Raw genomic sequence first — 57671 nt, 5'->3', positions numbered from 1 at the left:
CTGAAGTCGCTGACGTCGCGGGACGAGCCGTCGAACGCCGGCACCGTGGCTCCGCTGGAGGTGCGGGCCGAGCCGGGCAGCCTGTTCCACGCCGTCTACCCGCAGCCCACGTTCACGCTCTGGACCGGCATCGTCGCGGTGGAGCTGATCCTCAAGGCGCTGGCCCAGGGCATGCCGGACCTGCTGCCCGCCTCCTCCGGCGGCGACGTGCCCGGCTTCATGATGGTCGGCCTGCACCCGGACACCGGGAAGATGTTCGCGGTCAGCAACAACGACCTGGTGGGCTGGGGCGGCACCGCGACGCACGACGGCATGGACGCCGCCACGCACGTCTCCGGCAGCACCGGCCGGGGTACCCCGATCGAGGTCATGGAGGCCAAGACCGGGATGTTCTTCGAGCGCTGGGAGATCCGCGCCGACTCCGGTGGCGCGGGCCGGTTCCGGGGCGGCTGCGGCCTGCGCCGCGACATCCGGTTCGTGACGCCCGGTGAGTTCCTGACCGTGATCAAGAAGACCAAGAGCGCGCCGTGGGCGCTGGCCGGCGGCGAGCAGCCGGAGCCGAACCAGGTGGTCGTCTTCCCGGGCACCGACCGCGAGCACCGGGTGAGCACCAAGCGCACCGTGGTGGCCGCGGGCGACCGGGTCACGCTGCTGACCGCCGGTGGCGGCGGGCACGGCGACCCGCGCAGCCGCGACCCGGAGGCGGTACGGCGGGACGTGGCCGAGGGCTACGTCTCCCGGGAGGCCGCCCGGGACGTCTACGGAGTGGACGTCGATGGGTGAGCCGCCGGTCGACGGGGCAACCGTCGAGGTCGTCCGCAGCCATCTCGTCTCGGCCGCCGAGGAGATGCGGGCCGCGCTCGTGCGCACCGCGTTCAACCCGGTGATCTACGAGGTGTACGACTTCGGCATCTCCATCTACGACCGGCAGCTGCGGCTGGTCGCGGAGTCCACGGGGCTGTCCCGCTTCCTCGGCGCCAACGACTACTCGCTGCGCAAGGGCGTGGAGTACGTCGGCCGGGAGAACCTGCGCCGCGGCGACGTGGTGCTGCTCAACTACCCGTACTGGAACGCGGCGCACACGTACGACGCGACGATGTTCGCGCCGGTCGTCCTGCCGGACAGCGAGGAGCTGATCGGTTTCCTGTGCATCCGGGCGCACTGGATGGACCTGGGCGCCAAGGACCCCGGGTACGTGCTCGACTCCACGGACATGCACCAGGAGGGGATCATCTTCCCCGGCACGAAGGTGTACGACAGGGGCGAGCCGGTGCGCGAGATCCACGAGCTGATCCGCTTCAACTCGCGGATGCCGGAACTGGTCATCGGTGACCTCAACGCGCAGATCGCCGCGCTGCGTACCGGCGAGCGGCGGATGACCGAGCTGTACCGCGACTACGGCCCCGCAGTGGTCGACGCGGTGATCGACCGGGTGATCGACGTCGCCGCGCAGCGCGCCCGGGAGGCGGTGGCCGCGCTGCCGCAGGGCAGCTGGACCGCCGAGGACTGGCTCGACGACGACGGCGTCAGCGACGATCCCATCCTCATGCGGGTCACCGTCACCGTCGCCGACGGCGAGTTCACAGTGGACTTCGCCGGCTCGTCGCCGGCGGTGCCCGGGCCGGTGAACCTGCCGCTGGGCGCCACCATCGCCACCTGCCGGGTCGCGTTCAAGGGCGTCACCACGCCGCACGAGCAGACGAACGCCGGGCACTTCGCGCCCCTTCGGGTACGCGCCGAGCCCGGCACGCTGTTCCACGCGCAGTACCCGGCCGCCACGTTCACCCAGTGGACCGGCACCGTCGCACTGGAGCTGATCCTCAAGGCGCTGGCCCAGGGCATGCCGGACCGGCTGGCCGCCTCCTCCGGCGGCGACGTGCCCGGGTTCATGATGGTCGGCCGGCATCCGGACACCGGCGACATGTTCGCGGTCAGCAACAACGACCCGGTCGGCTGGGGCGGCACGCCCCGGCACGACGGGATCGGGCCGGCGAACCACCTGTGCCAGACCCAGGCGCGTAACACGCCCGTCGAGGTGCTGGAGTCGAAGACGGGAATGTTCTTCGAGCGGGTGGAGATCCGTACCGACTCCGGTGGCGCGGGCCGGTTCCGGGGCGGCTGCGGCCTGCGGCGGGACATCCGGTTCGTGACGCCCGGCGAGTTCCTGACCGTGATCAAGAAGACGAAGAGCGCGCCGTGGGCGCTGGCCGGCGGCGCACAGCCGGAGCCGAACCAGGTGATCGTCTTCCCGGGCACGGACCGGGAGCACCGGGTGAGCACACGGCGTACCGCGGTGGCGGTGGGGGATCGGGTGACGTTGCTGACCGCCGGTGGCGGCGGGCACGGCGACCCGGGGAGTCGGGATCCGGAGGCGGTGCGACGGGACGTGGCCGAGGGCTACGTCTCCGCGCGGGCCGCCCGAGACGTTTATGGAGTGATCGCGTGAGTGCCGCCTATTCGCCCGAGCAGCCGAGCACGCTGCTCGGCAACTGCACAGTGCTCGACGCCCGCGTGGTGGACGGCATGGCGCCGGTGACCGGTGCCGGGGTGTGGGTCCGGGGTGACCGGATCGCCGCCGTCGGGCCGTACGCCGAGGTGGCCGAGCAGGCGCGGGCCGCCGGCCGGCTGACCGAGGTGGACCTCGACGGTGCCTACGTGACGCCCGGCCTGGTCAACATGCACACCCACTTCTCGTTGTCGCTGCCCGGCTCCGCCGGCGAGGGCGTCAAGGGGATGGGCGCGTACGACCTCGCCCACTACATGGCCGACGGGGCGCGGCGCACGCTGCACTCCGGCGTGACCACCGTGCGCTGCGTCGCGGAGAAGGACCACGCGGACTTCGCGCTGCGGCGGGCGATCAACGCCGGGCGGGTCCCCGGTCCGCGCATCTACACCGCGGGCCGGGCGCTGGTGTGCACCGGCGGGCACGGGCACGAGAGCAACGACACGCTCGAGTGCGACGGCCCGGTGGGCTTCCGCCACGGCGTGCGCAGCCAGATCAAGGCCGGCGCGGACCTGATCAAGGTGATGATCTCGGGCGGCATCGCCGGTGAGCACGAGAGCATCCACACGCCCCAGTTGTTCGCCGACGAGATGACGGCGGTGATCGAGACGGCGCACGCGTGGGGCCGCAAGGTGACCGCGCACGCCGGGCCCGCCGACGTGATCGGCGCGGCGGTCGAGCTGGGACTGGACTGCGTGGAGCACGGCTACCAGCTCACCCCGCAGGTCGCGGCGCGGATGGCCGAGCGCGGCACGGCGCTCGTGCCGACGCTGCTGGTGACCCGCTGCAAGGAGTTCTTCGACGAGCTGGGCGTGCCGGAGTGGATGCAGTGCCGCTCGCTCGGCGCCGGCCCCCGGCACCTGGAGAGCTTCGACATGGCGATCGCCGCCGGGGTGGAGGTCCTGCTCGGCAGCGACATGCCCCCGTTCTGGGAGTTCGAGGGCACCACCGCCTCGATCCGGGAGCTGGAGTACATGTCCGAGCGGATCGGCGCCGCCCGGGCCATCCACGCCGGCACGCTCGGCCCGATCCGGTGGCTCGGCGCGGAGTCCGACCTCGGCACCGTCGAGGTCGGCAAGCTGGCCGACCTGATCGCGACGGACGCCGACCCGCTGGCCGACACCTCGGCCTTCCGGGACGTGCGGTGGGTGATGAAGGGCGGGCAGATCGCCCGCGACGACCGCAACCAGGAGGAGACGCGATGACCTTCGCGCAGGCAGGCGCGGCGGAGATCGCCGCCGGCATCGACGACATGTACGACGCGTTCCTCGCCGGGGACCAGCAGCGGTTCGACACGCACCTGGACCCCGAGGTGACCACCTGGGAGACGCACCTGCCGGGACCGCTGCGGACCCGGGCCGAGCTGGACGAGTACCGCGCCCAGCGGGACGCCGCCGGTCAGCGGCCCCGGCTGGCGGTGCTCGCCGCGCGGGGCAAGCGCATCGACGTGTGGGACGACTTCGGCGTGGCCCGGTACGAGCTGGTCGCGCAGCTCGGCCCGGACGACGAGCCGGAGATCACCCGGGTCACCGACGTGGTGCGCCGGGTCGACGGCCGCTGGGTGATCGTGCACCACCACGCCGAGCTGGTCCGGGAACCGGTGGGCGCGGCATGATCCGGCGGCTGGTCGCCGGGCGGACCGGTGAACCGGCGGACGTGCTGTCGGTCGCCGAGCTGCCCGACGACCCGCCGCCCGGCCCCGGCCAGGTGCGGCTCGCCGTCCGTACGGTCGGGCTGAACTTCCTGGACGTCATGCTCTGCCGGGGCGAGTACCCGGTGCGGCCGGATCCGCCGATGACGCCGGGGGTGGAGGCGGCCGGGCGGGTCGTCGCCGCCGGCGACGGGGCCGGGCACCTGCTGGGTCAGGAGGTGCTGGCCTGCCCGGCGCTGCCGCGCGGCGCGCTCGGCACCACAGTCACAGTGGACGCCGCGGTGGTGGTGCCGCGGCCGTCCACCGTCGACCCGGTCACCGCGGCGGCGTTGCCGGTCACCTATCAGACCGCGTGGTTCGCGCTGGAGCGGGCGGGCGTCACCGCCGGGCAGACGGTGCTGGTGCACGCCGGCGCGGGAGGTGTCGGCATCTCCGTCATCCAGCTCGCGGTCGCCCGCGGCGCCCGGGTCCTCGCCACCGCCGGCGGCCCGGTCAAGACGGCGATCTGCCGCGACCAGGGCGCCGAGGTGGCGATCGACTACACGGCGGAGGACTTCGTGGCCGCCGTGCGGGAGGCCACCGGCGGGCGGGGCGTGGACGTCGTGGTGGACCCGGTGGGCGGCGACGTGTTCGCCCGCTCCTGGGAGTGCCTCGCCTTCGAGGGCCGCCTGGTCGCGGTAGGCGCTGCCGGTGGCGCGCCGCCGCCCGTCGATCCGCTGCGGCTGATGGCGGCGAACGCGACGCTGGTGGGCCTGTCCTGGGGCTCGCAGTACCCGTGGCAGCGCCCGTCCGCGGTCGAGGCCGCCTACCAGGAACTGTTCGACATGTGCGCCTCCGGCGCGGTCCGGCCGCCGGTCAGCCGCGTCGTGTCGCTGGACGAGACGCCCGCGACGCTCACCGAGCTGGCCGAACGCCGGACCACCGGCAAGATCATCGTACGGATCGACGAAGGGGAGGGGCCGTGAGCGACACCGCCGACGGCGACATGGAGATCTACGACCTGAAGGTGACAGTCGACCGGATCGAGGGCCGGTCGGTGTGCGGCATGGCCGTGGGCGACTCCTTCGAGCTGACCAACAGCGCCCACCTGCGGCTGCCCGAGGGCAAGCACTTCTGCGTGTACGCGCTCGCGTCGGTGCTGCCCTTCCTCGCCGCCAAGCAGCGTGACCTGGCGCCGGGGGACTGGCTGGCCCAGGACTCCCACTTCATCTGCCCCGACCCGGAGGAGCGGCTCGTCATGAAGGTGGAACGGACCTGCCGGCGCACGATGAACTCGGCGGACCTGACATGACCGTCGAGATCGGACTCGGCCTGCAGAGCGACAAGCCGGCCGGCGCGTACGCCCGGCTGGCCCGCGCCGCCGAGGCGCACGGCTTCGACGTGCTCACCGTCTTCGGCGACCTGATGTACCAGCCGCCGATCTTCCCGCTGCTGGAGATGGCGCAGGCGACCGAGCGGGTACGCCTCGGCGCGGCCTGCCTGAACCCGTACTCGATGGCGCCGTACGAGATCGCCGGTCAGCTCGCCGCCCTGGACCTGGCCTCGCACGGGCGGGCCTACCTCGGCCTGGCCCGGGGGACCTGGCTGGGTTCGGTCGGCCTGCCGCAGCCGCGGCCGCTGACCACCATCGAGGAGGCCGTCCAGGTCGTCTACCGCCTGCTGCGCGGCGACCGCAGCGGCTTCACCGGAAAGGTCTTCTCGCTGGAGGCCGGCACCGCGCTGCGTTACGACGTGCAGCGGCCCGACCCGCCGCTGCTGCTGGGCGCGTGGGGTCCGCAGGGCGCGGCGCTGGCCGGCCGGATCGCCGACGAGATCAAGGTGGGCGGCAGCGCCAACCCGGACATGGTCCCGGTGATCCGCGAGCGGCTGCGGACCGGCGCGGAGAAGGCCGGGCGCGACGTCGCGGACGTCGGCATCGTGCTCGGCGCGGTGACAGTCGTCGACACCGACGGCGCGGCCGCCCGCGCCAAGGCCCGCACCGAGGTGGCCATGTACCTGGCCGTGGTGGCGGAGCTGGATCCGACCGTCGTGCTCCCCGACGACCTGGTGAAGCGCGTCGGCGACCTGGTCGACGCGGGCGAGGACGAGGCGGCGGGCCGGTTGATCCCGGACGACGTGCTGGACCGGTTCGCCTTCTCCGGCACCCCGGAGCAGGTCGCCGCCCAGGCCCAGGCGCTCATCGACGCCGGCGTGCGCCGGGTCGAGTTCGGCACGCCGCACGGCCTCACCGACGAGCGCGGCGTGGACCTGCTCGGCTCCGCCGTCCTGCCCCTGCTGCGCAGGTGAGCGCGTTGCGGCTCACCGTCGTGGTCGGCCCCGGCCTGGTGGCCGACACCGAACTGCTGGCGTCGCTCGTCGCCACCAGCAGCGCCGAGCTGGACAGCACCGGCACGGTCGTCACCGCCGCCTCGGCCGACGAGCTGCGCTCGCTGCTCGCCGCGGCGCAGGGCCCGACTGTGGTGCTGCCCGGCCCCACCACACCGGCCCGCGCCCTGATCGGCGCGCAGCCGCCGCACGCGGTCTGGTACGACCTCACCGTGGAGACGCCGGTCCCCGGCGCGGTCCACCTGGCCGGCCGGGGACTGTGGGGCGTGACCTGGGCGATCCGGCACGCCGTGCACCGCTTCCGCGCGCCGGCCGATCGGATCGCCTACGGTCCCGGCCCGGAGCAGTGGGGTGACCTGCGGCTGCCGTCGGGCCCGCACACCGGGCCGGCGCCGGTCGCGGTGCTGCTGCACGGCGGATTCTGGCGGTCGGTCTGGGGCGCGGACCTGATGGACGCGCTCGCCGTCGATCTGGCCGCCCGAGGCTACGCGTCCTGGAACCTGGAGTACCGGCGTCCGGACCGGCACGGCTGGGACGCCACCACGGAGGACGTCGAAGCCGGCCTCACCGCGCTGCGGGACCTCGCCGCCGACCGGCCGATCGACCTGGAGCGGATCGTGGTGCTGGGCCATTCGGCCGGCGGGCAGCTCGCGCTGCGCGCCGCGGCGGACCTCGCCGCGCGAACGGGCGGGCCACGTGTCGCGCTCGCGGTCTCGCTGGCCGGGGTGCTCGACCTCACCGAGGGCGAGCGGCGCTACCTCGGTGACGGCGCGATCGCCGCGGCGCTGGGCGGCTCACCGGCCACGGCCCCGCGCCGGTACGCCGAGAGCGATCCGATGCTGCGGCTGCCGACAGGGGTGCCCACGCTGCTCGTGCAGGGGACCGCGGACAGTCTCGACCTCGTCGACGCCAACCGGCGTTACGCCGCGGCGGCGGCAGCCGCGGGCGACGAGATCCGCCACCTGGAACAGCCGGGGGACCACTTCGCCGTCATCGATCCGGCGTCGGACATCTGGCGGGACACCATGACGGCGGTGGACGCCCGCCTCGGTCGCTGACGTCGCGCCCGCAACCGAATCGCCCTCCGAGTTCACGTAGGTGAACACGGAGGGCGGTTGGTGGCGCCGGTCAGAACAGCCGGGGCGTGACCACCGAGACCACTGTGGTGACCGAGTCGGTGTCGTTGTACATCTGGTGCGGCACCGACGAGCGCAGGTGCACGCTGTCGCCCGGGCACAGCCGGTGCTCCACGCCCTCGACCTCGTAGAGCAGCTCGCCCGAGATGACGTAGGCGAACTCCTCGCCCCGGTGGCCGTACGCGTTCTCCCGCCGCCCGCCCGGCGCGATGTGCACGAGCATCGGCTCCAGCACCAGGTCCGGCCCCCGGTCGGAGAGCATGCGGTAGGTCTGCTGCCCCGACACGTACTGCGTTGCCGACGTCTCCGCCCTGGTCAGCGTGAAGTGCCGGGGAAGCTGGGAGACGTTGCTGTCGGACGTGCCGTTGCCGGCGTCGAAGAAGTCGGCCACCGACTTGTCGAGGGCCTTGGCGACGCTGCCCAGCGCGGTCAGGCCGATCGAGGAGATGCCGCGCTCGACCTGGGACAGGAAGCCGATCGACAGGCCGGAGCGGGAGGCGAGGCCGCGCAGGGTGAGCCCGCGCTCCTTGCGGTAGCGCCGGATCCGGGCGCCGACCACCCCCGCCGGGGTGCTCTCGTCCGCGGGGCCGCCGGGGGCGGCCTGCTCCGACGGCGGCTGACTGTCCATGGACCGCACGGGGACCTCCTGTTGCGGTGGCGGGGGGGGGATCCGCCCGGGATGTTCGATCCTATCGAACATGCCCGCACTTGTGCGAGGGGTGGCCGGGGGATTTCCTGGTCCGCTCCGGCGGTGTCATCCCTGGTGGACAGCGGTGCGGCCGGCGTCGCCGGCCGCTCACTTGAACGCGAGCGCGTTCGGCGGCGACCCGACGCCGCCGGGCAGGTTCAGCGGCTTGCAGGTCAGGAAGAACTCGTAGACGCCGTCGGCGGCGCAGTCGGCGGCGAGGTCGTCGAGTTTCCACAGCTCGCCCAGGGCCATCCCGAGCAGCGCGATGAGCGGCCGGTGCAGCATGCCGCTGTGGTCGACCCCGCGCGGCGGCGGCCGGTCGTCGGGCGTGCGGAAGTCCGAATCCAGCACCGGATCCGCCTCCACAGCCAGGTTGTCGGCGGCGACGAGCGCGATCTCGTGGTCCCACAACCAGCGCAGCACCGACTCGCGCTGGGCGAGCCCGGGGGAGCGGTTGCGCGTGTTGAACTCGATCCGTTCCTCGACGGACTTGGCCAGGTAGTTCTCCGCCCACCCGGTACGCAGCAGCAGCATGTCGCCGCCGCGCCAGGACACGCCCTGCGCCTGCGCGACGGCGTCCAGCACGGTCTCGTCCAGCGCGATCGTCTGCTCGCAGTCGTACGGGCGGCCCTCGCTGGCGAAGTGCCGGGGGACGTCGAGCAGCACGCCCCGCCCGGCGATCCCGGCCTCCGCCCAGTGGTGGATGCCCAGCGCGGTGGAGCCCTGGTTGTTGTCGTCCGCGGACAGGCCGCCGTAGAAGCCGTGGGCGGGGTGCCCGATGTGGCGCAGCGAGTCGAGCTGCGAGCTGGACTGCAGGTAGAACGAGTCGATCCAGTCGTCGCGATGCAGCGGGTTGTTGGCGAAGACGTGGTGCTCGGTGGGACGCCGGGTGCCGGTCGGGTAGGGCTCGAAGGCGTTGACCGGGTAGTCGAGGTTGAACCGCTCGCCCCGGCGGACCAGGCGGGCGGCGGCGGTCACGCGCTCGGGCGTCAGCCGGTTGATGCTGCCGAGCTGGTCGCCCGGCCCGAAGACGTCCCAGGCGGCGCCGGGCACCGCGGCCGTGGAGAGCTCGTCGTAGGTCGGCACGGTGATTCCTTTCGGGCGGCTCAACGGAAGGTCAGCGGCTCGCCCTGGTAGGGCGCCAGCGCCTCGCGTTCGGCGCCGGTCAGCGGCCGGGGCCGGCGGTCGGCCAGGTCGCAGACCACGAGCGTGGTCTGCGCGAGCAGGTACGTCGACGTGCGGGCCTCGTCGACGAAGCGGAAGCTCAGGTCGAGGCTGCGGGAACCGGTGCGGGACAGCCAGGCGTCGGCGAGGATCGACTGCCCGTGGTAGGCGAGCTCGCCGGTGAACTCCAGCCGGGCCGCCGCCGTCATGGTGAACGTCCCGGCGCCGAGCACGGCCAGCGCCGGCGGCCGGTCCGGATCGAACGTGCCGGGCAGGTCCGGCAGCCCGAACGTGCGGATCCGGGCCTCCTCGACGTACCGCAGCCAGGTGACGTTGTTGACGTGGCCGTAGTGGTCGGTGTCGGCCCAGCGCAGGTGCAGCGTCGTCGTGAGGGGTGCCACGGCGTGCCTCAGCGCCGGTACCGCACGGTGCGGCCCGCCTGGACGGCGGCCCGGGCCGCCGCGCCGAGCAGGCTGGCGTCGTTGCTCAGCAGCGTGAAGGCGAAGCCGGCGTCGGCCGCCCGCCGGACCGCGTCGGCGTCCGCCCCGCCGGAGTTGCCGATGGGTACGCCGGCGGCGAGGCAGTCCTTGACGGCGGAGCCGACGAGCGCGACGACCCGTGGATCGTCCTCGGTCGTGCCCTCGGACGTGGACAGGTCCGCGGCCCCGACGAGCAGCGCGTCGACACCGGGCACCGCCGCGACGGCCCCGGCGGACGAGGCGGCCCGGGCGCTCTCGATCTGGACGACCAGCACCACCTCCTCCTGGCCGTAGCGCAGGTACTCGGCGCGGGGCATGGCGCCCCACGCGCCGGCCCGGCTCGTGCTGCCGACGCCGCGGGCGCCCAGCGGCGGGAACCGTACCGCTGCGACGGCGGCTCGCGCCTGCTCGACGGTGTCCACGTGCGGGACCATCACGCCCTCGGCCCCCGCGTCGAGGATCCGCTGCGTGAGGCCCGGGTCGAGCGCCGGGATCCGGACGATCGGGGCCAGCCCGAGGTGGTTGGCGGTGCCGATCAGCTGATAGGCCGTCTGCAGGTCGATCGGGGCGTGTTCCAGGTCGACGACGACGAAGTCGAACCCGGCGAGCGCGAGCAGTTCCACGCTCTCCATCACCGGCAGCTTCACCCAGGTGCCCAGCGCCGGGGCGTCCGGGCGGGCGAGCGCCGCCCGGAACCGGCTGCGCCTCGGCGCAGCCACGTCGGTGCTCATGACGGCATCGGGTAGTCGTCGGCGTTGCGTACCCAGCCGGGCTTGGCGGAGAAGTCCGCCCGCGGCGGCGCGAACATGTCGATCAGCTGCTGGTGGTCGCCGACGCCCTGGGTGGTGTGCACGGTCGGCGGCGGGATGACGCAGAGCGAGGGCACGCCGAGGCGGCCGTGGTCGTCCGGGCGCCAGCGGGTGGAGTCGGGGCCCCAGGGGTAGCGGATGTGGTGGACGAACTCGCCCTTGACGCCGAACGAGAGCTGCTCGAAGTCGTCGTGCGAATGGGGGGACAGGCGCAGCGGGTCCCGTGGCGTGGGTTCCTCGGCCAGAAAATTGATCATCATGTTGGTGGTGCGGAAGATACGCCCGAACCGGCCCGGCTCGATCGGGTGCTCGGCGAGCGGGTACACCCGCAGGCGGAACCCGTCCACCGGGTCGGGCCAGGCCACGAGCGGCGCGCACCGGGGGTCGGGCTCGCGGTACGCCGCCGCGTTTGCGGCCGCCCCGGCCAGATCCGGGGCGACTGTGGAGAACACCCGGATCACCGGGCCGTCGGCGAGCGCCTCGACCACGCTGTCGCCGGGCGGCACCACCACGAACGCCTCCTGCGCCACCTCGGCGGAGCCGTCGCCGGCGCGCACCCGTACCGGGGCGCTGCCGGAGTACATCAGCACCGCGTACTCGTCCGGCTGCGCGGAGCGGGCGAACCGGTCGCCGGCCACCGCCTCGGTCCAGGAGAGCACGAGGTGCTGGCCGCGTACCAGCCAGGTCCGGCTGCCCGCCTCGGTGACCGCTGTGGGTGCCGTGTCGTACAGCGCGAGGTACTGGGCCGGGCGGACGGGCGTGGACGGGTCGACAGTCCGCGACGGAGCCGCCGCCGCCAGTTGCGACCGGATGTCGTCCTTGGCATACATGGTCATGTCATCAGTCCCTGCGAGGTGTCGGTGGCGTCAACGGCTGATGTTCCGGCCGCCCTTGAGGCCGAGGATCGCCCGGGCCTCGTCGGGCGTCGCGATCGTGCGGCCCAGGTCCTGGACGATCGACCGGACCTTGCGGACCTGCTGCGCGTTGCTGGTGGCGAGTTCGCTCTTGCCGATGTAGAGGTTGTCCTCCAGCCCCACCCGGACGTGCCCGCCCAGCCACGCGCTGTGGGTGCAGAACTGCATCTGATGCCGGCCCGCGGCGAACGCGGAGAAGTGGTAGTCGGCGCCGAACAGCTTGTCGGCGATGGCGATCATGTGGGTCAGGTTGGCGTGGTCCGCGCCGATGCCGCCGAGGATGCCGAAGACGCCCTGGATGAACAGGGGTGGCCGGGCGAGACCGCGATCCACGAAGTGGGCCAGGGTGTAGAGGTGCCCGATGTCGTAGCACTCGTACTCGAAGCGGGTGCCGCCCTTCTCGCCGATCTCGCGCAGCGCGTACTCGATCTGGGCGAACGTGTTGATGAAGGGCTGCCGGTAGGTGTTCTCGACGTAGGGCTTCTCCCAGTCGTGCTTCCACCGGCTGACCCGGTCCGCGATGCCGGAGTAGACGAAGTTCATCGACCCCATGTTCAGCGAGGCGAGTTCGGGGGTGAACCGGGCCGCGGCGGCGAGCCGTTCCTCGATCGTCATCGACGAGGCGCCCCCGGTGGTGATGTTGATGACCGCGTCGCACCGTTCGACGATCGGGGGGATGATCTGCTCGAACGTCTCCGGTTCGAACGCGGGCCGTCCGTCCGGGTGCCGCGCGTGCAGGTGGATGACCGCGGCGCCGGCCTCCGCCGCCTCCAGCGACGACCGCACCACCTGCTCGGGGGAGAGCGGAAGGTGGTCGCTCTGCGAGGGCACGTGCACGGACCCGGTGACCGCCGCGCTGATGATGACCCTGTCCGCCCTGATCACGACGGGCTGTCCTCCAGACCGAGCAGGTAGGCCGGGTTGCCGGCGATCATCCGCCGGACGTCCTTCTCGGACACCCCGTGGTCGAGCAGGCGCTGCACGAGGTAGATGTAGCCGTCGACCGGCAGCGGGTTGCCCTGCTGGCCCAGGTCCGAGCCGATGGTGGTCCGTTCCGGCCCGACGCGCTCGATCCAGCGCACCAGCTGCTCGATCGGCCAGCCCGGCTTCGGGACGCCGGGGTGGTACATCGCGATCTCGTGCTCGACGTACGCCCCCATCCGCAGCAGCTCCTCGATGTCGCCGTCCGAGGCGCCCACGATGAAGTCGGGGTGCTGGACGAGAAGCCGGCGCACGCCCTTGTCGACGGCGACCGTGAACAGCGCCTTCATCGAGTCGGCGTCGAGGTGGCCGCCGGTCAGCAGCGCGTCGGCGTCCGCGACGACCTCGACGACCTGCTCGGTCTGCGCGGAGACGGACCCGCTGTCGTCGAAGACCGAGACCTCGCTCTCCAGCAGGTCCAGGCCCGAGGTCGGGAACCCGTGCTCGTGGCTGTGGTGCTCGATGTGCTGGCGCGCGGACACGGTGGGCGCCCAGACGCACCGGCCGCCCATCCGCAGGCTCATCGCGACGGCCGACGGGTTGATGCCGCCGACCTCGGAGTTCAGCGCGACGCCCCCGTAGACCGGCGTCGGCGCCTCCTTCAGCCAGGGCCCCATGGCCAGCAGGTCCATGACGGTGTTGTGGTGGTGCGACTTCACCAGCAGCGCCCGCACGCCGATGCGCGCGGCGTCGTACGACGCCTCGACGTGGTTGATCCGCCGCGGGAACGGGCTCGGGCCGGAGTGGCAGTGCAGGTCAACCGTGCCATCCAGGACCTTCAACAGCCCTGGCGGGACCGGCTGGTGACCTTTCGAGACGCCCATCGACTCCTCCTGTTCGTCCCATGAACTTGGCGTTCAGCATACGGACGAGCATCGGTCGTGTCCATGGGTGGCCGAGCGGCGTAACAGCTGCGCCAGGCCCGCGAAAGGACCATTGTGTTGCGTGCGGGTTACCGGTTATCGTCCGCATACCGAAAGCGGGAGCTCGCAAAACGAACGCCCGATCTCGGGCCAACCATCGGTCGTGCCGGATCCGCCCAGCGCCAGCGCCTCGTCGGCGTGCTCGTCGAGGCGTCGAACGGAAGAGCCGTCGTTCGCATCGTGCATGCCTTTGCCCGCATGCGAACTTTCGCTTGCCCTGGACCGGGCCCTGGAAATGGATGCGTCCGGTAAGGAGGTGACGATGAGCGCCGATCCTGACCCCCAGCGAACCGGCCCCGGGCCGGCGACGGTGGAGACGGATCGCACCATGATCCAGTCCATCGACCGGGCGGCGAACGTCCTCGCGCTACTCGATCAGCACACCCGGAGTCTCGCCCCCGGCCTGGTGGCCGAGCGCCTCGGCCTCAACCGCACGACCGCGCACCGCTATCTCCAGTCCCTGCAACGGGCCGGCTTCCTGAGCGCGTCGTTCGGCCCCGGCCCGCTGCTCGACCAGCTCTTCGCCCTCGTCTCGGTCCGCCAGCAGCTCCTCACGCTGGCGCCGGCGATCATGCGGCAGCTCTCGGACACGACCGGCCTCACCACAGTGCTCAGCTTCCTCGGCCGTTCCGGCGCGGTGGTGACGCTCGTCGAGGAGCCGCACCAGGGCACCATCGTGCTGACGGCCCGGATCGGGACGGTGCTGGAACTCAAGGCCGCGCAGACCCGCGTTCTGCTCGCCTTCCAGGCCGACCCGGCCACCGTGACCCGGGCCCACGCGAGCCTCACCCCGGCCGAGGCGGCGGTGGAGCGGCAGGCGCTGGCCCGGGTACGGCGCCACCGGATCGCCTGGGCGGACCTGGATCGGGCCGGTCTGGCCTCGGTGGCGGTGCCGATCTTCGCCACCTACGACGTGCAGGCCGCGATGGGCCTGCTCGGCACGACCGAGATGCTCAACCCCGCGGAGCGGTCCTCGGCGCGCGTCGCCGCGCTGGAACAGGCGGCCGAGACCCTGGGCTCCATGATCGCGACCAGCCATGCATGAAAGGCGAGCCCGGGACGCCGGGCGGAAGGCGGAAACAGACATGCCAGGTCTCCTACGGCGGCTCCGGCCGCGTCCGCAGTGGCTGCTCCTCGTGCCGGCGCTCACCCTGCTCGCCTGGATCCTGCTCGTGCCGCTCGGGAACAGCTTCCTGCGCAGCGTCGGCAACGGCGACTGGACCCTGCGGCACTACGAGTCGCTGTTCACCGACGGGGTGACGATGCGGGTGCTCGTCCGCACCGCGCTGACCGCGGCCGCGGTCACCGTCATCGCCTTCCTGCTCGGCTACCCGTACGCCTACCTGATGACCCGCGTCGGGCCGCGCATGCGCGGCGTCCTGCTGATCATCGTGCTGATCCCGTTCTGGACGTCGGTCATGGCCCGCAACTACGCCTGGATCGTCATCCTGCAACGCAACGGACCGGTGCACTCCTTCTTCGAGCTGTTCGGCCTGGACGTCGTGCTGTACGGGACGGTGGCCGGCGTGACGGTCGCGATGAGCCAGGTGCTGCTCCCGTTCATGGTGCTGCCGTTGTTCAGCGCGCTGTCCGGCATCGACCGCCGGCTCCTGCTGGCCGCGCGCGGCCTCGGCTCCCACCCGCTGGTCGCGTTCTGGAAGATCTACTGGCCGCTGTCGCGCGCCGGCGTGGTCGCGGGCCTGATCCTCGTGTTCACCCTGAGCCTCGGCTTCTACGTCACGCCGGCCCTGCTCGGGTCGCCACAGCAGTCCCTCGTCGCGCAGCTGCTCGGCCAGCGCACCACCCTGCTGCTCGACTTCTCGGGCGCGGGCGCGCTGGGGATGCTCGTGCTCGTCGTCACCCTCGTGCTAGTCGCCTGGGCGAACCGCCTCGGCGGAACCATCTCGGCGATCGGCGTGGTCGCCGCCGCCAGGACGAAGGACCAGCCATGACCGCGACGAAGACCGACAACCCTCCGGGTACGCAGAGGCGACCCGCCCCGGCCCGTCGGCGCTGCCGCGCCACCTCCGTGGACCCGATCCCCTGGTGGCTCAAGCTCGTCGGCGCCCTGGTGGCGCTGTACTTCATCCTGCCGACCCTGTTCGTCATCCCGATGAGCTTCAGCACGGCGTCGACGTTCCAGTTCCCGCCCACCGGCTTCTCGCTCAAGCTGTACGAGAACTTCTTCACCGACCCGACCTGGCTCGCGTCGTTGCGTACCTCGGTGCTTGTCGGCGTGCTCGCCGCGTCGCTCGCCACAGTGGTCGGCACCGCCGCCGCCATCGGCCTGCACAGCCTGACCGGGCGGCTCGCGCGGCTCGCCCGGACGTTGCTGATGGTCTCTATCGTCACGCCGTCGATCGTGATCGCGGTCGCGGTCTACATCTCGTTCCTGAAGTGGCACCTCGTCGGCACGCTGAGCGGGTACGTCCTCGCCCATGCCGCGATCGGCGTGCCGTTCGTGCTGGTGTCGGTGACGAGCGCGCTCAGCGGCTTCGACCCGAAGCTGCTGCGGGCGTCGGCGTCGCTGGGCGCGACGCCGATCCGGACCTTCCTGTTCGTGACCATGCCGCTGATCAGCCGGGGGATCGTCACCGGCGCCATCTTCGCGTTCGTCACCTCGTTCGACGAGGTGGTGATCGCGCTGTTCCTCCGCGCGCCGACGTTCCAGACGCTGCCGGTGCAGATGTACAACAGCGTCACCGTCGAGATCGACCCCACCATCGCCGCGTCGTCGAGCCTGGTCGTCGTCGCGGTCACCGTCATCTGCCTCGTGCTGTTCGTGGGCAACCGAAAGAGCCGATAGGAGCATCATGTCCGCATCCACGTTCCGCACGGCCGAGCCCGTGCCGGCGTCCACCCGGGCCGGGACCCAGATCCGGCTCAGCAACGTGACGAAGGACTACGGACTGACCCATCCGGCCGTCGACGACGTCTCACTGACCATCGAGCCGGGCGAGTTCATGACCCTGCTCGGGCCCAGCGGCTCGGGCAAGACCACCACGCTCAACCTCATCGCCGGGTTCGAGACGCTCACCACCGGCGCCATCTCGTTCGACGGCGTGGACGTGAGCCGGCTGCCACCGCACAAGCGCAACCTCGGCATGCTCTTCCAGAACTACGCGCTCTTCCCGCACATGACAGTCGCCCAGAACGTCGCCTATCCGCTGCGGGAACGCCGCATGTCCAAGCCGGACATCGCGCGCAAGGTCGCGGAGGTGCTCGAACTCGTCCAGCTGACCGGCCGGGACGGGCACTACCCGGCGCAGCTGTCCGGTGGGCAGCAGCAGCGGGTCGCGCTGGCCCGGGCCATCGTCTTCGGCCCGACCGCGCTGCTGCTGGACGAGCCGCTCGGCGCGCTGGACCGCAACCTGCGCGCCACGCTGCAACTGGAGATCCGCCGTATCCACCGGGAGGTCGGCTCGACGTTCGTCTTCGTCACCCACGACCAGGAGGAGGCGATGAACCTGTCCGACCGGATCGCGCTCTTCAACGACGGGCGGATCGAGCAGCTGGGCCGCCCCGAGGCGCTCTACCGGTCGCCGGAGACGCTGTTCACCGCGCGGTTCCTCGGCGACTCGACGGTCTTCACGCTGTCGCAGGTGACCGGTACGACGGCGGTCTGGGAGGGCGAGGTGTGGTCGGTCGACGGCCGTACCGTGTCGGGCCTGGTGCGTGAGGGCCGCCCGGCCGCCCTGGTGGTACGGCCGGAGGACGTCCGGATCGCGGCCGACCGGGACGCGGTTCCGCCGGACGCGAACTGCGCGGCGGCGATCGTCCGCGACATCGAGTACATGGGGGCGTACCGGACCGCCATGCTGTCGCTCGGGGGCGCGGGCGACGTGATGGGCCGCGCCCGGCTGGACGCGCTGGAGAGCGACCTGCGGATCGGCCAGCCCGTGGTCGCCTGGTGGCGAGTCGACCGGCAGCGCGTCGTCGCGGGGTAGCTCGTTCACCATACGCACATTCGACCGCGCTCTTTGGTAACGAACAGGTTCCACGCTCTTGTTGGGCACGTTACGCCCTCGCTACTGTTCACTATACGAAGCACCAATCCATATTCCGAACAGTACGCCCGCGTTCGCGGGCCATAGCCGAAGGAAGTGACATGGTGTTGAGAACATCCCGCGTCCTCGCGGTCCTCGTGGCGACCGCAGTCGTGTCGATGACCGCCGCCTGCGGCGGAGACGAGCCGGCCGCCGCGGTGGACCCCGAGGGGGACGTCAAGCTCACGTTCGTCGCCTACGGCGGTGTCGGCCAGGACGCGATGATCAAGCACTACCAGGAGCCGTACACCAAGGCGCACCCGAACGTGACCTTCACCAACACCTCGCCGCCCGACGTGGCGCAGGTGAAGGCCCAGGTCGAGAGCGGGGCGGTGCTCTGGGACGTGGTCGCGACCGCGCCGGCCGCCGCGACCCAGAACTGCGGGACGCTGTTCGAGCCGCTCGACTTCTCCGGCGTCGACAAGAGCAACCTGGCCGAGGGCACGATCGGCAAGTGCTACATCGGCAACTTCATCAACGCCTCGCCCTTCGCCTACCGCACCGAGGCGTTCCCGGACCCGAGCAAGGCGCCCAAGACCATCAAGGACTTCTTCGACGTCCAGAACTTCCCCGGCCAGCGCGGGATCCTGACCAACCTGCAGAACGGCATCCTCGAATACCCGCTGCTCGCCGACGGTGTGGCGCCGGACGCGCTCTACCCGCTCGACGTCGACCGCTCGCTGAAGAAGCTCAACACGATCCGCAAGGTGACCACGTTCGCCCCGAACGTCGGCGCGCTCCAGCAGGCGGTCGGCTCCAAGCAGGTCGACATGTTCCTGCTCGCCGACGCGCGGCTCGTGCCGCTGATGGACGAGGGCGCGGACATCACAGTGGTGTGGGACGTGACGGTGGCCTCGATCAACTGCTTCGCCGTGCCGAAGGGGTCGCCGAAGAAGGTGGCCGCGGAGCGGTTCCTGTCCACGGTGGTCAGCCCGGAGGCGGTGGCCGGCATCTCCGAGGCGCTCGGCACCGCGCCGGTGAACCTCGCCGCCAAGCCGAACCTGTCGGAGAACGCGAAGAAGGTCGAAGTCTACGGCGACGCCAACACCGGCAAGACCGTGCTGCAGGACGTCCAGTGGTACGCCGACAACTTCAACGAGGTCACCGCCAAGCTCACCAACTGGCTTGCCGGCTGAGGTGACCCCCCGGTAGCGATTCGTCCGTCATGTGAACTACGCTTCGGGGGTGGCGAACTTTGATCCGAACGAAGCCTCGAACTCGGACATCCGGGCGGTCGCGCGCGTGGGACAGATCTGCGCGCTCTTCGGTCCCCGGGTCGTCGAGCTCACGGCCGCGGACGTCGCCGAACGGACGGGTCTGAACCGCACCACCGCCTACCGATACTGCGCGTCGATGACTGCCGCCGGCATTCTCGAACGGGGGACGCGCCGCGGGACGTTCGCCCTCGGCGGACTGATGCTGGAACTGGGAATTCGGGCGCTGGGACGCCAGCGGATCGTCGAGATCGCCGGGCCCCACCTGCGGAAGCTGAGCACCGACGCGCGAATGACGGCGGTGCTCAGCGTCCGTGGCGCCCAGGGGCCGGTGGTGACCCTGGTCGAGGAGGACACCAGCCGCCAGGTCGTGGTCACCGTGCATCCCGGCACCAAGCTCGACGCGAGCGCCGCGCAGACGCACGTGTACCTCGCGTACGCCGACGAGGCCGTGATGGACCTGGTGGCCGCCGGCATGTCCCCGGCCGAGCGCGCCCGGCTGGACTCCGAGGTCTACGCCGCACGCCGGCAGGGCTACAGCGTGGCCCGGCACAGCGGCGGCCTGTTCGCGGTGGCCGCCCCGGTCTTCGACGAGAAGGGGCTGTGCGCCACTGTCGCACTCCTCGGCGCCGGCGACATCGCCGAGCTGTCCGCCGCCATCGAGCTGCTGGTGGCGACCGCCACCACCCTGACCAGCGAGCTCGGCGCCCCCGCAGACAGCGCGCCGACGGCAGACGAGTAACGGGCCCGATCTTCCCCGCCCCGCCCGCGCTCTCCGGCCGCCCCACTCGTTGACCAAGGGCTTTGTGTCCAGATCCGCCCGGTCCCGCACCCCTAACTCCTTGATCACCGGCACCCCGGCGCGCGCCACCCACCCCGCGCGCGAGGACCCACGCGCTGATCATGAAGTTGGCCGGGAGAAAACGGGCGAAAATCGCGGTCAACTTCATGATCGACGGCGTCAGGGGCCCGCTGGGCGGCTGGAAGTTCGTATGCCGGAATGCTTCTTGCGGTAGGTGAACACGTCACGTACGTTCCTCGCATCGCCCTCCGGCCGGACCTGGCGATGCCAGAGCTCTTCGCACGGCATCTACGGACAGGGATGTGACGATGAAACCTCTGACAAGACGGCTGACGGCGGCGGCGACCGGGCTCCTGCTGGTGGTCGGCGTGAACATCGCGGTACGGGCGCCGCACGCGGCGGCGAGCGGAAACGCGCCGGTGAGCATCGACTCGCTGGCCCGGGACGTCGAACGGGTCGAGTCGCTGCGCGAGGTCAAGGACGTGCAGCGGTCGTACGCCCACCTGGCCCAGTTCGGGCGCTGGGCGGACATGGCGAAGCTGTTCAGCGCGAACGGCACGCTGCAGTGGGGAAGTCAGGTGGTGAGCGGCCACCACGCCATCAAGGGATGGCTCGCGGCGGAGGCCGGGGACATGAACGGCGCCCGGCCGGGCGCGCTGCACACCACGGTGATCGACCAGCCGCTTGTCAACCTGTCGCCGGACGGCCGTACCGCGAAGGGCCGCTGGTCCGGGATCCGCTTCCTCGGTGACGGGGCCGGCGCGGCGCGCATCGACGGCGGCATCTACCAGAACGAGTACGTGCTGGAGAACGGCGAGTGGAAGATCTCGCTGCTGCGCTACTACCCGCTCTACGAGGGCGACTACGCCACCGGCTTCCGGACCATCAACCGCCAGCCGGTGCCGGTGGTGCCGTACCACTTCACGCCCGACGTGGCCGGCGTGCCGATCCCGGCGGCGACCGGGCCCGCGCCGAAGACCCGGTTCAACGCGAAGGAGCTGGCCGACCGCATCACCGCGCTCAACGACGAGGACTCGGTGCGCAACCTGCAGCACGCGTACGGCTACTACGTCGACCGCCGGATGTGGAGCGACGTGGTCGACCTGTTCACCGACGGCGCGAAGGTCACCATCGACGGCGTGGGCGTGTTCCGCAACGCCGCCGGTGTCCGCCAGGCGATGGAGCGGATGGGGCCGGAGGGCCTGACGCAGGGCGTGCTCAACGACCGGCCGCTGTTCGACACGATCGTCGACGTGGAGGACAACGGCAAGAAGGCGACCACCCGGGGCATCGAGGTCGGCATGCTCAACGACGCCGGCGGCGCCTCGTGGCAGTTCTCCGTCTTCACGAACCGCTTCGTCAAGCAGGGTGGCCTGTGGAAGCTCAAGGAGATGCACCTGACGCCGCTGGTCACGGCGCCCTACAGCACCGGCTGGGGCGACGGCGGGACCGGCCCGGTCGCCTCCGTCAAGCCGCCGAAGTTCCTCGACGTGGCCGGGCGTACCCCGGCGCCGAAGCCCGGCAAGGCGGCCGGCGCGCCGAAGGGCCCGAAGGCGGACCTGGCCGACCTCCAGCGGAGGCTGAACCGCTCGGTCGCGTTCGACGGAGCGGAGAACGTCTCGGCGGCCTACAGCTACTACATCGACGACAGCAGGTGGCCGGAGATGGCGGCCGTGCACGCGGTGAACGGCCACAAGCTGTCCCCGTTCGCCGGCTGGAACGTGACGCGCGAACGGATTCTCGGCTCGGTGGTCTCGACGTACGGCAACACGCCACCGCCGACGCAGAAGTCCTTCCTGGTGCTGCACTGGCGGCCGCAGCCGGTCATCGACGTCTCGCACGACGGCCGGTCGGCGTCGGTCCGGGCCCGGCTCATGCACGTCAACGCCTCGACCGTCAACGCCGGGTACATCAACGGCGCGATGTACAACGACCAGTTCGTGCTGGAGGACGGCATCTGGCGGATCTGGAGCCTGGACATCGACGAGTTCTACTGGCAGTCGCCGAACTGGGCCCAGGGCTGGGGTGGCGTGGCCCCGCGTGACCCGAGCCTGCCCGACCCGCCGCCGAGCAACCTGGTGAACACCTACCCGCCGGATGTCCTGCACAGCGCGCTGGGCGAGCGGTCCCGCGGCTTCCGCGGCGGCAGTCCCGGATACATCCAGTGGCCGGACATCGTGCCGATGTGGTTCCACTACCGCAACCCGGTGAGCGGGCGGGTGCCGCCGCACTTCTGGTACGACTGCGCGCCCTGCGAGGTGCGGCCGGACTGGAGCATGACGCGGTACGGCTACCAGCTGCCGCCGACCGGACCGCAGATCGACGGGCTGGAGGTGGGCTGATCCGTCAGTGACGGCGGCCCGGCCGTCGCGACCGTCCCGAGGCGCCTCTTCCCGCATCCGGCGGGGAGGGGCGCCTCCGCGCGCCTGCCGCACTCCGGTGTCCCCAGCCGGTGGCGAGATGGTGCGGGTTGGGCAAAGTTCATCTGGCGTAATAGCTCTTGCGCCCTGCGAACATGTCCCGTACGTTTCCGGCAACTGCCTCCGGTCGTGACCTCCACGGCCGCCCGCCGACCACGGGGATTCCACATACGCCAGCAACGGACAGGGATGTGAAGATGAGACGTCTGACAAGACGGCTGACCGCGACAGCCTCCGCACTGCTGCTGGTCGCCGCCGGCATGGTCGCCCTCCAGGCGCCCCCGGCCGCGGCCACCACCCCGACGATCACCCTGAACTCCCTCGCCCGGGACCTGGTCCGCGTCGAGTCGCTGCGCGAGGTCAAGGACGTGCAGCGCACGTACGCGCACCTGGCGCAGTACGGCAGATGGTCGGACATGGCGGCGCTGTTCAGCGCCGACGCGACCTTCCGCTGGGGCGACGAGACGGTCACCGGCCGCGCCGCGATCCGCGACTGGCTGGAGGCCGACGCCGGCGCGATGAACGGCATCAACCCGGGATCCCTGCACACCGTGATCGTCGACCAGCCGCTGGTGAACCTCTCCGTCGACGGCCTGTCCGCGAAGGCGCGCTGGAACGGCTTCCGCTTCCTCGGTGACGGCGCGGGCGCGGCCCGGATCGAGGGCGGCATCTACGAGAACGAGTACGTGTTCGAGAACGGCCGCTGGCGGATCTCCCTGCTGCACTACTACCCGCAGTACGAGGGGGACTACGCCACCGGCTGGCGCAACAAGGACCTCGAGCTGCTGCCGATCGTCCCGTACCACTTCACTCCGGACGAGGCGGGCGTGCCGATCCCGGAGCCGGTCGGTCCGGCGCCGCCGGCCGGCACGACCGTCAACAAGGTGGCGGCCCGCATCGACAAGCTCAACAGCGAGGACTCGGTCCGCAACCTCCAGCACGCCTACGGCTACTACGTCGACCGGCGGATGTGGTCCGACGTGGTCGACCTGTTCGCCAACGGCGCCACGGTGACCATCGACAACGTGGGCACGTTCCGGGGCGCCGCCGGGGTCCGCCAGGCGATGGAGCGCATGGGCCCGGAGAACCTCAGCCAGGGCATCCTCAACGAGCGTATCCAGTTCGACACGATCGTCGACGTGCACACCAGCGGCACGCAGGCGACCGCCCGGGGCATCGAGTTCGCCATGGTCGGCGACGCCAACACCCGCGAGGCGTCGTGGGAGATCTCCGTGTTCCACAACCACTTCGTCAAGCAGGGCGGGCTGTGGAAGCTCAAGGACATGAACATCACGCCGCTGGTGATAGCCCCGTACTCCACCGGCTGGGGTGACGGCGGCATCGCGCCGGCGCCGACCCGGGTGCCGGCCTTCCTCGACGTGCAGGCGCGCAGCCAGAAGAACGCCGGCGGCGCGGCGTCGTCGAACCGGAACCTGGCCGACCTCGACCGCCGGCTGGCCCGGTCGCTGGCGTTCGACGGGGCGGAGAACGTCTCGATGGCGTACACCGCCTACCTGGACGACCTCCGGATCTACGACATGGCGCAGATCCACGCCGAGTTCGGCCACAAGCTGTCGCCGTTCGCCGGCTACTTCCAGGGCCCGGAGCGGATCCGGCAGGCCGGGGTGACGGTCTACGGAACTAACCCGTCGACGATGCGCGCCAGCATCTCGTACCACTGGCGGCCGCAACCGGTGATCCTCGTGTCCGAGGACGGACGGTCGGCGACGATGCGCGCCCGCCTGCTCCAGCCGCGGACGTCGAGGACCAACGCCGGCGCGTTCAACGGCGCGATGTACAACGACGAGTTCGTGCTCGAGAACGGCATCTGGCGCATCTGGAGCCTGACCATCGACGAGTTCTACTGGCAGTCGACGAACTGGGCCGGCGGCTGGGCCGGGGCGAACCCGCGCAACCCGGAGCTGCCGGACCCGGCGCCCAGCACGCTGGTGACCCGGTACCCGCCGGACGTGCTGCTCAGCAGCATGGGTGAGCGCTCGCGCGGGTTCCAGGGCGGTTCCCCCGGTTACATCGCGTGGCCCGGGATCGTGCCGATGTGGTTCCACTACAAGAACCCGGTCAGCGGGCGCGAGCCGCAGTTCTACTGGCCGCAGTGCGCGCCGTGCGAGGTGCGGCCGGACTGGCGGATGACCGAGCACGGCTGGCAGCAGCCGCCGCTCGGCCCGCAGGTCGACGGAGTGGACCTGGGCTGACCCGGGCGACACCGCACCGTCAGTGGGGGAGCGCCTCTTCCGACTCCGGTCGGGAGGGGCGCTCCGCCGTCACGACGCCTGTGGACACACGAGACCGCGCTCCGTAATATGAACTTCGGTTGCGCTATCCGAACATTTGCTGCTCACCGGCAGCCGTCGAGAAGAGGGATAGAGAAGCCATGCCGGACCCGCAGAACCGCCCCCTCCCGTTGGCGGGCAAGGTCGTCCTCGTCGTCGGCGCCAGCGCGGGCATCGGCGCCGACGCCGCCCGGGTGTTCGCCGCCGACGGCGCCTCGTTGATGCTCGTCGCCCGCTCCGAGGGGCCACTGGAGAAGATCGCCCTGGAACTCGCCTCGGCCGGGCACGACGTCGACCACGTCACCGGCGACATCTCCGTCGCCCGCGACGTCGCCCGCGTCGTGGACCGGACCGTCGAGCGGTTCGGCCGGCTCGACGGCGCCTTCAACAACGCCGCGATGACACAGGGCGGCCGCCTGGACCAGGTCCCCGAGGAGGACTTCGACCGGATCATGGCGGTGAACGTCAAGGGCACCTGGTTGTGCGTCCGCGAGCAGGTGCGGGTCATGCTCGGCCGGGGCGCCGGCTCGATCGTCAACGTGAGCAGCATCGGCGGACTGCGCGGCAGCTCCGGCCTGGGCGCGTACCAGGCGACCAAGCACGCGGTCATCGGGCTGACCCGCACCGCCGCGCACGACTTCGGCCCGCTCGGGATCCGGGTGAACGTGATCGCGCCCGGCCCCACCGAGACGCCGATGCTGGCCCAGACCCGGCTGGCGATTCCCGGCGGGGTCGAGGCCCGGATCGCGGCGACCCCACTGCGTAAGGCGGGCACCGGGACGGAGGTCGGCGCGACGGCGTCGTTCCTGCTGAGCGACCGGGCCAGCCACATCAGCGGGGCGGTGCTCCCGGTGGACGGTGGCTTCAGTGCCTGACGAGACCGCGGTGACCGCGCCGGCCGGCGACGGCGACGACCTCCGCTCCGCCGCCGTCGGCACGCTCCGCCTTCCGCCACGGATCCACTTCGGGTACGGCGCCCGCCGGCACCTGCCGGAGGTCGTCCGGGTGCACGGCCGGCGCGTACTCGCCGTGGTCGACCCGTTCCTGGTGCGGACGCCGATCTTCCGCGAGACGGTGGACGCCCTGACCGGGGCCGGGCTGGACGTGCTGGTCCACTCCGACATCACGCCGGAACTCCCGGTCGACACCCTCGACGCCGCGGTCGCGACCGCCCGCGACTACCGCGCGGAGGTGGTCCTGGCGATCGGCGGCGGCAGCGCGCTCGACGCCGCCAAACTGATCGCGCTGCTGTCGGCCTACGACGGGCCGGCACACCGCTACTACGGCGAGAACCTCGTGCCCGGGCCGATCGTGCCGCTGGTGGCGGTGCCGACGACCGCGGGCACCGGGTCGGAGGTGACACCCGTCGCGGTCGTGTCCGACCCCGACCGCGAGCTCAAGGTGGGCATCTCCAGCCCTTTTCTGGTGCCGTCGGCCGCCGTGGTCGACCCGGAGTTCACGCTCGGGACGCCCGCGACGGTGACCGCCTGGTCCGGCATCGACGCGCTGGTGCACGCGGTCGAGTCGTTCACGGCCCGGCCGGTCGACCTCGACTGGTCGGGCGTGCTCCCGGTGTTCACCGGACGCAACGTGCTGAGTGAGTCGGTCGCGTTGCAGGCGGCGGCGCGTCTGGGCCCCTGGCTGCCGGTCGCGGTCCACCGGCCCGGCGACCGGCGGGCACGGCACGAGGTGGCGCTGGGCTCGCTGCTCGGCGGGATGGCGTTCGGCGCGACCGGCACCCACCTGTGCCACGCCCTGCAGTACCCGATCGGCGCGCTCACCAAGACTCCGCACGGGCTCGGCACCGGGCTGATGCTCCCGTACGTCATCGACACGCTGACGGCGCAGCCGGCGGTCGCCGAGCGGCTCACGGCGCTCGGCGCGGCGCTCGAAGCGATCCCGGCCGCGGACGCCTCCGCGGCGCGGACGCTCGCCCGGGTGGTCGAGATCAACCGGGAGATCGGCGTGCCGCGCACGCTCGCCGAGATCGGGCTGACGCGCCACCAGCTTCCGCAGATCGCCGAGCTGGGGCTCAGGTCCACCCGGCTGATCGCGGCCGCGCCGGTGGACCCGTCCCGCGAGCTGCTGCTCGACATCCTGGAACGCGCCCACGACGGCGCCCTGGCGAATGGGAGTCTCAGGTGAACCTGCTCGCGGACCTCTTCATCGACGGGCAGTGGCGGCCCGGCTCCGACGGCCGCCGGTTCGACGTGACCGACCCCGCCGACCTCTCCACCATCGCCCGGTTCGCCGTCGCGACGGAGCAGGACTGCATGGCGGCCGTGGACGCCGCGGCGGCGGCCCAGCCCGCCTGGGCCGCGACCGCGCCGCGCGAGCGCAGTGAGCTGCTGCGCCGGGCGTACGAGATCCTCACCGACGAGGTCGAGGTCTTCGCCGAGCTGATGGTGCGGGAGAACGGCAAGTCGTGGGCGGACGCGATCGGCGAGGCCAACTACGCCAAGGAGTTCTTCCGCTGGTTCGCCGAGGAGGCCGTCCGGGTGCCGGGCGACTACCGCCTCTCCCCGGCGGGGGACAAGCGGATCGTCGTGGACCGGCAGCCCGTCGGCGTGTCCCTGCTGATCACGCCGTGGAACTTCCCCGCCGCGATGGCCACGCGCAAGCTCGGCCCGGCGCTGGCGGCCGGGTGCACGACGATCCTCAAGCCCGCGCGGGAGACGCCGCTGACCGCCGCCTACGTTGTGGAGGTCCTGCGCCGTGCCGGCGTGCCGCGTGGCGTGGTCAACCTGGTCACTCCGGTGCCGACCGGCCCGCTGGTGAAGCGGATGATCGACCGTCCCGAGGTCCGCAAGCTCTCCTTCACCGGCTCCACCGAGGTCGGCCGTGAGCTGCTGCACGCCTGCGCGGACAGCGTGGTCAGCACGTCGATGGAGCTCGGTGGCAACGCCCCGCTCATCGTGCTGCCGAGCGCGGACCTGGACACCGCCGTGGAGGGCGCTCTGCTGGCCAAGATGCGCAACGGCGGGTCCGCCTGCACCGCGGCCAACCGCTTCTACGTCCATTCCTCGGTGCACGACGAGTTCGTCGCCCGGATGGACGCCGCCCTCGCCGCGGTGTCGGTCGGGCCGGGGCTCGACCGGGCGAACGACCTGGGCGCGCTCGTCTCGGTTGCCGAGCGGGACAAGGTGGCGGACCTGGTCCGGACCGCCGTCGCGCAGGGGGCCACCGTGGTGCGCGGCGGACGGTCTCCGGGCCACGGCGCGTTCTACGACGCGACGCTGCTGACCGGTGTGGTGCACGGCTCCACCATCACCACGACAGAGATCTTCGGGCCGGTCACCGCGGTGATCCGCTTCGACCACGTCGACGACGCGGTCCGGATGGCGAACGACACCGTCTACGGTCTGATGGCGTACGTCTTCGGTGAGGAGCGGGAGGCGATGGCCGTCGCCCGGCGTCTGGAAGCCGGGATGGTGGCCGTGAACCGGGGCGTCGTCAGCGACCCGGCCGCCCCGTTCGGCGGGGTCAAGCAGAGCGGCCTCGGCCGGGAGGGCGGCTCCGAGGGCATCCTGGAGTTCCTGGAGGAGAAGTACATCGCGCTCACCGCGTGAAGGTCGAACCTCTCGACGAAGCGCCCGGCTCCGGCCGGGCGCTTCTCGTGTCCGGTGTGACCCGCGCCGGTCCACTGTGCACCATGCCGTATTTGTCTTCCATAAGGGTCTTCTCGCGCTATGGCGGATTCGCGCCGGACGGGCACCCTCGATCGGTTTGCTAGAGCTATAACGACGAAATTCGTCGGTTCAAAGCTATCTACCGACGAGTTGCTGAGATTTCATGGACAACAACTGGCGTGGCTCGTAGAGTCTCGGCATCTTCCGATGATCTGGAGATGACGTGAAGACTGCCGCCACCGCCCAACCCGTTCGTTCCGCCGCCGACCTGCACGCCGCCGCAACAGTGGTGGACGGAAGCACGGTCATCGAGCTGAGCGACGCCCACCTCGACCGGATCCGGCGAGGAGGCGTCACCGCGGTCAACCACACGGTCACCCGGCCGTACGCGGACACCGTCACCGCCCTGCGCGAGGTCAACCGCTGCCGCAGGTGGATCGACGCGCACCCGGACGAGGTGCTGCTCGCCCTGACCGTGGACGACATCCACCGGGCCAAGGCCGAGGGCAAGGAGGCCGTCATCCTCGGCCCGCAGGACACCGAGATGATCGGGGGTGACCTCGACCTGCTCGGCACGTTCCACGACCTGGGCGTCCGCATCCTTCAGCTGACCTACCAGCGGCAGAACCTGCTCGGCGCGGGCTGCGGCGAGGACACCGACTCGGGGCTGACGCACCGGGGCCGTGCCTTCGTCAAGGCGATGAACGAGCTGGGCGTGCTGGTCGACGTCTCGCACAGCGGCGAGCGCACCGGCCTGGACGCGATGGACGCCTCGGACAAGCCGGTCGTCGTCACGCACGCCTTCTGCGACGCGCTGTCGCCGCACATCCGCGCCAAGTCGGACGGATACCTGCGGCGCCTCGCCGAGCAGGGCGGCGTCATGGGCATCACCACCCTGTCGGGGTTCCTGTACCACCCGGAGGACCCGTCCCGTCGTCCGGACCTGACCCGCTTCGTGGAGCACGTCTGCCGTGTGGTGGAGGTGGCCGGCGTCGACCACGTCGCCGTCGCCACCGACTACGACGAGACGTGGACCGAGGAGATGCGGATCGCGCAGCTCAAGAGCATCGCGCAGGCGAACTCGAAGGAGCACCAGAACCTGCTCGGTGACTTCGGATGGGAGGAGCGCCGGGCGATCGGCATGGACGACGCCGCGGACTTCCCCAACATCACCGAGGCGCTTCTGGCCGGCGGATTCTCGCCGGAGGACGTGATCAAGATCCTCGGCGGCAACTGGCTTCGGGTCTATGGGGAGGCATGGAAGCCGGCCGCGCGATGAAGCGCTAATCGTGACACTGCCAAGGAGACTGATGCGTACCCGAATTCTGATGAGAGCGCTGGCGGTGGGCGTCGTGACGACGCTCGCGGCCGGCTGCGGAGGCGGCGAGCCGCCGTCGGGCAAGTCCGGTGGCAACGCCAGCGACGGCCTCACCAGCAACGTCAAGCTCGAGGACGAGACGCAGGCCGCCGGCACGCCGAAGTCCGGTGGCCGCCTGCGGATCATGATCCGGCTGGACGCCAACGAACTCGACCCGCACCGGATGTCGGAGACCTCGGCCTTCGTCATCAACGAGCAGATCTACGAGTCGCTCGTGCAGTCGTACCGGGGCGAGATCAAGCCGGCGATCGCCGAGTCGTGGGAGCTGAGCGCGGACGGCCAGACCGTGACGTTCAAGCTGCGCGACAACGCGTACTTCCACAGCGGCCGCAAGGTGACCGCCGCCGACGTGAAGTACTCGATCGAGCGGATCAAGGACCCGGCCACCCGGGCGCCGCGCGCCCGTAGCTACGAGGGCATCACCTCGGTCGAGGCGCCCGACGAGCGTACCGTCGTGATGAAGCTGGCCAAGCCCAACGCCGCCATCCTGACCCTGCTGTCCACCGCCGCGTCGTCGATCGTCGACCGGACCGTGGTCGAGAAGCAGGGCGACCTCAACGGCAGCGTCGACGGCGGCAGCGGGCCGTTCAAGCTCGCCGCCCGGACCACCGGCCAGGCCATCAAGCTGGACAAGCACGACAAGTACTGGGAGTCCGGGGTTCCGTACCTGGACGGGCTGGACTTCACGTTCAACCCGGACGACAACGCCCGCGCCGCCGCCGTGCGCAGCGGCACCGTCGACTTCCTGTGGCGGCCCGCGCCGGAGTTCATCGACGCGCTCAAGCGCGACGAGAAGCTCAAGTGGTACGGCGGCTCCGGCTCGCTGTCGCTGCACCTGCGGCTGAACACCTCGAAGGCGCCGTACGACAACGTCAAGGTCCGGCAGGCCATCTACCTGGCGCTGGACCGGCAGGAGATCCTGAACGTCGCCAACTCCGGCTTCGGCACCGCGCTCAACGCCGGCTACCTGCCGCCGGACCGCTTCGGCGCGCTGAAGGAGCCGGTGTACGGCAAGCCCGACATCGAGAAGGCCAAGGCGCTGCTGGCCGAGGCGGGTTACCCGAACGGCTTCGACGCCAAGCTCATGGTGATCGCCACCTCGGCGTTCCAGGTGCGCTCGGCGGAGGTGGAGCAGCAGCAGCTCGCCAAGATCGGCATCAAGGTGACGCTGGAGTCGGTCGAGTCCACCATCGCCGACACCAAGACGAAGTCCGGGGACTTCGACATGTACCAGTCCGGCTTCGGCCTGACCTACGACCCGGACGAGCGGTTCACCGCCAGCTTCCTCAAGGGCGGCGGCCTGAACTACGGCAACTGGTCCGACCCGGAGTACGAGGACCTGATCGTCAAGGCCCGCTCCGAGCTGGACAAGGACAAGCGCGCCCAGCTCTACCAGCAGGCCGAGAAGATCCTGGCCGAGCGGGGCCCGGTGGCCATGACCTTCCTGAACGCCGACTTCGACGTCGTGCAGAAGGACGTCATGGGTTACCGGGGTGACCCCACGCCGACCTACCGCTTCTACCGGCACCTCTGGCTCGACCGCTGACGAGTCGCGGAGGGGACGCCGGCCCACGGCGTCCCCTCCGCCGCACCGCGACGAAAGGCAATCCATGACGGCCGTACCCCTGACCCATCGCTACGTCATCGCCGCCCGGCTGAAGGGCTACCTCGGCAAGCACGAGGAGTCCGTGGCGCTGCTCACCGAGGCACTCGAACTGGAACCGGACAGCCCGCGCCTGCTGCGCTTCCGCGGCCACCGGCGGATCTCCATCAGTGACTACGCCGGCGCGATCGCGGACCTGCGCGCCGCCGCCGACCAGCTCGCCGGCGTCGAGGACGAGTACGAGATGTACCAGCCGGAGGTGGAGAAGGACGTCGTCAGCCTGATCCTCGGCCGGCCCGAGGACGTGCGCCCGCAGCACCTCAGCGACACCGACGCCGCCGCGAACCCGGAGATCCTCGGCCGCTACAACACCACGCTGCACGCCTCCGTCTGGTACCACCTGGGCGTCGCCCAGTACCTCGCCGGTGACCTGGAGGGCTGCCTGCCCAGCTTCGCCGAGTCGGAGAAGGCGTCCCGGCACCAGGAGGGCCTGGTCGCGTCGCAGGACTGGCAGTACATGGCGCTGCGGCGCCTCGGCCGGACCGCCGAGGCCGAGGAGGTGCTCGACCGGTTCCGCACTGTCGACCTGGTCGACGAGCCGCACCTGGTCGGCTACGAGGGCCGGATGAAGCTCTACACCGGCGAGATCGGCCCGGACGAGCTGTGGGCGATGTGCGACGGCAACAGCCTCAAGACCGTCACCCAGGGGTACGGCCTCGGTAACTGGCACTACTACAACGGTGACGTCGACAAGGCGCGTGAGGTGTTCGACGGGGTGCTGAAGACCCGCGTCACGCACGCCTTCGCGTACCTGGCAGTCAAGGCCGAGTACGAGCGCAACCCGGACTTCGCGACCACGAGCAAGGAGAACTGAGATGGCAATCATCCGTGCCGAGATCGGCAAGCGGGACCAGGCCACCAAGGAAGCGATGATCGCCGACCTGACCGACGTGCTGGTCAAGTACGGCTCGCCGCGCGAGAACACCCACGTCCTGCTCTACGAGGTGTCGTACGACAACTGGGCCAAGGGCGGCGTGACGTACAACAACCGGAAGCGTGCGCAGGAGTCCTCGTGACCGGCGCCGCCGCGGGACCGCACATCCTGCTCACGCCCAACCTGTCGGACCTGCTCCCGCAGCTGCGGGAGCGGTTCCCGCAGTGCCGGTTCAGCCCGGTACCGGACGGTGAGCCGGTACGCGACGAGTGGCTCGACGCCGAGGTGATCCTGCGCAGCGCGATGAACGAGGACACCTTCGACGAGCTGCTGGCCAAGTGTGACCGGCTGCGGTGGGTGCAGATCACCGCGGCCGGGTTCGACTGGGTGGGCGGCGAGCTGATGCAGCGCCGCCTCGCCGAGGGGCTGCTCTACACCCGGTCGCCCAACTCCTACAACGTGCCGATCGCCGAGTACGCCATCGGCGCGGTGCTGATGCGCTTCCGCGCGTTCCCGGAGCACCGGGAGGCGCAGGAGCGCCGGGAGTGGGTGCGAATCACCGGCCGGGACTTCATCGGCAGCACGATGCTCGTCTTCGGCACCGGCGGCATCGGCGGCGAGGTGGCCTGGCGGGCCCGCGCGCTCGGCGTCGACGTGATCGGGGTGAACCGCTCCGGCACTCCGGCCGAGGGCTTCGACCGGGTGATCCCGTACGCCGAGCACATGGCCGTGCTGCCGGAGGCCGACTCGGTGGTCCTGGCCATGCCGCTGACCACCGAGAACCGCTACTTCTTCGACGCCGAGCACTTCGCGGCGATGAAGGAGTCGGCGGTGCTGGTGAACGTCGGGCGGGGCGCTCTCGTGGTGGAGGACGCCCTGGTCGACGCGATGCGGTCCGGCCGGATCGCCGGCGCGGTGCTGGACGTGTTCGAGGAGGAGCCGCTGCCGGCCGACCACCGGCTGTGGGACCTGCCGAACACCACCATCACCCCGCACACGTCGTTCCGCGGCACCGGCAACCTCCAGCGGCTCTACGCCGACTTCTGCGTCAACCTGGAGCGTTACCTGGCCGGCGAGCAGCTGGCCGGCCTGAAGCGGCAGCCCGACCTGGGGTACTGAGCGGCCGAACGAGAGGCGGCCCACCGGATCGATCCGGTGGGCCGCCTTCGTCGTGCCGTACGTCAGTCGAGCAGCGCGCGGGCCGCAGTCAGCACGTCGTGCTCACCGAGCAGGACGTGGTCGGCCGCCGGGCCCAGCGGGACGTAGCTGTCGACGCTGTTGACGCGGGAGATCCGCCCCGGGTAACCGGCGTCAACCAGGGCGGCCACCACCGCCTCGGAGACGCCGCCGCCGGCGCGGGTCTCGTCCACCACCAGCACCCGGGGTACGCCGTCGAGCGCGGCGAGCATACTCGCGGCCGGCAGCGGCGCGAGCCACTGCAGGTCCACGACGCGGGTGCCGGCGCCCCGCTCGGCGGCCAGCGTCTCGGCCACCCGCAGGCTCATCGGCACGCCGTTGCCGAACGTGACGAGCGCCAGGTCGTCGCCGTCGCGTACGGTCCGGACCTGTCCGAGCGGCGTCTCGGTGGCCGCCCACTCGTCCGGCGGGGCGTACCGGGCCAGCCAGCCGCCGTCGCCGTCGCTGTGCAGGTCACGGGTGTGGTAGAGCGCGATCGGCTCCAGGAACACGCAGACCCGCTTCTCCTGCTCGGCCAGCGCGAGGCACTGCCGCAGCAGCGCCGGCGCGGTGACCGGGTGGGAGGCGACGGCCAGCGCCAGGCCGGGGATGTCCCGCAGCACCGCCACCGAGTTGTCGTTGTGGAAGTGCCCGCCGAACCCCTTCTGGTACGCCAGCCCGGCGATCCGGACCACCATGCCGTTGCCGTACTGCCCGTCGGAGAAGAACCGCAGCGACGCGGCCTCGCCGCGCAGCTGGTCCTCGGCGTTGTGCAGGTAGGCGAGGTACTGGATCTCCGGGATCGGCAGCGTGCCGGCCAGCGCGCCGCCGAGCGCCACCCCGAGGATGGTCTGCTCGTCCAGCAGCGTGTCGAACACGCGGTTCGCGCCGAACGCCTTGCGCAGCCCGCGGGTGGCGCCGTAGACGCCGCCCTTGCGGGCCACGTCCTCGCCGAAGACCTGCGCCTGCGGCCAGGTGAGCAGCGCGTCGTGCAGCGCGGCGTTGACCGACTGGGCGAGCGTGAGCGGTCCGCGCGACTCGGGGAGCTTGCCGCCGAACACCTTGTCCCGCCCGGCGCCGGCCCGTCCGGCGGCCGCGCTGACCCGGTCGGTCCGGCGTTCGGTCAGCGGAGCGGTCACCGCAGCCGCGTCGGGCAGCCGCTCGACCCGCCCGAGCATCGCCTCGGCCTGGTCCATGACCAGCTTGCGGGTCTGCTCGTAGCGGGCCAGGCTCTCGGCCGGGGCGAGGATGCCGCGCCGGGCCAGCACCGCCGCCGTGGCCAGCAGCGGGTCGCGGGCGTAGTCGGCGAGGATCTCCGACCGGGACCGGTACGCCAGTTCCGCGTCGGAGCCGGCGTGGCCCATGAACCGGACCGTGCGCAGGTGCAGCACGGCAGGGCGGCGTCCGGCGCGTACCCGATCGGCCACCTCGCCCGCGACGGCGAGCAGCCGCGCGGGATCGGCGCCGTCGACGGCGGTGTAGTCCAGGCCTGGTAGCGCGGACAGCATCCGGTCCACCCAGCCGTGCGGGGACCGGGTGCTGATGCCGATGCCGTTGTCCTCGCAGACGAACAGCACCGGCATCCCGAGCCCCTGGTGGGCGGCCCACCCGACGGCGTTCAGCGCGCCCACTGCGGTGGAGTGGTTGGCCGAGGCGTCGCCGAAGCTGCACACCACCACCGCGTCGGCCGGGTAACCGGTGTCGCCGACGCCCCGTTCCAGCGCGAACGCCATGCCCATCGCGCGGGGCAGGTGCGAGGCGATCGTCGAGGTCTGCGGGATGACGTTCAGCGCCCGGTGCCCGAACACCTTGTGCCGGCCGCCGGAGATCGGGTCCCGCCGGGACGCGGCGGCGGAGTGCAGCACGTCGGTGATCGGGGTGGAGCCGGGGACCTGCCCGGCCCGGGCGGCGTAGAAGCCGCCGGACCGGTAGTGCAGCAGCGCCGGATCGGTCGGTCGCAGCGCCAGCGCGACGGCGGCGTTGCTCTCGTGGCCGCTGGATCCGATCGTGTAGAAGCCGTCCCGTTTCGACTGCAGCCAGCGCAACGCGAGGTCGAGGTGGCGGCTCTGGATCTGGGCGTCGAAGTAGTCGAGCAGCAGGCCGGCGTCGATCTCGACGTCCGGCGACGGGTCGGCGGGCGCCGCGGCGCCCGCCGACCATTCCGACAGTTGACGAACCAGGTGTTCGTCGATGGTTTCCACGTTGCTCCTTGCCGGGGGTGCGAGGGGTCAGCGGCTGGAACGGCCGCGCAGTCGCGGGTCGAGCACGTCGCGGAGGGTGTCGCCCAGCAGGTTGAAGCCCAGCACCGCGATCATGATGCAGACGCCGGGGACGACCGACGGCCAGATCGACATCTCCATGAACGCCTTGCCGCTGGAGAGCATCGACCCCCAGGACGGCTGGGGCGGCTGCACGCCGAGCCCGAGGTAGCCCAGGGACGCCTCGACCAGGATGGCGGTGGCCAGGCTCGTGGTGAACTGCACCGCGATCGGGGCGACCGAGTTGGGCAGGATGTACTTGAAGATCAGCCGGGCGTTGGTGAGCCCGACCGCCTGGCCGGACTCCACGTACGGCTCGCGGCGCACCGACATCGCCGTGCCGCGTACGACGCGGGCGAAGCTCGGGATGAACACGAGGATCAGGGCGATGATCAGGTTCTCCGTGCCGGGGCCCCGGGCGGCGACGACCGCCAGCGCGAGCAGCAGCGTGGGGAAGGCGAACATGATGTCGGTGGCCGGGGTGATGATCGCGTCGAGGAAGCCCCGGTAGAAGCCGGCGAGCAGTCCGAGCAGGACGCCGATCGCGCCCGCGCAGGTCACCACGATCAGGCTGACGGTCAGCGAGGTGCGTGCGCCGTACAGGGCCCGGCTGAGCAGGTCGCGGCCGGCCTCGTCGGCGCCGAGCAGGAAGTCGCCGCCGGGCGCGGCGAGCCGCTGGTTGGACATGGCGGTCGGGTCGTACGGGGCGATGAGCGGGGCCAGCGCCGCCGCGGCGACCATCAGCACCACGATGACCAGGCCGATGGCGCCCACCCGGTCCCGCCAGATCAGGCGCAGCACCTCCAGGTTGCGGGAGGTCCTGCGAGTGGACGCCGCCTCGGCGGGGCGGCGGTCGGGGGCGATGTCAGTGACCACTGCGCAACCTCGGATCCAGGTAGGTGTAGATGAGGTCTACGAGGAAGTTGACGACGACGTAGAAGAAGGCCAGGAAGAGCAGGGTGCCCTGGACGACCGGGTAGTCGCGCTGGGAGATGCCGCGGATGACCATCGTCCCCAGGCCCGGCCAGGCGAACACCTGCTCGACGATGACAGTGCCGCCCAGCAGCGCGCCGGCCTGGATGCCCAGCACCGTCACGACCGGGATCAGCGAGTTGCGCAGCGCGTGCCGGGCCATGACCACGCGCTCGGCGAGGCCCTTGGACCGGGCGGTGCGCACGTAGTCCTGGTTGAGCACCTCCAGCATGCTGGAGCGGGTCATCCGCATGCTGATCGCGGCGAGGCTGGAGCCGAGCGTCACGGCGGGGAGGACGAGGTGCTTCAGGGTGCCCCAGAAGCCCTCACCCTCACCCGCGCCCTGCGACGGCAGCCAGCCCAGCGACACCGAGAAGACGTACACCAGCAGGATGCCGAGCCAGAAGTTCGGCAGCGACAGCCCGACCAGCGAGCCGACCCGGGTGGTGGCGTCCAGCAGCCCGTTGCGCTTGGTGGCGCTGAGTACCCCGAGCGGAATCGAGATGAGGATCGAGACCAGCAGCGCCGACACGGCCAGCAGCAGCGTGGACGGAAGGCGCTGCATGATCTCTTCCAGCACCGGCTGGCCGGTGCGCATCGAGGTGCCGAAGTCGCCCTGGACGAGGGCGCCGAGCCACCTCAGGAACTGTTCGTACACGGGCATGTCGAGCCCGAAGTAGCGGCGCATCTCCGCCTCGATCGCGGGGTCGCCGAAGTCCTGACCCATGATCGAGCTGATCACGTCGCCGGGAATCATGCGGATGACCAGGAATGAGATCACCGAGATCCCGAAAAGGACTGGAATAACCGATAAGAGACGGGTCAACGTGATGCGCAGCATTGCGGGTTTCTCCGGTCGGTCAGGTGTCTGCGCCGGGTGTGCCGGGGTCGGCTTCCGCGTCCCAGCCGGCTTCCTCGTCCCCCGTGACGGCGATGTCGCGCGCCCATTCGTGCGCGCGCTTGGCGACCCGTAGCACCATCACCGACCGGCTCTCCATCACCCCGTCGAGGTTGCCCAGCCGCTCCGTCCAGAACCGCCGCATGGCGTTGCTGGAGGCGAAGTAGCCGACGGCGATGATGTCGAACTGGCCGGTCACGTGGTAGACGTACGCGATCTCCGGCATCCCGGCGAGCTTGTCGATGAGCCTTTCTGTGGCACCCGGAGCGCTCTGGATCTCGAACAGCGTGTGCACCGGCCGCCCCATGAAGGCGGCGCTGGGAATCGCGGCGAACTGCAGCTGACCCTCGGTGACAAGCCGTTCCACCCGGCGTCGTACGGATCCCTCGGAGAGGCCGACCTTCGCCGCCAGTGCGACGTTCGTCTGCCGTGGATCCTGAACGAGCTCCCGGATGATGCTGCGATCTTTCTCGATCGAGCTCTTGGATGCCATCTCGCTCCAACTCTTAGTGACGGAATTCGTCGCTGCCGGGAGCCTAGACGACGAACATCGTCTGTGCAACACTCCCGGATGACGAATGGTGGCGTTCGGGAGTTTAACTCAGGGGGATCGATGGCCTTGTTGGAGGTCCGGGACCTGCGCACCGAATTCCGCGGCGCGCGGGGCTCGGTGACGGCGGTGGACGGGGTGTCGTTCACTGTCGACGCAGGGGAGATGGTCGCCCTCGTCGGCGAGTCCGGCTGCGGGAAGTCGGCGACCGCTCAGTCCATCATGGGCCTGATCGTGCCGCCGGCCGGCCAGGTGACCGGTGGCCAGGTGCTCTTCGAGGGACGGGACCTGCTGCGACTGTCCGCGCGGGACCTGCGCGCGGTGCGCGGCAAGGGCATCTCGATGATCTTCCAGGATCCGATGACCTCGCTGAACCCGGTGCTGACCGTGGGCCGGCAGATGACCGAGGCGCTGGAACTGCACCTCGGAATGAGCCGCCGGGCCGCGCGCAAGCGGGCGGTCGAGCTGCTGGACATGGTGCGCATCCCGGCGGCGGAGACCCGGCTCAGCTCGTACCCGCACCAGCTCTCCGGCGGCATGCGCCAGCGCGTCATGATCGCCATGGCGCTCTCCTGCCGGCCGCGGCTGATCCTCGCCGACGAGATCACCACCGCGCTCGACGTCACCATCCAGGCGCAGGTGCTGGACCTGCTGCGGGAACTGGCCCTGGAGACGCGCACCGCGGTCCTGCTCATCACCCACGACCTCGGCGTGGTCGCCGGCATGGCCGAGCGCGTCAACGTCATGTACGCCGGCCAGATCGTCGAGCGCGCCGGGACCGTCGACCTGTTCCACCAGCCGCAGATGCCGTACACCTGGGGTCTGCTCGGCTCGGTGCCCCGCCTCGACCAGGCCCGGGGCGGCAAGCTGCGCCCGATCGCCGGCCGCCCGCCGGAGCTGTCGGAGATCCCGCCCGGCTGCCGCTTCGCGCCGCGTTGCGTCCACGCCCGCGACGTCTGCCAGGACAAGGCGCCCGGCCTGACCACAGTGCCGGAACGCGACCAGCTCACCCGCTGCTGGGGCATGCGCCCGGCGGACCAGGGCGGCTGGCTGACCACCGAGGACCGCTTCGCCGACCAGAGCGCGGAGGTGCGCTGATGACCCCCACCACCGACACCGCCCCGGACCCGCTGCTGCGCGTGCGTGACCTGGCCGTCGACTTCAAGGTGCCGGTGCGCGGCTCGCTGTTGCCGGCCCGGCTGCGCGCGGTCTCCGGTGTGGACCTGGACGTCCGGCGGGGCGAGATCATCGGCGTCGTCGGCGAGTCCGGCTGCGGCAAGTCCACCACCGGCCGGGCCATTCTCCAGTTGCTCAAGCCCAGCCAGGGCACCGTCACGTTCGACGGCACCGAACTGACCACGCTGGACCGGCGGCGGATGCGGGCCATGCGCCGGCAGATGCAGATGATCTTCCAGGACCCGTTCGCCTCGCTGAACCCCCGGATGACCGTCGGCGAGCTGATCGAGGAACCGCTGCTCGTGCACTCCGACCTGCCGGCGGCCGGGCGGCGGGCCAAAGCGCTGCAGACCATGCAGATGGTCGGGCTCAGCGAGAAGTGGCACGACAGGTACCCGCACGAGTTCTCCGGCGGCCAGCGCCAGCGCGTGGGCATCGCGCGCGCCCTGGTCAGCAACCCGCAGTTCATCGTCGCCGACGAGCCGGTCTCCGCGCTCGACGTCTCGGTGCAGGCGCAGATCGTCAACCTGCTGGAGGAACTCCAGGAGGAGCTGGGCCTGACCATGATGTTCATCGCCCACGACCTGGCCGTCGTGCGGCACCTCTGCGACCGCATCGCGGTGATGTACCTCGGCTCGGTCGTGGAGGTGGGGGACTGCGAGGACATGTACGACCGGCCGCGCCACCCGTACACCCAGGCCCTGCTCTCGGCGGTGCCGATCCCCGACCCCCTGGTCGAGACCGAGCGCCGGCGGGTGATCCTCAGCGGTGACGTGCCCAGCCCGCTGAACCCGCCGTCCGGCTGCCGCTTCCGGACCCGCTGCTGGAAGGCGCAGGACATCTGCGCGACCGAGACGCCGAAGCTCACCGGCGCCGGCCACCAGGTCGCCTGCCACTTCCCGGAGAACACCGACCCGCGGGGCGAGCCGGTCGCCGCCGCCGGCGCGGGGCGGTAGACGTGTCCGTTCCCTACCACCGCAACCTGGTCGACGGCGAGTGGGTCGACGGCGAACGCCGGCCGAACCTGAACCCGGCCCGCCCCGGCGAAGTCGTCAGCGAGTACGCGGTGGCCGACCGCGACACCGCCCGCGCGGCGGTCGAGGCGGCCCGCCGGGCCGGTCCGGGATGGGCGAAGCTGCCCGTCGGCGACCGGATGCGGATGCTGGACCGGATCGGCGGCACCATCCTGGACTGCGCCGACGAACTCGCCACGCTGCTCGCCCGCGAGGAGGGCAAGCTGCTCGCCGAGGCCCGCGGCGAGGTCGTCCGCGCCGGCCAGACGTTCCGCTACTACGCCCACCAGCTGCTCCAGCCCACCGGTGAGGTCTACGCCTCCACCCGGCCGAACGTGCACGCCGAGGTCCGCCGCCGTCCACTGGGCGCGGTCGGGATCATCACGCCGTGGAACTACCCGCTGGCGATCCCGGCGTGGAAGGTCGCGCCGGCGCTCGCGTACGGCAACACCGTCGTGCTCAAACCCGCCGAGCTGGTTCCCGCCAGCGCCGGGGAACTCGCCCGGATCATCGCCGACGCCGGTGTCCCGCCCGGCGTGTTCAACCTGGTCGTCGGCGCCGGCTCGGTGGTCGGGGAGGAACTGCTCACCAGCGACGGGCTGAACGGCATCTCGTTCACCGGCGGCACCCGCACCGGCGCGCACGTCGCCCAGCGCTGCATCGAGTACGGCAACAAGCGGTTCCAGCTGGAGATGGGCGGCAAGAACCCGCTCGTGGTCTGTGACGACGCCGACCTGGACGTGGCGGTGCGCTGCGCGCTGGACGGCAGCTTCTTCAGCACCGGCCAGCGCTGCACCGCCTCCAGCCGGCTGATCGTGACGGCCGGCATCCACGACCGGTTCGTCGCGGCGCTGGCCGAGGCGACGCGGGCGCTGCGCGTCGGCGACCCGCTCGACCCGGACAGCCAGCTCGGCCCGGTGGTCAGCACCGGCCAGCTCGACCAGAACCTCGACTACGTCCGGATCGGACGCGACGAGGGCGCGGCGGTGGCGGCCGGCGGCACGCACGACGGGCAGTTCATGCGGCCCACCCTGCTCGTCGGCGCGCACAACGACATGCGGGTGGCCCGGGAGGAGATCTTCGGCCCGGTGTCCTGCGTGATCCGCGCCGACGACCTCGACGAGGCGATCGAGCTGGCCAACGACACCGACTACGGGCTGTCCGCCGGGATCGTCACCACCTCCCTGTCCGCCGCCGAGCGGTTCAAGCGCGACGCCCGCGCCGGCATCGTCACCGTCAACCTGCCCACCGCCGGCACCGAACTGCACCTGCCGTTCGGCGGCACCGGGGCCTCCAACCACGGCCCCCGCGAGCAGGGCGGCTACGCCCGCGACTTCTACAGCGTGCCGGTGACCTGCTACACCGGCTGGTAAGGACGGCAATGTCCCCTCAGATCCTGCTCACCGAGCCCATCGCCGAGGCCGGGATGCGGCTGCTGCACGCCGCCGGTGAGGTGCGCGTCGCCCACCTCACCGACCCCGCCGCGCTCGCCGCCGGGCCGCTCGCCACCGCCGACGCGCTCGTGGTGCGCTCCTCGCCGGTGACCGCCGCGATGCTGGAGGCCGCGCCCCGGCTCAAGGTCGTCGGCCGGCACGGCGCCGGGCTGGACGGCATCGACCTGGCCGCCGCGCAACGGCTCGGCGTCCCGGTGGTCGGCACGCCCGGCGCCAACGCCGAGTCGGTGGCCGAGTTCGTCGTGCTGGCCGCGCTCGCGCTCGCCCGGCAGCTCACCCCCGCCGTGGCGACGCTGGCCTCCGGCGGATTCCCGCCCGGCCGGTCACTGCCCGGCTCGGTCGTCGCCGCCGGACTGACCGGCACCATGCTCACCGGCCGCACGCTGGGACTCGTCGGCCTCGGCGCGATCGGCCGGGGCGTCGCCGCCCGCGCCCGCGCGATGGGCATGACGGTCCTCGGGTACGACGTGGCGGTCACCGAGCCGCCGGACGGCGTACACCTGGTGGACCTGGACCGGCTGCTCGCCGAATCGGACGTGGTCAGCCTGCACGTGCCCCAGACGCCGCAGACCACCGGCCTGATCGGCGCCGCCGCGCTGGCCCGGATGCGGCCGCACGCGCTGCTCGTCAACACCGCGCGGGCCGGCGTGGTCGACGGCGCGGCGGTGCTCGCCGCGCTCGACGCCGGCCGGCTGCGCGGCTACGCGGTCGACGTGTTCGCGCCCGAACCGCCCGCCGCCGACGACCCGATGCTGCACCACCCCCGCGTCCTCGCCACCCCGCACATGGCGGCGATGACCACCGACGCGCTCGACGCGATGGCCGTCGCCGTGGCGCGCGGCGTCCTCGCCCACCTGGAAGGAACCCGTACGTGACACTGACCGTCCCCGCGTCCGCCCTCGACTACTTCGGTGTGGACACGCTCGTCGACGACGACACCCGGGAACTCCAGGCCGCCGTGCGCGGCTTCGTGGACCGGCGGATCCGGCCGGAGATCGCCGGCTGGTACGAGGCGGGCCGGCTGCCGGTGCGGGAACTGGCCCGGGAACTCGGTGAGCTGGGCGTGCTCGGGATGCACCTGGAGGGCTACGGCTGCGCCGGCACCTCGGCCGTCGCGTACGGCCTCGCCTGTTTCGAGCTGGAGGCGGGCGACTCGGGCCTGCGGTCCCTGGTCTCGGTGCAGGGCTCGCTGGCCATGTACGCCATCTGGCGGTTCGGCTCCGAGGAGCAGAAGCGCGAATGGCTGCCCCGGATGGCCGCCGGGGAGGCGATCGGCTGCTTCGGGCTCACCGAACCGGACTTCGGCTCGGACCCGGCCGGCATGCTCACCCGGGCCCGCCGCGACGGCGGCGACTGGGTGCTCAACGGCACCAAGATGTGGATCACCAACGGCTCGGTGGCCGACGTCGCCGTGGTGTGGGCCCGCACCGACGAGGGCATCCGGGGTTTCGTCGTACCGGCCGGCACGCCCGGGTTCACCGCGCCGGAGATCACCCGCAAGCTCTCCCTGCGCGCCTCGGTGACCTCCGAGCTGGTCCTCGACGACGTCCGGCTGCCCGCCGACGCGATGCTGCCCGGCGCGGCCGGCCTGTCCGGGCCGCTGACCTGCCTCAACGAGGCCCGCTTCGGTATCGTCTTCGGCGCGCTCGGCGCCGCGCACGACTGCCTGCAGACCACCGTCGCGTACGCCCGCAGCCGGCAGATCTTCGACAAGCCGCTCGCCGCGTACCAGGCCACCCAGCTCAAGCTCGCCGACATGGCGCTGGAACTGGGCAAGGGGATGCTGCTGGCGATGCAGATCGGCGCCCTGAAGGACGCCGGCACGCTGGACCACCGGCAGATCAGCCTGGGCAAGCTCAACAGCGTGCGGGAGGCCATCGCCATCGCCCGCGAGTGCCGGACGATCCTCGGCGCGGCCGGCATCACGCTCGACTACCCGGTGCTGCGGCACGCGAACAACCTGGAGTCGGTGCTCACCTACGAGGGCACCTCCGAGGTGCACCAGCTGATCATCGGGCAGACGCTCACCGGTCACGCGGCCTTCCGCTGACCGGCCGCGCCGCCGGTGACCGCGGGCCCGGCCCGTGATCGGGCCGGGCCCGCGGCCTACCGCTTGACCAGGTTGCGCAGCGCGGACAGCAGCGACCGGTGGCTCACCTCGGCATAGATCTTCTTGTCCGGTCCGTACAGGACCACGTACGGGCACTGCTGGTCGTCGCCGCCCATGGTCTTGTCCAGCAGCCGGCGCCCGGTCGCCACCTCGTACGCCCGCAGGCGGTAGGTGGCCTTGAGCAGCGTCAGCGTGTCCGGCTTCGGGTCGTCGTAGCGGCACTTGCGGATCGTCGTGCCGGTGCTCGTCCGGTCGAGGCAGGCGACCATCTGCACGACCTTCGGGTCCTCCGACGCCCAGGTCCGTTCCACCCGCTTCGACAGGCCCTCGTCGTAGTAGTAGACCTGGTCGTGGCGGCGGCCCGTGCCCGTGTCGGTGCCGACGAGCAGCGCCACCGGGTGCGGCGCCGCCCCGGCGCGCTTCGGCGACTGCGGGAAGTAGAGGACGCCGTCGCACACGTCGTTCAGGTCGGAGATCTGCGCCGCCGGGAAGTCGCTGGGCTGCGGCCCGCGCGTCGAGGGCTCCACACTCGCTGTCGCACCCGGAGTGGGCGTCGTGCCGGACGACCGCCAGGGCGTCACCGGCGGCGCGATCGGCTCCGGCTCGGCGGCCCGGCGCTCGGAGGACCGCAGCAGGAACGCGCCGCCGACCAGGCCCGAGCACGCCACCAGCAGCAACACGCTCAGCGCCGCGACGGCAATGACCAGACCACGGTTGCGGCCGGTCGACGGCGGACCGGGCGGCGGGTACGGCCCGTACGGCGTGGCCGGTCCGTACGACGGGCCCGCAGTGGGCGGCCCGTAACCCACAGCGGCCGTGGGCGGCTCGTAACCTGGAGCCGCAGTGGGCGGCGTTGGCGGGCCGGGATCGGCCGACGGCTCGCCGGCCGGCGGCTCGCCGGCCGGCGGCATCCAGGCGGTCTCGGCCCGCTGTTCCGCGCCCCCCGCCGCTCCCTGATCGGATCCGGCCCCCGTGTCGGACATGCGCATTCCCCCGTCGAACCCGTGCGGAGCGCGCAACTTATCAGGATCCGCCGCCCGGGGATGCCCCGTACCAGGTGAGGGCCGCCGCGGTGCGGCAGCGCCGGCACCTGCGCCTGGCCACCTGACCCCCGCGCCCGGCGGACCGGATCGAATCGCCGGGCGTGGCAGGATCGGCCGGGTGCAGATCGGGTTGCTCGGGCCGTTCCAGGTCACCACGGACGCCGGTGTCCCGGCCGACGTGCCGGGCGCGCGGCTGCGCGGGCTGCTGGCCGCCCTCGCGCTCCAGCCCGGCCGGGTGGTCCCGAAGGCGACGCTCGTCGACTGGATCTGGGGCGAGCAGCCGCCCGCCGACGCCGCCAACGCGCTGCAACGCCTCGTCTCCCGGCTGCGCAAGGCGCTGCCGGCGGGCGTCGTCGACGGGTTGCCCGACGGCTACCGGCTCGCCGTCGAGCCCGATGCCGTCGACGCCGTACGGTTCGAACGCCTGCTGCTGCGGGCCCGCGACGGCGACGGGCCGCAGCGGGTACTGCTGCTGCGCGAGGCGCTCGGGCTGTGGCGCGGCGACGCGCTGCGCGACATCGGCCTGCCCGACAGCCCGGCGCTCGACGCGGCGGCCACCCGGCTGGAACGGCTGCGCCTGACCGCAACCGAGGACCGGTACGACGCGGAGACCGGGCCCGACCTGATCCCGGAGCTGACCGACCTGGTGGCCGCCCATCCGGTGCGCGAGCGGCTCGCCATGGCGCTGATGCGCGCGCTCGTCGCGGCCGGCCGGGACACCGAGGCGCTGCTCGTCTACCGGCGCACCGCCGACGCGCTCGCCGACGCCTTGGGCGCCGACCCGTCACCGGAACTGTCGGCGCTGCACGTCGCGCTGCTGCGCGGCGAGACGGTACGCCGGGAGGACACCCGCCGGACCAACCTGCGCGCCGAGCTGACCAGCTTCGTCGGCCGGGACGCCGACCTCGCCGCGGTCGGTGCGCTGGTGGCCGAGCACCGGCTCACCACGCTCACCGGCCCGGGCGGCTCCGGGAAGACCAGGCTGGCCACCGAGACCGGGCGCCGGTTGACCGGCGACCTGCCGGACGGCGTGTGGCTGGTGGAGTTCGCGGCCGTCAGCGCCGACGGGGACGTGGTGCAGGCGACGATCTCCGGGCTCGGCCTGCGGGACGCGCTGCTCGGCGACGCGGGCAGCGCGGAACCGCTCGACCGGCTGGTGGCGGCGATCCGGGACCGGGAGATGCTGCTGATCCTGGACAACTGCGAACACGTCGTCGAGGCGGCGGCGACGCTGGCGTACCGGCTGCTCGGCGAGTGCCGGCGGCTGCGGATCCTGGCCACCAGCCGGGAGCCGCTGGGCATCACCGGGGAGGCGTTGTGGCCGGTCGCGCCGCTGGGCCTGCCCCGCGGCGACGCCACTGCCACCGAGGTCGAGTCGTCGCCCGCCGTGCGCCTGCTGCGGGACCGGGCCGCCGCCGTCCGCCGCGACCTGGCGTACGACGGCCACACGTCGGCGACCATGGCGCGGATCTGCCGCGCGCTCGACGGCATGCCGCTGGCCATCGAGCTGGCCGCGGCACGGTTGCGCGCCATGTCCGTCGACCAGCTCGCCACCCGGCTCGACGACCGGTTCCGGCTGCTCACCGGCGGCAGCCGGACCGCCCTGCCCCGGCACCGGACGTTGCGCGCGATGGTCGACTGGAGCTGGGAACTGCTCAGCGACGCCGAACGCGCGGTGCTCCGCCGGCTGTCGGTGTTCTCCGGCGGGGCGGGCCTGGACGCGGCCGAGCGGGTCTGCGCCGGCGGTGCCGTCGCGCCGGGCGACGTGCTCGACCTGCTCACCGCGCTGACCGAGAAGTCGCTGCTGGTCGCCGCCGGCGACGTCGCGCCGCGCTACCGGATGCTCGGCACGATCAAGGAGTACGCCGCGCAGCGGCTCGCCGAGGCGGGGGAGGCGGACACCGCGCGCCGCGCGCACCTGGCGTACTTCACCGCGCTGGCCGAGACCGCCGAGCCGCGGCTGCGCCGCGCCGACCAGCTCACCTGGCTCGCCCGGCTGGACGCCGAACACGACAACATCACCGCCGCGATGCGTGGCGCGCTCGCCGCGGGTGAGGGACCCGAGGCGATGCGGCTCGCCGCCGGCGCCGGCTGGTACTGGTGGCTCGGCGGACACCGCACCGAGGGCATGGAGCTGATCATCGCGGCCACCGAGGCGCCCGGCGACGTGCCCGACGACACCCGGGCCGTGGTGTACGGACTGGTGGTGCTGTTCCTCAGTTCCGGGCCGGGCGACGCGCAGCACGCGGCCGAGTGGATCCACAAGGCGTACCGGCTGAGCGGGGAGGGTCGCGGCGGCCACCCGGAGCTGGCCCTGGTCGTGCCGATGGAGCGGATGCTGCGGGAGCCGGACGCGCTGCTGCCCGCCTGGGAGTCGCTGCTCGACCACGAGGATCCGTGGGTACGCGCGCTGGCCCGGCTGCACCTGGGCAAGCTGCGGGTCATCCTCGGCATGGAGGCGGCGCAGGCGGAGGCGTGCCTGCGGCAGGCGCTCGCCGAGTTCCGGGCGGTGGGCGAACGCTTCGGGATCTCATTCGCGCTCAGCGAGCTGGCCGAGCTGATCGCCGTGCGCGGTGACGTCGCCGCCGCCTGCGACTACTACGAGCAGGCGGTCACGGCGGTCACCGAGGTCGGCGCCGTCGAGGACGTGATCCGGATGCGGGCACGGCTGTCCTGGCTGTACCGGCTGGGCGGCGACGAGGCGGCGAGCGCCGACGCGCTGGCCGAGGCGCACCGGCTCGCCGCCGGGGTCGCCTGGCCGGGGGCGCTGGCCGAACTGGCGCTGGTCCGGGCGTACCTGGCCCGCCACGACGGTGACGCGGACGAGGCGTACGCGCAGCTGCGGTCCGTGTCGGCGCTGCTCGGCGACGAGGCGGACCTGGCCAGTGTCCGGGCGGGCACCCAGGATCTGCTGGGTTACCTGGCTGAGGACGTCGAGCTGTCGCGTACCCATCGGGCGGCGGCGTGCCGCGCGGCGCGCGAGGGGGGCTACGCGCCGCTGACCGCGCAGGTGCTCGTCGGTGTCGCGGACCTGGCGGTGCGGCTGGACCGGCCGGACCAGGCGGCGCGGCTGCTCGGCGCCGCCACCGCGGTACGCGGCCAGCCCGACCGCACCCACCCCGACGTGCCCCGGATCGAGGCGGCGGCGCGCGACCGCCTCGGCGACGCGGGGTTCGCCGAGGCGGTCGCGCAGGGCCGGGAGACCGGCTGGGAGCGACTGGTCGAGGTCACGCTCGCTTCGTGAACGTGGACCGCGCCCACAGGTAGCCGACCACAGCGATGCCGGCGCACCAGGCGAGCGCGGGGATCACGTCGCCGGCCGACGGCGCGCCCTCGAGCAGGCCGCGCAGCGTCTCGATGATCGGCGTGAACGGCTGGTACTCGGCGAACTGCCGCAGGCCCGGCCCCATCTTGTCGGCGGGCACGATCGCGCTGCTGAAGAACGGCAGCAGGACCAGCGGCACGGAGGCCATGCCCGCCGACTCCGGCGTCCTGGCGAACAGGCCCAGCGCGACGGTGAACCAGCTGACCGCGACGCTGAGCAGCACCACCACGCCGGCCGCACCGAGCCAGTGCAGCGGCTCGGCGGCCGGGCGGAAGCCGAGCAGGAACGCCACCCCGACCAGGGCCGCGACCGCGAGGACGTTCGTCAGCACGGTGGCCACGACGTGGCCGGTCAGCACCGCGCCCCGGGACACGTGCATGACCTTGAACCGGTTGATGATGCCCTTCGTCATGTCGGAGTTCACCGACGTCGCGGTGCCGCCGAGGCCGTAGCAGACCGCCAGCAGCATCAGGCCCGGCGTCGCGTAGTCGACGTAGTCGACGCCGACGGAGAACGCGTCGCCGAGCATGTAGACGAACATCAGCATCACGATGATCGGCATCAGCACGGCGTTGAACACCGAGGTCGGGTTGCGGCGCAGGTGCGTCAGGTTGCGGCGCAGCATGACAACCGAATGGTTGCGGCTCATTTGGCGGCCACCTCCGGGGTACGGCCCGTCAGGGCCAGGAAGACGTCGTCGAGGTCGGGGGTCTGGACGGACAGGTCGTCGGCGCTGATCGCGTGCGCGTCGAGCCGGTCGAGCAGGGCGCGCAGCGCCGCCGTTCCGCCGTCGGTGGGCACGCGCAGGGCCAGCGCCTCCTCGTCGCGTACCGCCTCGGGCAGCACCAGCGCCGCCGCGTCCAGTTCGGCGCCGGTGCCGAACCGCAACCGCACGTGCGTGCCGGGGATCCGGCGCTTCAGCTCCTCCGGCGTGCCCTGGGCGACCAGCCGGCCCTGGTCGAGCACCGCGATCCGGTCGGCGAGGCGGTCGGCCTCGTCGAGGTACTGGGTGGTGAGGAAGACTGTCACGCCGCCGGCGACCAGCTCCCTGATGATCGACCACATGGTCCGGCGGCTGTGCGGGTCCAGCCCGGTCGTCGGCTCGTCCAGGAAGATGATCCGCGGCTCGCCGACCAGCGTCATCGCGAGGTCCAGTTTGCGGCGCATGCCCCCGGAGTACGTCGACACCAGCTTGTCGGCGGCCTCGACCAGGTCGAACCGTTCCAGCAGTTCGGCGACGACCCGCTTGCCGCTCACCCGGTGGCGCGGCCCGAGGTCGACCATCAGTTGCAGGTTCTCCCGCCCGGTGAGCAGTTCGTCCACCGCCGCGAACTGCCCGGTCACGCCGATCGCCGCGCGTACCGCCCTGGCCTCGGTGACCACGTCGTGCCCGGCGACCCGCACCGATCCGGCGTCGGCGCGGATCAGCGTGGTCAGGATGTTGATGGCAGTCGTCTTGCCGGCCCCGTTCGGGCCGAGGAGGGAGAAGATCGTGCCGGCGGGGACGTCCAGGTCGATGCCGTCGAGCACCACCTTGTCCCTGTACGCCTTGCGCAGCCCGGAGACCGCTATCGCTGAACTCGTCATGCGACCACCATGGGCGGCCGTACCGCCACCGCCCTGACACGGCGCTGACACGGCCGCTGACAGCTTGTCGGTGGGGCGGCGTACGGTCCCGCCGTGGATCGGGAGACGTTCTGGGAAATCGTGGAGCGGGCGCGCCGCGCCGCAGGCCGCGAGACGGTCACCGCCGAGGGCGCCGACGCGGTGGCCCGGCACCTGGTGGCGGAGCTGTCGGCGCTGAGTCCGGCGGCGATCGTGGGCTTCGAGCAGGCATACGACGACGTGACGTCGGAGGGGTGGCGCTGGGATCTGTGGGCGGCCGCCTACCTGATGCGCGGCGGCTGCTCGGACGACGGGTTCGACTACTTCCGCGGCTGGCTGGTGGCGCAGGGACGGGCGGTCTGGGAGCGGGCCGTCGCCGATCCCGACTCCCTCGCCGACGCCGGTGTCGACCCGGACGACGACGCGCTCGACTGCGAGGCGGTGCTGGGCGCGGCGGGCGACGCGTACGCGGCGGCGACCGGCGGTGGCACGGACGCGTTCTGGGAGGCGCTCGACGCCGCCGACCGGGCAGCTCCCGGCCCATCGCCGGCCGACCCGGCCGGGGAGGACTTCGACTTCGACGACGACGAGCAGATGCGCGCCCGTCTGCCGCGACTCGCGGCGATCTACCGGCCGCTGGAATGACGCCGGCGTGGCCGAATCTGCTGGCCCCGGCGCGCCCGGCGGGTGAACATGTCGGCATGGCCGGGGGCACGTCCACCACCAGGTTGCCGCTTCAGGGCGGGCTGCCGCCGCCCGGCGCGGTGACCGGGCCGGTGGTGGAGATCGCCTGCGACGAGTCCGGCTTCTCCGGCACCAACCTGCTCGACCCGGCCACCCCGGTGATCGTCCACGCCAGTGTCGACCTGGGCCGCGACGAGGCCGCCGAGCTGATCCGTACGCTGCGGTCCGGGTTCCGGTTCTCGCCCGACGAGGTCAAGTCCCGGCAGTTCCTGCGCCGCCGCGAAGCCGCCGAGGCGGTGCAGTGGTTCCTGGCGGCGCTACGCGGCCGGGCCCACGTGCACCTCGTCGACAAGGAGTTCTTCCTCGCCACCCGGGTCGTCGACCTGCTGCTGGCCGAGCCCTCGTACGCGGCGGGCACCCGCCTCGCCGGTGACCGGCGTCCGGCCGCGGCGGCGCTGCACCGGGCCGGGCGGGCGGCCGGGCCCGACTGGGCGGCCTTCCTCGCCGCAGTGGTCGAGATGCTGCGCACCAAGCGGCGGGACCGGGCCGACGACCGGAGCGTCGAGCGGTTCTTCGCGGCGCGCGACGTGCTGCGGCACCACGTCGACGACACGCGGGCCGGCGCGGTCCTCGACGCGCTCGACCCGGCCCGCGTGGCAGCCGTCCAGGCCCGGTTGTTCGCGGGCGACCGGACGATTCCGCCACCGCTGGAACCGCTGCTGCCGGCGCTGGCCGAGACCGTCCTGCACTGGAGCGCCGGCCGGCGGCGGGTGCTGGTGGTCCACGACGAGCAGAGCGCGCTCACCGAGGGCCGGCTCCGCCGCCTCCAGGCGGCGCTGGCCGCGGGCGACCCGGCCGGCCCGTCGCCGCTGGCCGGGCTGGTGATGACCGACTCGCGCGACGACCCGCGCGTCCAGGCCGCCGACCTGCTCGCCGGGGTGGCCCGCCGGATGCCCGGCGTCCCCGGCGACGGGCCGTTGCGCCCGCTGCTGTCCCCGCCCGCCCCGAACGCCGCAGCCGAGCCGGCGGAACAGGAGGCGACGTGATCCTCGACGACGTGACGCCGCGCCCCGGACTGCACTGCGAGACCACCACGCTCGGCGTGCTGACCCGGCACGCGGGTCTGGACCTCTCCGAGCCGATGCTGTTCGGCCTCGGCGAGGGGCTCGGCTTCGTCTACTGGGACGCCAAGAGCATGGACGTGCCGTTCCTCGGCGGGCGCACCAAGCCGCTGTGCGTGACCCGCGCCGCCGCCGACCGCCTCGGCCTGGACCTTCGGGTACGGGAGACGACGTCGGCGGCGAAGGCGTGGCGCGACGTCACCGACGCGCTGGACGCCGGGCAGCCGGTCGGCCTGCAACTGGACTCGTACCACCTGGACTACTTCACCACCCGGGTCCACTTCGGCGGGCACACCGTCGCCATCTACGGCTACGACGACACCCACGCCCACCTGGTCGACACCGCCCAGCAGGGCGGCGCGGTGACCACCACGCTGGACAGCCTGGCCCGGGCCCGTGCCGCGCGGGGGCCGATGACCGCGCGCCACCTGTCGTACACGCTCACCGCGCCCGGCGGCCCGCCGGACCTGGGCACGGCGATCCGCGCGGCGGTACGCGCCAACGCCGGGGCGTTCCTCGGCCCGCCGATCGCCAACCTCGGCCACCGGGGGATCGCCACCGCCGCCGCCCGGGTGACCCGCTGGCTGGACCGCGCCGCCGACTCGGCACGTGACCTGCCGCTCGCCGCGACGCTGATGGAACGCGGCGGCACCGGCGGCGCGCTGTTCCGCGCCATGTACCGGGACTTCCTCGCCGAGGCCGCCACCGTCACCGGCGACGCCCACCTGCGCCGGGCGCAGCTGATGTACGCCGACATCGCGCCGCTGTGGACCGCCGTCGCTGACCACATCGCCACCGCCGGGCGGACCGGCGACGCGGTCCACCTGACCCGCGCGTCGGCGGTCCTCACCGACCTGGCCGTACGCGAACGCGAGGCGATGACAGTGCTGGCCGCGGTCGACGCGCGGTAGGCGTCAGCTCAGCTGCTCGGCCAGCGCCACGATGACGCCCGCCGGGCCGCGCAGGTAGCAGAGCCGGTAGACGTCCCCGTAGTCCGCCACCTCACCGATCAGCTCACCGCCGTGGGCCCGCAGCCGGGCCACCGTGTCGTCGACGTCGTCGACGGCGAACATGACCGACCGCAGGCCGAGCGTGTTCGGCGGCGCGGCCGGCGGTTCGGCGGCGACGAGTGCCGGCGCCCGGAACCGCGTCAGTTCGAGCTTGCCGTGGCCGTCCGGCGTGCGCATCATCGCGATGTCGACCCGCACGCCGTCGATGCCGTTGACCCGGTCCACCCACTGCCCCTCGACCGGCATCTCGCCCTCGACCTCCATCCCGAGTTCGGTGAAGAAGGCGATCGCGGCCGGCAGGTCGTCCACCACGACGCTGACGTGGTCCATCCGCTGAAGCGTCACGCCCCGAGCATAGGGCGACGTCCGGCCTGGTCAGCTCATGTCGAGCGTGTACGCCGCCTCCCGCACGTCCGCGTCCGGATGGCGGCGCAACCCGATCAGCAGGTCCCGCCACGGCGTCCTCCAGCCGAACTCCGACCCGTGTGCGACGAGCGCCACCGCGAACAGCCCACCGGCGAGGTCGCCGCGCCCGCCGAGGTGGGCCACCGTGTCGGCGAGTACCGCCGGGTCGGGCCGCTGCCGCAGGTCGCGCAGCCGGTGGCCGACGTGTTCGGCGGTGCGGACCGCTACCACCGGGCGGCCGGCGCAGAGCGCGGCGACCTCGTCCAGGTTGTCCAGCCGGCCGAGGTCGACGAGCAGCCGGGTGGCCGTACCCAGGAAGCCGTCCCGGCCGGCGAGCCACCACGCGGCCGCGACCAGCCCGGCCCGGTCGGCGCCGGCGGGCCGGCTGGCGGACCACAGAGCCGCGCCGACCGCGAGCAGCTCGATCCGCCGCCGGGCGGGCCGGTCGGTCACCGGACCGCCCGGATCGTCGTCGGCCGCGTCCCGCTGGACCAGCCGCTCCAGCGCGGCCCGGAAGACCGTGTCACCACCGGCTCGCAGCAGGTTCGCCACCCCGATGCTCGGCGTCGTCTCGTCCGGGTCGGTGAGCCGGTCCACGATCAGGTCGGTGACGCCGGTCAGCCACGGCCACCATTCCCCGAGCGCGGCGAACGCGGCCCGCCGGACCTCCCGGTCCTCGGCCCGGCACGCCGCCACGAGCAACGCCGCGTAGGCGCGGCGGTGGCGTTCCGAGATCCCGGACGGGTACGCGCCGAGCACCGCCCGCCGCTCCTCGCGGCCGGCGTGCACCGCCGCCCGCAGCACGGTCCAGCTCGCCTCGGGTCCGAGCCGCTGCCGCGCGGCGGAGACGATCGCCGCCCGCACGTCGCGGTGCGTCTCCGGGTCGGCGTACGTGTCGGCGAGCGTCGCCAGCATGTCCACCGGCGCGTAGCGGGCCAGGAGCCGGGCGGCCTCCTTGCGGCTGGTGACCTTCGCGGTGCCGGTCAGCACCCCGCCCAGCAGTTCGGCGAGCCGGGCCGGCGGGACATGCCGTGCGGCCCGCCCGGCGGCGTACAGCGCGACGCGCGCCCGGTCGCTGTCGGCGTACCGGAGCAGCACCGGGAACGCCTCGTCCGGCCGGTCGGTCCGGACCAGCGCGCCGAGCGCCGCCTCGGCAACCGGCACCTCGGGTGCGTCGAGGTGGCGCAGCACCAGCTCCCGTCCGGCCGGGCCGGCTGCGGCGGCGGCGTGGACCGCCGCCGCCCGCTGCCACACCCGGTGACCGGAGTCGGCGACGACGCGCGCCTGCAGCGACACGAAGCGTTCCTGCTGGCGGGGGAGCCATCGCCGGGCGTGCGGCGCGGTGTCGGGCACCCACCGCTTTCCCTTCTCCACGAACCGGCCGCGCGGGGGCCGGTCCAGCACCCGGTCGAGCAGGTCGGTGCGGGACGTGCAGATCGTCGTCCACACCTCGTGGATCGCCACCGCCGAGGCGTCGACGTCGAGGACCTCCTCGACGCGCCGTGCGCGGGTATGCGGGTCGGCGAGCCAGAGCGCGACCGCCGTCCGGGCCACCGGGGGCAGCGTGTCCGGCCCGATCGCCCGGCGCAGCAGGTCCTGGAGCTCGGGCAGGCGCCAGGCGCGGCGGCCGAGCGCGTGGGTGAGCGCGAACAGCAGCCCGTACCGCGCGCGTGTCATGCCGGACTCGAGCCGGTCGCGCAGCCGGCCGAACACCACAGTCTCCTGGCCGCGCCGCAGCACCGTGTCGAGCCGGTGCAGGATCGGCACGTTCGCGTCGCTGCTCACCAGGTCGATGGTGAGCAGCGCCCACTCGGCCAGTTCCGGCACGTCGACGTGGTACGTGAGCGTTTCGGCGGCGAGGCGGCTCAACGCGTTGGTGGTGGCCGCCGAGGTGTCCCGGGCGTCGACCACGTCGGTGGTGAGCCCGGTCAGCCCGCCCGCGGTCGTGGCGGTGAGCAGCGGCGCCACAGTGGCGAGCTTGAGCGCGGCCGCGCGTACCGGGTCCTGCTCGTTGCGCAGCCGGCCGAGCCGGACCACCACCTGGGCCACCGTGCGCGGGTCGCGGGAGCGTCGCGCGGCCGCCACCAGCAGCCGCCAGCCGTCCGCCCGTTCGTCCGCGTCGCCCGAGCGCAGCGCCGCGCTCGCCGACGCGGACGCCGCCGGCCACGGCAGGTACGCGCTCCAGAACCGCACCTGCTCCTCCCGCTCGCGGACGGACGGCAGGGTCAGCACCCGGCCCGCCTCGCGCGCCCGCACCGCCGCCGGCAGCACCTCCATCACCTGGGCGCCCGGCAGCAGCGCGGTGGTGTCGGTGTCGGCGAGCGCGGCGTCGTACAGCTCGGCGCGGCGGCTCGGCGCGACCGCGCGCAGCAACGCGGCCAGCGCATGGTCGTGCTCCCGCAGCCGGGCGGCCAGCGGGATCAGGTCGCCGGTGGGCAGCGCGGCGAGGCGGCGTAGCAGCGCCCGGGGCAGCGCGATCCGGGCCAGCCAGGCCGCGCGCCCCGGCGGCGTGAGCAGGCGTACGACCCGGCTCGCGTCGTGCGCGGCGAGCCGCCCGTACGCGATGAGCGGGCCGGGCAGTGAATCCTCGGGCGCGTACCGGTCGAGCAGGTCCAGCGCCCGCGCCGGATCAGCCCGCAGCACCGCGCCGGCGACCTCGCCCCAGATCCGCCCGCGCGACTCGGGCGGGGCCGTGGCCAGCCGCTCGCCGGCCCGTGCGAGCACGATGTCGGCGTGCCGGCGCATCAGCCGTTCCGGGTTCAGCGCGTGTTCCAGGTCGGGCAGCAGGGCGCGTACCGTCTCGGCGCCGCAGGCCGGCAGCAGCGCGGCGGCCTCGTGGTCGCCGAACCGGTCGCGGACCGTGGTGATCAGCGCGTCGGCGAGGACCGGCGCCGGGCGGCGGCGCAGCGCCCGGTAGACCCGCCGGCGGGTGGCCGCCGGCCGGTCGGTCAGGTCGGCGGGCGTCACGCCGGCCCGCACGGCGGCGGTCAGCGCGGTGGCGGCGATCGACGGATCCCTGTCGGACGTCGCGGCCAGGACGGCCGCGGTGTCCCGGGTCGCCAGCGCGGCGAGCAGCGCGAGACGCCGCTCGTAGGGTCCGTGCCGGCGCAGGTCGGCACAGACCTGTGCCCGGTTGGGCGCGGTGCGTGCCCACGCCACGAGGCGCCGCGTCCGGTCGCGGTGGGACAGCGGATCGAGGGCGGTCAGCAGGTCGCGGGCGGGGGTGAGCACGGCGCTCATTGTGCCGGTGCGCGAGTCGCCGTGGGGCCCGTCACGCCCATTCCGCAATTCCTATGGAAATTGTAGATTTTCAGCGTTCTCCCAGGTGACCGGGATTGACATTAATCGGACCGTCGGGGATATTCCTAGCGGCGCGTCGGGGCGCGGGGCGGAGCAGGCGAGGTCTGCGGATTTCACCTGCGTGGCGTGCGGAAAGGTGTTCGTGCTGCCCCTGCTCCGCGGGGTCCGGATGAGGTTGGGAAATGATTAATCGGGCCGTTGAATTCGCCAAGCACAATTCGCCGAATTCTCTGCGCGTCAAGGCCCGGCGGGCGCAGATGGAAGCGCGCAACGCCCGTATGCGACTCACCGTTCCGGTGGCGGCCCGCAGCGAGTTCGCCAACATCTTCCACTGCACCGTCCGCAAGACCGGCAGCCAGTGGATCAAGGCGCTGTTCAGCGATCCGGCCGTCTACCGCCACTGCGGGCTGCTGCCCTACGACCCGCGCTTCTACTCCGGCGGCGCGACCGCGCCGGTGCCCGCCGGCCGCATCGGCCTGGCCATCTTCCTCTCCCACAAGCGGTTCGAGGCGGTGCCCAAGGCCGGCAGCTACCGCGCGTTCTTCGTGATCCGCGACCCGCGCGACGTGGTCGTGTCCAGCTACTTCTCGCTGCGCAACTCGCACGCCCCGATGGGCGACATCCCGCAGGCGCGCAAGGCCCTCCAGGAACTGCCGAAGAAGGAGGGAATGCTCTACGTCATCGACCGGCTGCGCGACAAGAAGCAGTTCGGGCAGATGCGGTCCTGGGCGGTCGCGCCGAGCGACGAGACGTTCCGGCTGTTCCGCTACGAGGACCTGACCGGCGAGCGGCAGGCCGAAGAGGTCGACCAGCTTCTGCGGCACTGTGGGATCACGCTGCCGCCGGCCGAGCTGGAGGCCCTGCTGGCCCGCTACAGCTTCACCAAGATGAAGAAGTCGAAGGAGACCCCCGGGCGGATCTCCCACTACCGCAAGGGCGCGTCCGGCGACTGGCGCAACCACTTCGACGACGACATCTACGCCGCGTACACGGCCGCCGCCGGTGACCTCGCCGAGATCCTCGGCTACCCCGCCCGGGACGAGACCCCGGCCCGCTGACCGTCGCCGTATGCTCCTGCCGTGGAGCTGCGGTTCACCACACGGGCGTCCGACTCGGCCTGGATCGACACCGTGTGGACCTGCGTCAGCGACCGGGTCGACGAGATGACCTCGGTGGCGACGCCGTGCTGGGGGCTCGTGTTCTGGCAGCGCGACGGGCGCTCCTACGCGGCCGTCTCCGGCCCCGAGACCGCCACCGGCGCCGCGCCGGTGCCCGAGGGCGCGAGCTTCGTCGGTATCGAGTTCGCGGTCGGCACCTCGCTGCGGCTCGTACCCACGCCTGAGCTTGTGGACAGCGGCGCCGAGCTGCCCGACGTGAGCCGCCGGACGTTCCGCCTCGACGGCGGTTGGTGGGAGACACCCGGCCCGGACGACGCCGAGGCCCTGGTCGAGCGGCTGGTCCGGGCCGGCGTGGTGGTCCGCGACCCGCTCGTCACCGAGACCCTGCGCGGCGGCCGTCCACCGGCGTCACCGCGTACCGTCGAACGCCGGTTCCGGGCCGCGACCGGGCTGACCCGGGGCGCGGTGCGGCAGATCGACCGCGCGCGCCGCGCCGCCGTGCTGCTGGCCGCGGGCCGCCCGCCCGCCGACGCGGTCACCGCCTTCGGGTACGTGGACGAGCC

Annotated in this window: 51 protein-coding genes (2 of these 51 only partly in view); 35 read left to right on the top strand and 16 right to left on the bottom strand. The window is 72.3% G+C overall.

Features of this window, described 5'->3' with window-relative positions:
• The 8 genes in view from DQE82_RS18095 to DQE82_RS18060 are tightly spaced (each overlapping or abutting the next) and all read left to right on the top strand, a layout consistent with a single transcriptional unit that may run on beyond the window.
• Positions 1–783: the 3' end of a hydantoinase B/oxoprolinase family protein gene (locus DQE82_RS18095; RefSeq protein WP_043325202.1), read on the top strand. The gene continues 906 nt to the left of window position 1, outside the view; only the last 783 of its 1689 coding nucleotides appear in the window; its start codon lies off the left edge, out of view; it ends in the stop codon at positions 781–783.
• Positions 776–2446 carry a hydantoinase B/oxoprolinase family protein gene (locus DQE82_RS18090; protein WP_113973282.1) on the top strand — a complete coding sequence of 557 codons (1671 nt, stop codon included), beginning with the start codon at positions 776–778 and terminating at the stop codon, positions 2444–2446. The genes DQE82_RS18095 and DQE82_RS18090 overlap by 8 nt, the downstream gene beginning before the upstream one ends.
• A complete protein-coding gene (locus tag DQE82_RS18085) occupies positions 2443–3708 on the top strand; it encodes an amidohydrolase family protein (RefSeq protein ID WP_043325200.1) in 1266 nt (421 codons plus the stop codon). The genes DQE82_RS18090 and DQE82_RS18085 overlap by 4 nt, the downstream gene beginning before the upstream one ends.
• Positions 3705–4118, top strand: a complete 414-nt coding sequence (locus tag DQE82_RS18080) for a nuclear transport factor 2 family protein (protein ID WP_064447407.1) — start codon at positions 3705–3707, stop codon at positions 4116–4118. The genes DQE82_RS18085 and DQE82_RS18080 overlap by 4 nt, the downstream gene beginning before the upstream one ends.
• Positions 4115–5119 carry a zinc-binding dehydrogenase gene (locus tag DQE82_RS18075; RefSeq protein ID WP_113973281.1) on the top strand — a complete coding sequence of 335 codons (1005 nt, stop codon included), beginning with the start codon at positions 4115–4117 and terminating at the stop codon, positions 5117–5119. Before DQE82_RS18080 ends, DQE82_RS18075 begins: the two co-directional genes overlap by 4 nt.
• Entirely contained in the window at positions 5116–5445 is a 330-nt protein-coding gene (locus DQE82_RS18070; RefSeq protein WP_043325197.1) for a TIGR04076 family protein, read from the top strand. The genes DQE82_RS18075 and DQE82_RS18070 overlap by 4 nt, the downstream gene beginning before the upstream one ends.
• Positions 5442–6440, top strand: a complete 999-nt coding sequence (locus DQE82_RS18065; protein ID WP_043325196.1) for an LLM class flavin-dependent oxidoreductase — start codon at positions 5442–5444, stop codon at positions 6438–6440. Before DQE82_RS18070 ends, DQE82_RS18065 begins: the two co-directional genes overlap by 4 nt.
• On the top strand, positions 6437–7537 hold the full coding sequence (locus DQE82_RS18060) for an alpha/beta hydrolase (RefSeq protein ID WP_113973280.1): 1101 nt from the start codon (positions 6437–6439) through the stop codon (positions 7535–7537). Before DQE82_RS18065 ends, DQE82_RS18060 begins: the two co-directional genes overlap by 4 nt.
• Before the next feature lie 70 nt (positions 7538–7607).
• Here DQE82_RS18060 and DQE82_RS18055 read toward each other — a convergent pair whose 3' ends face one another.
• From DQE82_RS18055 to DQE82_RS18025, 7 genes are all read right to left on the bottom strand, one after another.
• Positions 7608–8243: a helix-turn-helix domain-containing protein gene (locus DQE82_RS18055; RefSeq protein WP_222948663.1), complete on the bottom strand. Its 636-nt coding sequence runs from the start codon at positions 8241–8243 to the stop codon at positions 7608–7610.
• 168 nt (positions 8244–8411) lie between these two features.
• Positions 8412–9389 (bottom strand): cyclase family protein, encoded by a 978-nt coding sequence (locus DQE82_RS18050; RefSeq protein ID WP_158559987.1) that lies wholly within the window; start codon positions 9387–9389, stop codon positions 8412–8414.
• A gap of 20 nt (positions 9390–9409) precedes the next feature.
• Entirely contained in the window at positions 9410–9868 is a 459-nt protein-coding gene (locus tag DQE82_RS30650) for a thioesterase family protein (RefSeq protein ID WP_158559986.1), read from the bottom strand.
• Positions 9869–9876: 8 nt separating this feature from the next.
• Positions 9877–10677, bottom strand: coding sequence for an HpcH/HpaI aldolase/citrate lyase family protein (locus DQE82_RS18040; RefSeq protein ID WP_113973278.1), 801 nt, complete (start codon positions 10675–10677; stop codon positions 9877–9879).
• Positions 10674–11591: a hypothetical protein gene (locus DQE82_RS18035; protein WP_199496027.1), complete on the bottom strand. Its 918-nt coding sequence runs from the start codon at positions 11589–11591 to the stop codon at positions 10674–10676. The genes DQE82_RS18040 and DQE82_RS18035 overlap by 4 nt, the downstream gene beginning before the upstream one ends.
• A gap of 30 nt (positions 11592–11621) precedes the next feature.
• Positions 11622–12554, bottom strand: coding sequence for a 3-keto-5-aminohexanoate cleavage protein (locus DQE82_RS18030; protein ID WP_113973277.1), 933 nt, complete (start codon positions 12552–12554; stop codon positions 11622–11624).
• Entirely contained in the window at positions 12551–13474 is a 924-nt protein-coding gene (locus tag DQE82_RS18025) for a DUF6282 family protein (protein WP_113973276.1), read from the bottom strand. The genes DQE82_RS18030 and DQE82_RS18025 overlap by 4 nt, the downstream gene beginning before the upstream one ends.
• 361 nt (positions 13475–13835) lie before the next feature.
• Between DQE82_RS18025 and DQE82_RS18020 the strand changes: the two genes are divergently transcribed.
• The 16 genes from DQE82_RS18020 to DQE82_RS17945 all read left to right on the top strand — a co-directional run bounded on the left by DQE82_RS18020 (position 13836) and on the right by DQE82_RS17945 (position 33009).
• The gene (locus DQE82_RS18020) at positions 13836–14618 is read left to right on the top strand and encodes an IclR family transcriptional regulator (protein WP_158559985.1); all 783 of its coding nucleotides are present in this window, start codon (positions 13836–13838) and stop codon (positions 14616–14618) included.
• Positions 14619–14658: 40 nt separating this feature from the next.
• Positions 14659–15525: an ABC transporter permease gene (locus tag DQE82_RS18015; protein WP_158559984.1), complete on the top strand. Its 867-nt coding sequence runs from the start codon at positions 14659–14661 to the stop codon at positions 15523–15525.
• Positions 15522–16379 (top strand): ABC transporter permease, encoded by an 858-nt coding sequence (locus DQE82_RS18010; protein ID WP_113973275.1) that lies wholly within the window; start codon positions 15522–15524, stop codon positions 16377–16379. Before DQE82_RS18015 ends, DQE82_RS18010 begins: the two co-directional genes overlap by 4 nt.
• 7 nt (positions 16380–16386) lie before the next feature.
• Complete coding sequence (locus DQE82_RS18005; protein ID WP_113973274.1) at positions 16387–17520, top strand: ABC transporter ATP-binding protein; 1134 nt, start codon at positions 16387–16389, stop codon at positions 17518–17520.
• 161 nt (positions 17521–17681) lie between these two features.
• Positions 17682–18755, top strand: a complete 1074-nt coding sequence (locus DQE82_RS18000) for an extracellular solute-binding protein (RefSeq protein ID WP_104115297.1) — start codon at positions 17682–17684, stop codon at positions 18753–18755.
• Between the two features lie 49 nt (positions 18756–18804).
• Positions 18805–19575, top strand: coding sequence for an IclR family transcriptional regulator (locus DQE82_RS17995; RefSeq protein WP_158559983.1), 771 nt, complete (start codon positions 18805–18807; stop codon positions 19573–19575).
• 368 nt (positions 19576–19943) lie between these two features.
• Positions 19944–21977, top strand: coding sequence for a nuclear transport factor 2 family protein (locus DQE82_RS17990; protein WP_113973273.1), 2034 nt, complete (start codon positions 19944–19946; stop codon positions 21975–21977).
• Positions 21978–22252: 275 nt separating this feature from the next.
• Positions 22253–24268, top strand: coding sequence for a nuclear transport factor 2 family protein (locus tag DQE82_RS17985; protein WP_158559982.1), 2016 nt, complete (start codon positions 22253–22255; stop codon positions 24266–24268).
• A gap of 179 nt (positions 24269–24447) precedes the next feature.
• Positions 24448–25221, top strand: coding sequence for an SDR family NAD(P)-dependent oxidoreductase (locus DQE82_RS17980; RefSeq protein ID WP_073827372.1), 774 nt, complete (start codon positions 24448–24450; stop codon positions 25219–25221).
• Positions 25214–26491: an iron-containing alcohol dehydrogenase gene (locus DQE82_RS17975; RefSeq protein WP_158559981.1), complete on the top strand. Its 1278-nt coding sequence runs from the start codon at positions 25214–25216 to the stop codon at positions 26489–26491. The genes DQE82_RS17980 and DQE82_RS17975 overlap by 8 nt, the downstream gene beginning before the upstream one ends.
• Positions 26488–27915, top strand: coding sequence for an NAD-dependent succinate-semialdehyde dehydrogenase (locus tag DQE82_RS17970; RefSeq protein WP_233514700.1), 1428 nt, complete (start codon positions 26488–26490; stop codon positions 27913–27915). Before DQE82_RS17975 ends, DQE82_RS17970 begins: the two co-directional genes overlap by 4 nt.
• 283 nt (positions 27916–28198) lie before the next feature.
• Positions 28199–29254 (top strand): dipeptidase, encoded by a 1056-nt coding sequence (locus tag DQE82_RS17965; RefSeq protein WP_043325193.1) that lies wholly within the window; start codon positions 28199–28201, stop codon positions 29252–29254.
• A gap of 31 nt (positions 29255–29285) precedes the next feature.
• Positions 29286–30899: an ABC transporter substrate-binding protein gene (locus DQE82_RS17960; RefSeq protein ID WP_158559980.1), complete on the top strand. Its 1614-nt coding sequence runs from the start codon at positions 29286–29288 to the stop codon at positions 30897–30899.
• Positions 30900–30963: 64 nt separating this feature from the next.
• Entirely contained in the window at positions 30964–31830 is an 867-nt protein-coding gene (locus DQE82_RS17955) for a tetratricopeptide repeat protein (protein WP_043325191.1), read from the top strand.
• A 1-nt stretch (position 31831) separates the two neighbouring features.
• The gene (locus tag DQE82_RS17950; RefSeq protein WP_018786431.1) at positions 31832–32032 is read left to right on the top strand and encodes a tautomerase family protein; all 201 of its coding nucleotides are present in this window, start codon (positions 31832–31834) and stop codon (positions 32030–32032) included.
• Positions 32029–33009: a D-2-hydroxyacid dehydrogenase gene (locus tag DQE82_RS17945; RefSeq protein ID WP_064447412.1), complete on the top strand. Its 981-nt coding sequence runs from the start codon at positions 32029–32031 to the stop codon at positions 33007–33009. Before DQE82_RS17950 ends, DQE82_RS17945 begins: the two co-directional genes overlap by 4 nt.
• Positions 33010–33071: 62 nt before the next feature.
• Here DQE82_RS17945 and DQE82_RS17940 read toward each other — a convergent pair whose 3' ends face one another.
• From DQE82_RS17940 to DQE82_RS17925, 4 genes are read right to left on the bottom strand one after another with little or no spacing between them, the layout of a single operon-like run.
• Positions 33072–35258: a thiamine pyrophosphate-dependent enzyme gene (locus tag DQE82_RS17940; RefSeq protein WP_370446800.1), complete on the bottom strand. Its 2187-nt coding sequence runs from the start codon at positions 35256–35258 to the stop codon at positions 33072–33074.
• A 36-nt stretch (positions 35259–35294) separates the two neighbouring features.
• Complete coding sequence (locus tag DQE82_RS17935) at positions 35295–36200, bottom strand: ABC transporter permease (protein ID WP_233514699.1); 906 nt, start codon at positions 36198–36200, stop codon at positions 35295–35297.
• Complete coding sequence (gene nikB, locus DQE82_RS17930; RefSeq protein WP_113973269.1) at positions 36190–37137, bottom strand: nickel ABC transporter permease; 948 nt, start codon at positions 37135–37137, stop codon at positions 36190–36192. Before nikB ends, DQE82_RS17935 begins: the two co-directional genes overlap by 11 nt.
• Before the next feature lie 19 nt (positions 37138–37156).
• Positions 37157–37687 carry an Lrp/AsnC family transcriptional regulator gene (locus DQE82_RS17925; RefSeq protein ID WP_030499629.1) on the bottom strand — a complete coding sequence of 177 codons (531 nt, stop codon included), beginning with the start codon at positions 37685–37687 and terminating at the stop codon, positions 37157–37159.
• 120 nt (positions 37688–37807) lie between these two features.
• Here DQE82_RS17925 and DQE82_RS17920 point away from each other — a divergent pair, with 120 nt between their 5' ends.
• Genes DQE82_RS17920 through DQE82_RS17900 form a run of 5 tightly spaced genes read left to right on the top strand, consistent with a single transcriptional unit; the run spans position 37808 to position 43437 of the window.
• Complete coding sequence (locus tag DQE82_RS17920; protein WP_199496023.1) at positions 37808–38842, top strand: ABC transporter ATP-binding protein; 1035 nt, start codon at positions 37808–37810, stop codon at positions 38840–38842.
• Positions 38842–39876 carry an ABC transporter ATP-binding protein gene (locus tag DQE82_RS17915; protein WP_113973268.1) on the top strand — a complete coding sequence of 345 codons (1035 nt, stop codon included), beginning with the start codon at positions 38842–38844 and terminating at the stop codon, positions 39874–39876. The genes DQE82_RS17920 and DQE82_RS17915 overlap by 1 nt, the downstream gene beginning before the upstream one ends.
• 2 nt (positions 39877–39878) lie before the next feature.
• Positions 39879–41306, top strand: a complete 1428-nt coding sequence (locus DQE82_RS17910; RefSeq protein WP_113973267.1) for an aldehyde dehydrogenase family protein — start codon at positions 39879–39881, stop codon at positions 41304–41306.
• Between the two features lie 8 nt (positions 41307–41314).
• Entirely contained in the window at positions 41315–42262 is a 948-nt protein-coding gene (locus tag DQE82_RS17905) for a hydroxyacid dehydrogenase (protein ID WP_113973266.1), read from the top strand.
• 38 nt (positions 42263–42300) lie between these two features.
• On the top strand, positions 42301–43437 hold the full coding sequence (locus DQE82_RS17900; RefSeq protein ID WP_370446799.1) for an acyl-CoA dehydrogenase family protein: 1137 nt from the start codon (positions 42301–42303) through the stop codon (positions 43435–43437).
• Between the two features lie 56 nt (positions 43438–43493).
• Here the strand turns inward: DQE82_RS17900 and DQE82_RS17895 are convergent, their stop codons facing one another.
• The gene (locus DQE82_RS17895; protein WP_113973264.1) at positions 43494–44480 is read right to left on the bottom strand and encodes a hypothetical protein; all 987 of its coding nucleotides are present in this window, start codon (positions 44478–44480) and stop codon (positions 43494–43496) included.
• Positions 44481–44658: 178 nt separating this feature from the next.
• Between DQE82_RS17895 and DQE82_RS17890 the strand changes: the two genes are divergently transcribed.
• A complete protein-coding gene (locus DQE82_RS17890) occupies positions 44659–47784 on the top strand; it encodes a BTAD domain-containing putative transcriptional regulator (RefSeq protein ID WP_113973263.1) in 3126 nt (1041 codons plus the stop codon).
• Here the strand turns inward: DQE82_RS17890 and DQE82_RS17885 are convergent.
• The gene (locus DQE82_RS17885) at positions 47768–48514 is read right to left on the bottom strand and encodes an ABC transporter permease (RefSeq protein ID WP_113973262.1); all 747 of its coding nucleotides are present in this window, start codon (positions 48512–48514) and stop codon (positions 47768–47770) included. The genes DQE82_RS17890 and DQE82_RS17885 overlap by 17 nt on opposite strands.
• A complete protein-coding gene (locus DQE82_RS17880; protein WP_113973261.1) occupies positions 48511–49452 on the bottom strand; it encodes an ATP-binding cassette domain-containing protein in 942 nt (313 codons plus the stop codon). The genes DQE82_RS17885 and DQE82_RS17880 overlap by 4 nt, the downstream gene beginning before the upstream one ends.
• Positions 49453–49545: 93 nt before the next feature.
• Between DQE82_RS17880 and DQE82_RS17875 the strand changes: the two genes are divergently transcribed.
• Genes DQE82_RS17875 through DQE82_RS17865 form a run of 3 tightly spaced genes read left to right on the top strand, consistent with a single transcriptional unit; the run spans position 49546 to position 52186 of the window.
• Positions 49546–50115 (top strand): DUF4240 domain-containing protein, encoded by a 570-nt coding sequence (locus DQE82_RS17875; protein WP_113973260.1) that lies wholly within the window; start codon positions 49546–49548, stop codon positions 50113–50115.
• 56 nt (positions 50116–50171) lie between these two features.
• On the top strand, positions 50172–51200 hold the full coding sequence (locus DQE82_RS17870) for a DUF3800 domain-containing protein (RefSeq protein WP_113973419.1): 1029 nt from the start codon (positions 50172–50174) through the stop codon (positions 51198–51200).
• The gene (locus DQE82_RS17865; RefSeq protein WP_113973259.1) at positions 51197–52186 is read left to right on the top strand and encodes a BtrH N-terminal domain-containing protein; all 990 of its coding nucleotides are present in this window, start codon (positions 51197–51199) and stop codon (positions 52184–52186) included. The genes DQE82_RS17870 and DQE82_RS17865 overlap by 4 nt, the downstream gene beginning before the upstream one ends.
• Before the next feature lie 3 nt (positions 52187–52189).
• Here DQE82_RS17865 and DQE82_RS17860 read toward each other — a convergent pair whose 3' ends face one another.
• Positions 52190–52615, bottom strand: coding sequence for a VOC family protein (locus tag DQE82_RS17860; protein ID WP_113973258.1), 426 nt, complete (start codon positions 52613–52615; stop codon positions 52190–52192).
• Positions 52616–52660: 45 nt separating this feature from the next.
• Complete coding sequence (locus DQE82_RS17855; protein WP_113973257.1) at positions 52661–55930, bottom strand: hypothetical protein; 3270 nt, start codon at positions 55928–55930, stop codon at positions 52661–52663.
• Between the two features lie 242 nt (positions 55931–56172).
• Between DQE82_RS17855 and DQE82_RS17850 the strand changes: the two genes are divergently transcribed.
• Entirely contained in the window at positions 56173–57048 is an 876-nt protein-coding gene (locus DQE82_RS17850; protein WP_113973256.1) for a sulfotransferase domain-containing protein, read from the top strand.
• Positions 57049–57069: 21 nt separating this feature from the next.
• Positions 57070–57671, top strand: the 5' portion of a protein-coding gene (locus DQE82_RS17845; protein ID WP_113973255.1) for a helix-turn-helix domain-containing protein. It continues 109 nt past the right edge of the window; only the first 602 of its 711 coding nucleotides appear in the window; the start codon lies at positions 57070–57072; the stop codon falls past the right edge of the window.

Origin of the sequence: Micromonospora sp. LHW51205, from assembly GCF_003315815.1 — a bacterium.
Lineage (GTDB): Bacteria > Actinomycetota > Actinomycetes > Mycobacteriales > Micromonosporaceae > Micromonospora > Micromonospora chalcea.
Note: the sequence above shows the minus strand (reverse complement) of the source record. Positions and strands in the feature narration are given on the sequence as shown.

Excerpts from the sequence above, each read along its gene's own strand:
- DQE82_RS17905 (WP_113973266.1), top strand. The coding sequence starts at position 41,315 with ATGTCCCCTCAGATCCTGCTCACCGAGCCCATCGCCGAGGCCGGGATG.
- DQE82_RS17855 (WP_113973257.1), bottom strand. The coding sequence starts at position 55,930 with ATGAGCGCCGTGCTCACCCCCGCCCGCGACCTGCTGACCGCCCTCGAT.
- DQE82_RS17880 (WP_113973261.1), bottom strand. The coding sequence starts at position 49,452 with ATGACGAGTTCAGCGATAGCGGTCTCCGGGCTGCGCAAGGCGTACAGG.
- DQE82_RS17850 (WP_113973256.1), top strand. The coding sequence starts at position 56,173 with ATGATTAATCGGGCCGTTGAATTCGCCAAGCACAATTCGCCGAATTCT.
- DQE82_RS18080 (WP_064447407.1), top strand. The coding sequence starts at position 3,705 with ATGACCTTCGCGCAGGCAGGCGCGGCGGAGATCGCCGCCGGCATCGAC.
- DQE82_RS18035 (WP_199496027.1), bottom strand. The coding sequence starts at position 11,591 with ATGACCATGTATGCCAAGGACGACATCCGGTCGCAACTGGCGGCGGCG.
- DQE82_RS18090 (WP_113973282.1), top strand. The coding sequence starts at position 776 with ATGGGTGAGCCGCCGGTCGACGGGGCAACCGTCGAGGTCGTCCGCAGC.
- DQE82_RS17955 (WP_043325191.1), top strand. The coding sequence starts at position 30,964 with ATGACGGCCGTACCCCTGACCCATCGCTACGTCATCGCCGCCCGGCTG.
- DQE82_RS18000 (WP_104115297.1), top strand. The coding sequence starts at position 17,682 with ATGGTGTTGAGAACATCCCGCGTCCTCGCGGTCCTCGTGGCGACCGCA.
- DQE82_RS18075 (WP_113973281.1), top strand. The coding sequence starts at position 4,115 with ATGATCCGGCGGCTGGTCGCCGGGCGGACCGGTGAACCGGCGGACGTG.
- DQE82_RS17950 (WP_018786431.1), top strand. The coding sequence starts at position 31,832 with ATGGCAATCATCCGTGCCGAGATCGGCAAGCGGGACCAGGCCACCAAG.
- DQE82_RS17860 (WP_113973258.1), bottom strand. The coding sequence starts at position 52,615 with ATGGACCACGTCAGCGTCGTGGTGGACGACCTGCCGGCCGCGATCGCC.
- DQE82_RS17915 (WP_113973268.1), top strand. The coding sequence starts at position 38,842 with ATGACCCCCACCACCGACACCGCCCCGGACCCGCTGCTGCGCGTGCGT.
- DQE82_RS18005 (WP_113973274.1), top strand. The coding sequence starts at position 16,387 with ATGTCCGCATCCACGTTCCGCACGGCCGAGCCCGTGCCGGCGTCCACC.
- DQE82_RS17980 (WP_073827372.1), top strand. The coding sequence starts at position 24,448 with ATGCCGGACCCGCAGAACCGCCCCCTCCCGTTGGCGGGCAAGGTCGTC.
- DQE82_RS17990 (WP_113973273.1), top strand. The coding sequence starts at position 19,944 with ATGAAACCTCTGACAAGACGGCTGACGGCGGCGGCGACCGGGCTCCTG.
- DQE82_RS18065 (WP_043325196.1), top strand. The coding sequence starts at position 5,442 with ATGACCGTCGAGATCGGACTCGGCCTGCAGAGCGACAAGCCGGCCGGC.
- DQE82_RS17920 (WP_199496023.1), top strand. The coding sequence starts at position 37,808 with ATGGCCTTGTTGGAGGTCCGGGACCTGCGCACCGAATTCCGCGGCGCG.
- DQE82_RS17985 (WP_158559982.1), top strand. The coding sequence starts at position 22,253 with ATGAGACGTCTGACAAGACGGCTGACCGCGACAGCCTCCGCACTGCTG.
- DQE82_RS18010 (WP_113973275.1), top strand. The coding sequence starts at position 15,522 with ATGACCGCGACGAAGACCGACAACCCTCCGGGTACGCAGAGGCGACCC.
- DQE82_RS18015 (WP_158559984.1), top strand. The coding sequence starts at position 14,659 with ATGCCAGGTCTCCTACGGCGGCTCCGGCCGCGTCCGCAGTGGCTGCTC.
- DQE82_RS17960 (WP_158559980.1), top strand. The coding sequence starts at position 29,286 with ATGCGTACCCGAATTCTGATGAGAGCGCTGGCGGTGGGCGTCGTGACG.
- DQE82_RS17870 (WP_113973419.1), top strand. The coding sequence starts at position 50,172 with ATGGCCGGGGGCACGTCCACCACCAGGTTGCCGCTTCAGGGCGGGCTG.
- DQE82_RS17925 (WP_030499629.1), bottom strand. The coding sequence starts at position 37,687 with ATGGCATCCAAGAGCTCGATCGAGAAAGATCGCAGCATCATCCGGGAG.
- DQE82_RS18055 (WP_222948663.1), bottom strand. The coding sequence starts at position 8,243 with ATGGACAGTCAGCCGCCGTCGGAGCAGGCCGCCCCCGGCGGCCCCGCG.
- DQE82_RS17895 (WP_113973264.1), bottom strand. The coding sequence starts at position 44,480 with ATGTCCGACACGGGGGCCGGATCCGATCAGGGAGCGGCGGGGGGCGCG.
- DQE82_RS18020 (WP_158559985.1), top strand. The coding sequence starts at position 13,836 with ATGAGCGCCGATCCTGACCCCCAGCGAACCGGCCCCGGGCCGGCGACG.
- DQE82_RS18040 (WP_113973278.1), bottom strand. The coding sequence starts at position 10,677 with ATGAGCACCGACGTGGCTGCGCCGAGGCGCAGCCGGTTCCGGGCGGCG.
- nikB (WP_113973269.1), bottom strand. The coding sequence starts at position 37,137 with ATGCTGCGCATCACGTTGACCCGTCTCTTATCGGTTATTCCAGTCCTT.
- DQE82_RS18025 (WP_113973276.1), bottom strand. The coding sequence starts at position 13,474 with ATGGGCGTCTCGAAAGGTCACCAGCCGGTCCCGCCAGGGCTGTTGAAG.
- DQE82_RS17885 (WP_113973262.1), bottom strand. The coding sequence starts at position 48,514 with ATGAGCCGCAACCATTCGGTTGTCATGCTGCGCCGCAACCTGACGCAC.